The following is a 52,648-nucleotide window of genomic DNA, read 5'->3' on the forward strand; positions in this document are numbered from 1 at the left end:
GAAAGATTGTTTGAAAACAACAATCATTTAGAAAACAGCGAAAAGAAAAAAGGAGTGTGACACTGTGCGTGTGCTATTTTTAGAAAGTCATCCAATTTGGATTCACGGTTTGCCAAATGGATTTACGGATGCTGGGCACTCAGTAAAGGTGTCTGGCCTATTTGAGAACATTGACTTGGATATTCTCATCGATGAATTTCAGCCTGATTTCATTATGACAATGGGATGGGGCCCGGAAAACTCCTCTAAATTGAAACAGAAACGAATTTATGAGAGTACCAAAAAATATAATATCCCGCATGTTTTTTGGGCAACTGAAGACCCTACGTCCACGGAAATTTTTACGATGCCATACATCGAAAGAACGCAGCCTGATTTTGTTTTTACGATTTGCAGAGACAGAATCGATTTCTACAGAAGTAAAGGAATCCTATGCGAACATTTAGATTTTGGTTACCATTCAAGTGTTCATTATCCGGTTGAATCTGATTCTGTTTTTGAATCACCAGTTGCACTCATTGCAAATGGATACCCCAAAAAACTTTCTTTTTTCCCAGATCATTTTCGCTATCGCTCCATGAATGAGCTAATTACACCTCTTCTTGAAAATAATATTGAAACTCACTTTTATGGATATCACTGGGATCAAATGGGTTCCATTCTAGGTGCCGAAATTCCAAAAAGTTGGATTAAAGGCTATTTACCATACACGCTAGCAAACAAAGTATATAATTCAGCCCAAATTATTATTGGTCTGCAAAATTTGCCAAGCCAGCTTACACAGCGGACATATGAAGTTATGGGATCAGGTGGATTTCTGCTTACGAATGAAACGCCCGAAATTAAGCGTTTATTTACGCCCGGGAAGGATTTAATCACATCCTCTTCACCAAATGAAACTCATGAACTAGTGAACTATTATTTAGAACACCCATTGGAAGTAGAAAAAATTAAGAAAAACGCCTTGGCTGCTGTAAAAGTACATTCCTATCAAAATCGCGCGGAACATATAATCAAGGTTTTAAAGGAAAATGGAATTTTTGAAGGAGAACGAGCAACTTACCGTATCGAGACAGGGAAACGTAAAACGGTTCATCAGGGTAATTATGAATTTTATACGGTTCGTAATGGCGATACGTTATTTGACATTGCTCAAGACTTAGGAGTAAAAGTTGATGACCTAATCAAATTAAATGGTATAAAGCTAGATTTCATTCAGGCGGGGTTGCCCTTAAAGATTAGAGAGAGGAAATTCAATTATTACACCATCTGTCACGGGGATACACTTAGCCTAATTTCAAAAAAATTTTCCGTTCCTATTGAACAGTTGAAAGAAGACAATCAATTAGCTTCCGACTCCCTATATGCTGGGCAGCTAATAAAAATAAAGGGGGATGTTGTCATCACGCCCATCCCTTTTCCCTCGGTGTTAATTTCAAAAGGATTTACCGATAAAAAAGTGATTTCGCTAACCTTTGATGCGGGTGCGAGCGCAGAAAACACGGAAGAAATATTAAATGTGCTGAAAAAGTACCATATTCAAACCACGATGTTTTTAACAGGAAAATGGGTCGAGCAATATCCAGAGCTTTCGCGACGCATAGTTGAGGATGGACATGAAATTGCTAACCATTCGTATAGCCACCAAGACTTTTCAAAAATTACCCCTGAAAAAATGGCAGAAGAAATTAGGAAAACGGAAGAATGTTTTCAGAAGCTACTCGGGACTAATGGAATTCGGTTATTCCGTCCGCCCTTTGGAGCCTGGAATAAATCTGTCTTAGAAACAGTTGGTGGAATGGATTTTCCTTATAGTGTCTATTGGAGTATCGACACCATCGATTGGCAGGAACCGTCTATTGATAGGATTGTCGAGCGAATCATGACAAAAGCGACAGGAAATGATATCGTCCTTGCACATTTAAATGGAAAACCAACTGCTGAAGCAATGGATGCTGTAATTCCAATACTTTTGAAAGATGGATTCCAAATCGTAAAAGTAAGTGAAATGTTATGAGAATTCAAATGAAAGGGGGTTTTTACTTTGCGAATTTTATTTTTAGAAAGTGATCCGATGTGGATCTACGGGCTGCCAAACGGATTTGCTGATGCTGGGCATGATGTGATGATCTCAGGTCCATTGTTGGAAGCAAGTCTCAGTGATATGATTTCAAGCTATAAACCTGACTTGATTTTTACGATGGGGCACACGAGAGAACATTCGGCAAAGAAAAGGTTAGTAATTAAAAAGCATGTAGCACACTTGGGTATTCCTCATATTTATTGGGCAACAGAAGACCCCGGATACACTTTTACCTTCTCGCTTCCACTCATTGAAACAATTCAACCCGATTTTATCTTTACCATTTGCCCGCCTCGTGTCGACTTTTATCGAGAAAAAGGGTATAAAGCTGCTCATTTAGATTTTGGTTATCATCCAAAAGTACATTTTCCGACTGAACAAGATTCTAATTATGATGCCTCGCTTGCAATCGTTGCAAACGGATACCCCACGCTATATGAAAAAAGCCCGCTTTATTATCGATTTGAAGCGCTAAGTAATCTTTTGAGTCCTTTTGTCATGGACAATCTTCGAATTGATTTTTGGGGACGGTATTGGGATGTAATGGAACATATCATTGGGAAAAAGATACCTGCTGAATGGATCCATGGATTTTTACCCTATACAGAAGCTAATAAGGTGTACAGCTCAGCTGATATCATATTAGGGGTGCAAAACTTGGATTCTCAAGTGACCCAAAGGACTTATGAAATATTAGGATCAGGTGGGTTTTTATTAACAAATAATACCACTAAAATTCGGAATCTTTTCACACCAGGACAGGACCTCGTGGTGTCTTCCTCCCCTGAAGAAACAATCAAACTAGTAAAATATTACTTAAACCATCCAGAGGAGCGTCTCGAAATAAAAAAGGCAGGCGCCGGAGCAGTAAAGAAATATTCATATGAAGAGCGTGCGAAGTATATTCTTGAAACGATTACGAACGCTGGGCTTATTTCTAAAGAAAAGGCTGCCCCAGGAGAAGGAAAATGGGCTTATTACATCGACATTTTAAGAGAAACCTACGAAGTTCATATGATTCAACCGAAAGAAACCTTATGGTCGATTTCGAAAAAGTATGGAGTCAGTGTCGAGCATATAAAAAAATTAAATAGACTGGCCACAGATATGATTGCTGTCAATGATTATTTAAAAATAAGAGAGAAGTAGAATAGAAAGGAGGAAAACTATTGCGAGTTCTTTTTATCGAAAGCGGGAATCTTTGGCCCCATACATTGCCAAAGGGCTTTCATTCAAATGGCCATGATATTATGATTTCAGGTCCCATTACAAAGGGAAATCTGCCCAAAATGCTTGCAGAATTTCAGCCGGATCTTGTCGTTACTATTGGGTGGGGGCAAGAACATACACCAGAAAAACAAATCCTAGTAAGAGAACAAATAAAACCTAGAAATATTCCGTTGATCTATTGGGCTGTTGAGGACCCTGCCTACACGAACAATTGGTCGTTACCTTTAATTGAAAAAATGCAGCCAGATTTCGTTTTTACCATTTGTGAGAAGACTGCAAACAAATATCAACAGCGAGGAATTCCATCAGCATTTTTAGACTTTGGCTTTGAAGAGAGTGTGCATTTTCCGACATGCAAATATACGGAATACAGTTCCCAAATTGCAGTGGTTGCCAATGCTTATCCGGATAAATTAATGCAATATCCAGACCATTTTCGTCATGAATCGATTAATCGTTTAATAAAACCGCTTCTTGAAAAGCAGGTCAGAATCGATTTTTGGGGCAACCATTGGGATCAAATGGGCTCATATTTAGGTATCGAAATTCCAAAGGATTGGATTCACGGGCATCTCTACTACCGGGAAGCAAATAAAGTTTATAGTTCTTCAGACATTATGATTGGCTTGCAAAATTACCCAGATCTAGTTACGCAGCGCACACATGAAATTCTTGGCTCTGGAGGTTTCCTGCTGACATTAGATTCTCCAGGCGTAAGCAGCACGTTCAAACCTGGCATCGATCTTATTGTCTCATCATCACCCGAAGATACGATTGAAAAAGTAAACTACTATCTCAAGCATGCAGATGAAAGAAGCGCGATTCAAAACCAAGGACACATATCTGTTCAACCCAACTCTTATAAAGCTCGGACAAGGCAAATGATTGATATTTTAGTGGAGCAAAAAATTGTTGATCTAGAAGTGGCGGCTTCAAGGGAGAATCCTAAATTCAACTATTTTCAAGATAAAGATGATCAGCAATATTTGATATATAAAGTAAAAACCGGCGACTCGTTGTGGAGAATCTCCCAAACCTTTGGGGTGACGGTAGATGAACTCAAAGAATTAAATTTACTTACAAATGGCTTGATTAATGAAAATCAATTTTTAAAGATAAAAAAGGAAGAAACAACAGATTAAGTTTGGACAAAGCTACCAATGTAATACTCGAGAATGAATTCATGGAATTTTCATTATTTTACATGATTTACTTATCCCTGTTCTCCTAAAAAATGCTAAAATCAAGAAAAGGAGGAGAAAAGATGGGTTTAACGTATAATAATATTCTAGTAGCAGTTGATGGATCAGAGGAGGCAGAGCGGGCATTAAAAAAAGGTGTCGAAATGTCTAAGCGGAACGATGCCGAGTTGCATCTTGTACACGTCCTCGAGATCAGATCATATCCTGCTGATGCTGCATCAATTAAGGAGAGAGCAGAACAGTACGGAATTGAATTGCTGGATAAATATAAGAAGATTGCAAATGACTTAGGTCTACAAAAAGTGAACACAGTGCTTGAATTCGGTTCACCGAAAGTAACTATAACCAAAAATATAGCTAATAAAATTGAAGCTGATTTAATTATTTGCGGCGCGACAGGGTTAAATGCAGTCGAACGTTTATTCATTGGCAGCGTTTCTGAGAACATTACCCGTTCAGCACATTGTGACGTACTGATCGTTAGAACACAAAAAGACAGTGAGTAATTTTTTGAAAAGGAAAGTGGGATTAGACACTTACATCCAGAAGAGCTATAATTCGAAATTGGAGGCCTTAGGATTTTTTTACAAATTTGGTTGACAACTTAATGGTTTGAGATTAATATAAGTATCAACATAAAAAATTAAATATTAGAAAAACTCTTATGCAGAGAGGTGGAGGGACTGGCCCTTTGATACCTCGGCAACCATTGAACCTGAATTCAAACGGTGCCAATTCCAGCAGATTTTTTTCAAATCTGATATATAAGAGGTTTTGCTTACATATTTGTAATGCGGCGACCTCTTATTTTATATAAGAGGTCGTTTCTTGTATATCGGGTCTAACCTAAGATAAAAGGGAGATGAGGAAATGGCAGAGAAGGTGAAAGAGGAGAAAGAAAAGCTTAAAGCGATTACTGAAGCGCTTGAAAATTTGCGATTTGGTGAGCTGCAAATCACCGTTCATGAAGGGAAAATTGTTCAAATTAACCGGATAGAAAAGCAACGGTTTACAGTTTAATAAAATAAGGCTGTTTTCGTAAAGTTTGTTGTTTTTATAATGTGATTTTTATTTAATAATCTGAGTTGATTGGAGCGGAGGGCACTTGACTCTTGCGGGAATAGAGGGAACGGGAGACCCCGCAGGCGGTAACGCCGAGGAGGCTCCCGTCCCTCCCCGCGGAAAGCAAGTGCCCGCAGCGGAAATCAACGGGCAAAATATTAAGGCTAAAAACAACAATATATGTGAAAAAAGCCTAAAATAATAATAAAAAGAAAAGCAGCTGACCGGACAACCGGAGGCCTCTTGATGTTCACGGGATTGGTTTACAACCATCTTTGTGGGATCAAGAGGCTTTTTTATTCTCAAAAATACAATATTAGCAAGGAAGAGGAGAAACAAAAATGAAAAAATTGTTAATTAGCTTATTGTTATTAGTAGGTGCATTTATTTTAGGTGCTTGTGGAGGTTCTGAGTCAGCGAGCGGTGATAAGAAAGAAATAACAATTGGCGCGACTGCAGGTCCATATAGCGATCAATTGAAAAATGCGATTACACCGATACTAGAAAAAGAGGGTTATAAAGTTAAAGTTATTGAGTTCAATGATTATATTCAGCCGAATAATGCGCTGAATGAGGGCGAACTTGATGCGAATTTATTTCAACACCAGGTTTATTTAGAACAATTCAATAAAGATCATGACATGGACTTAACTCCGTTATTTGCGGTACCAACTGCTCCAATTGGTCTTTATTCAGAAAAACATCAATCATTAGATGATGTGAAGGAAGGCATGAAGGTAACGTTGCCAAATGATCCAACGAATTTAGCTAGAGCCCTGCGAATGCTTGTAGGCTACGGCTGGATTACCATAAAAGATGATGTCAATCCAACAAAAGCTTCTGAAAAAGACATTGTTGAAAATAAATATAATTTAAAAATTCAGCCATTAGAAGCTGCTCAACTTCCACGTTCATTAGGTGATACTGACTTCGCCTTTATTAATGGAAACTACGCCCTTGCATCGGGATTAAAGTTTGCTGACGCGACAGATCTAGAGAAAACACCAGAAGAGTACATGAATCATTTTGTTATACGTAAAGAAGAAAAGGATCAGCCTTTTGTGCAAGCAATAGAAGAAGCGTTTCGTTCGAAAGAGTTTTTAGAATATACAAATGAGAATTTAGCGGGGTATACAAAGCCATCATATCTAGCTGAATAGGAGTGAAAAAAATGATTGAAATCATAAATGTAACGAAACAATATAACAATTTGACGGCTGTAGAAAATGTAAACTTAGAGATTCATAAGGGGGAAATTTTCGGAATCATTGGCTATAGTGGCGCCGGAAAAAGTACATTGTTACGGTGCTTAAATTTATTAGAAAGACCGAGTGGTGGAAAGATCATTATTGATCAAAAGGATATGACCGCTTTGTCGGATAAAGAGGTTAGAAAAGAACGCCAGAAAGTCGGGATGATCTTCCAGCATTTTCATTTAATCAGCTCAAAAAAAGTATACGATAATGTCGCTTTTTCATTAAAGGCAGCGGGTAAAAGTAAAGAAGAAATTAAGAAACGTGTCCCAGAGTTGCTAAAGATGGTAGGCCTTTCAGATCGAGCAGATCATTATCCTGCACAGTTATCTGGGGGGCAAAAACAACGCGTTGGAATAGCCCGTGCTCTTGCAAATGATCCAAAGGTATTGCTTTGCGACGAAGCAACATCCGCCCTTGACCCGACGACGACGGCTTCGATTTTAAAGTTATTGAAAGAAATAAATGAGACATTAGGGATTACAATCGTGTTAATTACACATGAGATGGAAGTTGTCCAACAGATTTGTCATCGAATTGCTGTGATGGAAAATGGCAAAGTTGTTGAACTTGGCGATGTATATGATCTATTTTCAAACCCGCAAACAGAGTTAACAAAACAATTTGTGCAGACGGTTCACTCTTTAACATTGCCTGATCGATTACTTGTTGGCAGGAAAGGGCCGATTGTCCAAATTACATTCCGGGGAGAATCCGCCGAGGAAGGCGTCATATCAGAAACACTGGATCAATTTAAAGTATCCGTTAATATTCTTCATGGACAAATTACGTATATTCAAGATCGTCCATTAGGAACGCTTATTATTGAAATTATTGGCGATCGCAAGGAAATTCAGCAAGCAATTGAGTATATAAGAAAACGGACCAATCATCTGGAGGTGCTTGTAGGTGTCGCTTGATATGATCAATGAGTTTGGAAAGGCTTTTATGGAAACTTCTTGGATGATGGGGATCTCTGTCGTGTTTGCGATCATCGTTGGTGTTCCGCTCGGGATCGGTTTATTTGTCACTAGTGAAGGAATGTTTTGGCAGAATCGTATTTTGCAAAGTGTTGCGGGTACGATCATTAATATTATTCGTTCAATTCCTTTCATTATTTTACTAGTAGTTCTAATCCCAGTTACAAAGCTTATTCTTGGTACGACGATGGGACCCGCTGCAGCGAGCGTTTCCCTAACTTTTGCGGCTATTCCGTTCTACGCTCGTTTAGTGGAAACATCTCTGCGCGAAATTGATAAAGGGGTCATCGAAGCTGCGGAATCATGTGGCGCATCCCCATGGCTGATAATTAAGGAAGTGCTATTACCAGAAGCAAGATCAGGAATGATTGCTGGTCTAACCGTTACCGTTATTAGTTTATTAAGCTATTCCGCAATGGCTGGAATTGTTGGCGGAGGCGGCATTGGCGATCTTGCCATCCGTTTCGGATACTACCGTTTCCAAAATGATGTCATGATTGCGACAGTTGTTATATTAATCGTACTCGTGCAGCTTATTCAGTATATCGGTGATCGGGCAGCTAGAGCTGTGGATAAAAGATAAAGGTGTGAGAAGGAAATGGCAGAAGTAACTATTAAAGAGGATGTGTCATCCAAGCTTTATGGATGGGAGCATCCTGATACGATGAGGGAATATCGAAAAAGAAACAAATCGATGATGAAGAAGGATAAGACGACAACCCTTACAGAAGCAGTAGCGCGTGGCGTGAAAAATGGCAATTACATCGTTTTCGGAGGCATGGGATCTGTACGCAATCCGATCTCAGCAGTACATGAGATTATTCGCCAAAAAATCGGAAATTTAACGATCGGTGCGAAAGGTTCCCAACATGATTGGCACCTATTGGCTGCTGCTGGTAATGTAACGAAGGCAGAGGTGGCATATGGTTTTGCAGATGAAGTGCGCGGATTATCACGACCAGCAAGAACAGCAGTTGAAACGGGTCGTCTGCGCGTCCTGTCTGAAATAACGAATGCTGGATTCCAGTGGAGATTTACGGCGGCGATGAAAGGTTTATCCTTTTACCCAACGCGTTCCTCCCTAGGAACAGATACGTTACATTACAGCGGTTCAAAAACGATCGTGGATCCATTTACAAATGAGCCCGTTGAGCTTTTGCCCGCATGCTATCCAGATGTGGCCATCATCCATGTTCACCGTGCAGATCGGTATGGGAATTGTCAAATTGATGGAAATGTCACAGAGGATATTGAAATAGCTCATGCAGCGAAATTTGTTTTAATCACAGCTGAAGAAATCGTGCACGATGATGTCATTACGAATGATCCGGCATTAACAAAGATTCCATACTTTGTTGTCGATGCAGTTGTTGAAGCTCCGTATGGCTCTCATCCTAATCAAGTTCCAGGGCTTTATTCATTTGATGAGGATCATTGGCAAATATGGCTAGATGCATCTGTGAGTGATGAAACTGTTGCGGAATATTTAGATACATATGTGTATGGAAGTGAGGATCATTATCACTATTTAGAAAAAATCGGTGGGTTACGTACGCTTTATCAATTAGAGAAAATTGAAAAGAAGTTGGCACCATACCCGAAAGTAGCAAAAAGGAGAGGGTAAAGATGGCTAATGAGATAGAGAAAATGATCATTGCGGCTTCTCGTTTATTGCCAAAAAGTGGGGGTGTTTTTGTCGGAACTGGGATGCCGTTGCTTGCTTCCACATTAGCGCTAAATACGCATGCACCTGATCTTTTACTCGTATTCGAGGGCGGTGGCGTTGGAGGAAAACCTACTGGCAGATTACCTATTCAAGTAAGTGAATCGTTAACTTATGAAAATGGGGTAATTGTCGGTTCAATGGATTATGTGATGTGCCTTGCCCAAGCAGGATGGATTCAGTATGGTTTTTTAGGTGGGGCACAGATTGATCAGTATGGAAATTTAAATACAACGGTTATTGGTGATTGGGAGCAACCGAAAGTCAGGCTCCCAGGCTCGGGTGGTGGGGCGGATCTTGCATCTTTATGTGAACGAACGATCATATTGATGGGTCAAGACCGTAAAAAGTTTGTTCAGAAGCTTGATTTTCTAACGAGTCCTGGTTATTTAACTGGTCCAGGTGAGCGAAAGAAAGTGGGATTACCGGCTAACACAGGTCCATATCGGGTGATTACACAGTTGGGCATTTACGGATTCGATGAAGAAACGAAAAAAATGACATTACTTCAGCTTTTTGAAGGATATACATTGGAAGATGTTGAAAAGAATAGTAGTTTTCCAATTACTGTTTCTGAAGATTGGTCATATATTCAACCGCCAACGGAGCAGGAGCTTGAAGCGTTACGGTCTCTTGATCCGGATGGGATCGTGCTTGCATAAGAGTTGGCAGCATATGTCCATTTCTAAATATTAATGAAAAAAGAGGGGAATGTCTATGTCGAAACAAATTGCGTTACAAGAAGCAGTTGCCTCTATTTCAGATGGATCACTACTTGCACTTGGCGGGAATGCTTTGCATCGTTCTCCAATTGCCTTCGTTTTAGAGCTGATTCGTCAAGAGAAAAAAAATCTATCCGTGATAAAAACAGCTGGTGCTCTAGATGTTGATCTATTTGCGGCAGCTAATGCGATTCGTTCTGTGTACGGTGGGTATATCGGTTTTGAAATGTTTGGTTTAGCACAGAACTATCGAAGAAGTGTTCAAAATCAAGAAATAGTCGTTCATGAACATGCTTGTGCCAGTATAATTGCGGGCCTTCGGGCAAGTATTTACGGTGTTCCGTTCCAACCGATTAATGGATTTGAAGGTAGTGAATTGCCTCAATTAACTGGATTAGTGCGTAAAGTGACATGTCCGTTTACTAATACTGAAACAGCAGTTGTACCTGCACTACGACCTGATGTCACGATTATCCATACAAATATCGCCGATGAAAAGGGAAATGCTTATGTTGACGGAGCTTTATTTGAAGATTTAATCATGGTTAAGGCAGCTAAGAGGGTCATCATAACAGCAGAAAAAATCATTTCTTCCAAAAGCTGGGGGGGCACACCTCAAATACCAGGGTTTCTTGTCGAAAGTGTCGTCCTTTCTGAGAAGGGCGCGGCCCCAGGAAGCTGTGCCCCGCTTTACTCAATCAATGAGGCTGAAGTGAAGTCGTATTTGCAAAATCCGGAGAGCTATTTAGAAAAAGCGAAGGCGGGTGCGTCCCATGTCTAACTTAAAAACAGCTGATTACATGACTGTTGCAATGTCACGCCTGCTTAATGATGGTGAGCGGGTTTTTCATGGCGTAGCATCTCCAATGCCGGCAATAGCGATCCAATTAGCAAAGCGATTACATGCAAAAAATGCCGTTTATTTAAGTATAGCTGGTGTAGTGGACGCGGAGCCAACAGCCTATTCTAACTATTCAACAGTAGATGCGTCCTTACGTGAAGGCGCGATCGCTGAATTTTCGTTAGCTGATATTTTTGATTTGTCAGCGCGTGGTGCGTTAGACGTCGCCTTTTTAAGCGGGGCTCAAATTGATGATTATGGCCGGTTAAATTTAAGTGCAATCGGGCCTTTCCATCAACCGAAAGTTCGATTGCCGGGTGGGGCTGGAAGTGCCGCCTTACTTCCAACGGTGAAAAGAGGGATATTGTGGAAGACAACTCACGATAGCCGCGGACTCGTGGAAAAGCTTGATGTCATTACTGCTGCTGGTAATACAGAAATAGTCATTACTCCTTTAGGAATTTTTAAGAGATCGGATCTTGATAACCGCTTGCGTCTTTATACCATATTTCCTCCTGCTACCATTGACGAGGTTATTGAAAATACAGGATTTACTGTTGAAAAACATGAAGAATTTCATCCATTTCCACCGATAACAGAAGAGGAAATCCAATTATTGGAAACAATTGATCAGAATGGAATACGTTTTAGTGAGTTTCGTTAATCCTTCATAATGTTTAAGGAATAATACCAACATAAAAAAATAATATATGAAAACTCTTATACAGAGAGGTGGAGGGACTGGCCCTTTGATACCTCGGCAACCATTGAATGATTCAAACGGTGCCAATTCCAGCAGATTTTTTATCAAATCTGACAGATAAGAGGTTTTGCTTACATTAATTGTGATGCTGCGACCTCTTATTATTTAAGGGGTCGTTTCTTTTTATCAAGACAATCTAATTTTAGCGAGAAAGAGGAGAACAGAAATGAAAAAGTTGTTAATTAGCTTATTGATATTAGCGGGTGTGCTTGTGTTGAGTGCATGCGGTTCGGAGTCAGCTAGTGGCGAGAAAAATGAGATTAAGATTGGAGCAACAGCTGGTCCGTACAGTGATCAATTAAAAGATGGGATTCAGCCATTGTTAGAAAATGCAGGATATAAAGTCAAGATTGTTGAATTCAATGATTATATTCAACCGAACAAAGCGCTTGACGAAGGAGAAATTGATGCAAACTTGTTCCAAAATCGGATTTACTTGCAAAACTTCAATAAAAATCATGGAATGGATTTAGTTCCGTCTTATGCTGTACCGACTGCTCCGATTGCACTATATTCAGAAAAACATACTTCTTTAGATGATGTAAAAGAAGGAATGAAGGTGACGATGCCAAATGACCCAACAAACTTGGCAAGATCGCTGCACATGTTAGAAGCGTATGGCTGGATTACGATTAATGAGGATGTTGATCCGACGACCGCATCCGAAAAAGATGTTCTAGATAATAAATTTAACTTGAAAATCCAGCCACTAGATGCGGCTCAAACTCCCCGTTCATTAGGAGATGCTGATTTTGCCTTTGTTAATGGCAACTTCGCTCTCGCATCAGGTTTAAAATTAGTCGAAGCAGTTGATGTAGAAAAGACACCTGAAGATTTCTTGATTTATTTAACGGTACGTAAAGAGGACGAGGAAAAGCCTTTTGCTAACGCATTAAAAGAAGCTTATTATTCGAAGGAGTTTTTGGAGTATACAAACAAAAATGCTGAAGGATATGTGAAACCTCCATATCAATTGAAATAAAAACTGAGAGTAAGTGATCGAAAAACGGGGTCAGTTCGGAACTGACCCCGTTTATTGAATTCAGCAATTCGTGCCCATTTTCTTGAAAAATCCGGCATAACGGGAACAAGACGGATTCTAATTAGTACGAATATTCTATTTTGTATTTTATAGCAGTTTCATGACATCTATCGATCTAAATGCTTCATATAAGGAAGCGAGGTACTATACCTGCTATTACCTCTTTAAAGGGGATAGGTGGATCGGTAGTATCTGAGAGAGCAGGCCCTTTTTTTCTACCAAAATGTAAATGATCCCATATTACAGTATAATAGATAGAAATAGAATCTAATGAATAAAGGGGAAAAGTATGTCGAAAATTTATGTAATACATGAGAATAGTGAATGGACAGTGCACTTAACAAAGCGGTTGGAGGAATTAGACATTCCTTATGAAGAGTGGTTTTTGGACAAAGGGATTTTGGACTTAAGTCAGATCCCGCCAGAGGGAGTGTTTTATAATCGTATGAGTGCTTCCTCGCATACTAGAGGACATCGGTATGCTCCGGAACTAACGAGTGCAGTGCTTGCTTGGATTGAGAAACATGGCAGAAAAGTGATTAATGGAAGTAGAGCGATTCAACTTGAGGTTAGTAAAGTAGCACAATATTTATCTCTGAACACATACGGAATTCGAACACCGAAAACATTAGCTGCAGTTGGGATATCGGAAATCTTAGAAGCTGCCGGATCTTTTGAAGGGAAACCTTTTATTACAAAGCATAATAGAGCAGGAAAAGGGTTAGGTGTTCATTTGTTTTATACCTTAGAAGGATTGAAGGAGTATCTTGAGGGTCCGACGTTTGAAGATTCCGTAGATGGGATCACGTTGGTGCAGGAGTATATTCAAGCACCTGAGCCTTACATTACTCGTTGTGAATTTATTGGCGGCAAATTCGTCTATGCTGTCCAAGTTGATACATCTGAGGGATTTGAGCTCTGTCCAGCAGATGCTTGTAGAATTGGGGATCTCTTTTGTCCAGTTGGCGAGGAAGTTCCTTTAAAGCCTAAATTTCAAATTATTGAAAACTTTGATCATCCAATCCTTCAGAAATATGAGGAATTCTTAAAGAATAATAGTATACAAATTGCAGGAATTGAATTTATCCGAGATAAAGATGGGGAGATTTATACGTATGATGTAAATACAAACACGAATTATAATTCAGATGCGGAAGCAGCTGTAGAGAAATATGGCATGCTTGAAATTGCAAAGTTTTTTGGGGAAGAGTTGGAGAAGTTGTGATTAATACAGCCAGTCATATCTATTGAAGAAAAGTGGATTGGACTTACATTCCATTTGGGGCCAGCCCCACTGTGTTAAAGCAGTGGAGGGCTAGCCCCTTTTGCTATCTGTTATTTCAGTTCATAAAATGGTTCTATAAAACAGACATTTAAATAATGAATAGATGCTTAATTGCATATTTTTGTCTTTAAGCATAGGAAAACCCCTGTTTGGTAGTAGCTCCCATATAACTCTATTATACCAAATATCAGGGGTTTTTCTTTTATTATATGTTTTTATGTTTATTACTATTTATCGGGATGTGTTTTAGTGGTCTCTGCCTGTCCCCTTGTCCCCTGTTGGTGACGAGTGCTATGATTGTTACAACCAATGTTAATGTTGTAAGGGAGGTTTAATTAATGTATGAATTAAAAACAAAAGAAACCGACAACAGTGTCGTTGAGTTTATTGAGAATGTTGAAAGCCCAAAGAAACGTGAAGACGCGTATAAATTATTAGATATTTTTACTGAAGCGAGTGGGTTTAAGGCGAAGATGTGGGGGCCGAGTATTATTGGATTTGGCGCATATCATTATAAATATGAATCCGGTCACGAAGGCGATGCACCACTCGTTGGCTTTTCACCACGGAAAGCAAAAATTAGTTTATATTTTGCAACAGGTGACACGAAGCGGGAGGCGTTGTTAAAGGATTTTGGTAAACATACAACAGGAAAAGCTTGTGTGTATATCAATAAGGTAGCAGATATTGATGTGAATGTGTTAAAAGCGTTAATTAATCAATCGATAAGTTTTTTGAAAGAAACCTATCCGAATCATGAATAAACGAAATTAATAAAGTATTGGCTCCTCCTTCGTCAAATACCATGATAGCTACTCGCGCCATCCAACCTTATTTAGTTTATATAAAGGAGCGGTTTCGGTGACCGCTCCTAAATATTAAGGTAAAATAGATCATATTGAACGAATATAACTAGAGTATCCCACAGGACTAAGCGTAATAATATGATTTATAGGAGGAAAAAAAGATGAGGCCAAAAGTATACATTACTATGCCAATCCCAGAAGAAGTGAAAAAATATATATCTGAATATTGCGAAATAGGGCAATGGGCTGAGGAAATTCCAATTCCTCGCCACGTGCTTTTTCAGGAATTAGCTAAAGTTGAAGGATTGCTTACGACTAGTTCGAGTGGTGGAGAGATAAATGCCGATCTCCTTGATCATGCCCCGCATTTAAAAGTCGTAAGCAATGTATCTGTTGGCTATAATAATTTTGATTTGGAAGCAATGAAAATAAGAAAAGTAGTTGGGACTCACACACCTTATGTGCTAGATGAAACGGTTGCTGATTTGGCTTTTTCTCTTATATTGGCGACTGCAAGACGCATACCTGAGTTAGACCGCTTCGTAAAAGAGGGAAATTGGTCACCGAATAATGACGATCAAGATTTTTACGGAATCGATGTACATAGTTCAACGCTTGGTATCATTGGAATGGGGAGAATTGGTGAAAAGATTGCAAGAAGAGCAAAATTTGGATTTAATATGGATGTTCTTTATCACAATCGAAACCGGAATCCTGAAGCTGAACAGAAGTTTGACGTAGAATATTGCGATATGGAATCCCTTTTAAAGCGATCGGACTACGTTGTTCTTATGACGCCGCTTACCTCGGAGACTTTCGAACTAATCGGCACAAAGGAATTTCAACAAATGAAGAAATCTGCGATATTCATCAATATATCCCGTGGCAAAACAGTTGATGAAGAAGCGTTGATTCGTGCATTACAAGAAAAAGAGATTTATGGAGCTGGATTAGACGTATTCTACAATGAACCCGTAGAAAAAGACAATCCATTACTCAAAATGCCAAATGTAGTGACAGTCCCGCATATCGGATCAGCAACGGCAAAAACCAGTTTTGATATGGCAATGCGGGCAGCGGAAAATTTAGTTGCCGTCGTAACAGGGAAGAAGCCGATTTATCCAGTACCGTACTGAACCGAAATAACGTAAATATAGAAATCATCTTTAGGTTAATTAAACGTTTAATTAATGTAATAAGTGAGGAGAAACTTTCCAACTAAGCAAGACTGCTCATTAAACCATCATTTTCTGTTAAAATGAATGTAATTAAACTTTATTCAGCAGGAGTCTCTGAACGATATTAGTGGCGAGATGAATGCAAATAGGTATCCAATTCAGTGGAGGTTTAACCCCGGCTGATTAAAGTTAAGCCTTCGGCGGATGCCTCAGATTTTTTAAAGGAAATTATCGAGCAAGCTCGATAAAAATCTGGGCGCAAATACGCCAAGGCGAGTTTGAAATAATAAATCAGAACTGGAATGGTGAACACGTCTTGAAAACATTCAAAAAAGTTTATATTGAAATTACGAGTGTGTGCAATCTAGCTTGTAGTTTTTGCCCTCCAACGAGCCGAGCAGCTAATTTAATCAAGTTAGATGCATTTAACAACATACTCGATCAAATTAAACCGCATACAAAATATATTTATCTTCATGTCAAAGGGGAGCCACTTCTTCATCCGAGAATCGATGAATTGCTGGATGCAAGCCACGCTAAGGGATTTAAGGTGAATATAACAACAAATGGCACTCTTATTAAAAAAGCATGGCATAAATTATTGGGAAAACCAGCGCTCCGCCAAATGAATTTTTCCCTTCATAGTTTTGATGGACATGAAGGATCTACCAACCGGGAAGAATACTTGGCTAATATTCTATCATTTGTCAGGGAAGCTGCGGAGCATAATGTGATTATATCGTTTCGATTATGGAATCTAGATCAAGATAATGCAACGAATGCTGAAAAAAGCAGAAACCGGGAAACTCTAGAAATCTTGGAGAAGGAGTTTAACCTTGACTACAAAATTGAAGAAAAAGTGGTGCCAGGCGGTGGAGTAAAAGTTGCGAATCGAATCTATATTAACCAGGATCATGAGTTTCAATGGCCAAGTTTACAGGCACCTGAAGATGATGGAAAAGGCTTTTGTCATGCGCTTCGCAGTCAAGCGGCCATTCTAGTCGACGGTACGGTGGTCCCTTGTTGTCTGGACGGGGAAGGCGTGATTAATTTAGGCAATGTTAATAGCACGCCTTTTTCTGAAATCGTAGAGAGTGAGAGGGCGAATAATCTCTTCGATGGATTTTCTAGGAGAGAAGCGGTTGAGGAAATGTGCAGGAGATGCGGGTATAGGAAGAGATTTGGGGTTTAATGGTTTTGTAAAATAAAGAAAGGCTGTTTTCGTAAACTTTGTTGTTTTTACAATTATTGCAATATCTGTCCTATAGACCCGGTTGAACTTAGTATTTTTTTGTTAGTGTCCAATTGCGCTTTTCTATAATCCTTTGAACAAGATTTTTCATCACTAGCGGTCCAATAGAGCGTTTCTATAAGCCCTTGAACATGATTTTTCACCAGTAGCGGTACAATAGAATCATTTAAGGAGCCCGAAAAAAGGCACACACGGACATCGGTAATAGTTTCAAAATTGCAATCTATAAATGATTAATATTTTGAAAACAACATTCCCATAGAAAAAACTAAGGAAATGATACGAATCCAAGAATTCAGGATAAGGAATTTAAACAACCACCTTCAATAATAAGAAGGTGGTTGTTTTCGATAAATAATAAAGTAGTTCAGGATCGAAGTTGATCATAATTTTTTAGTGGTTTCACTGCCCTGTTAGCGAGGATGTATTAGTATTGCGATTTCAGATCACTTAACTAAAGTTAGAATTAGCGTTCCAGCATCGGAATCCTACTTTTATACTTGTTGATTAGCTCTCTATTATGTTCTTCGGCTCCATCAGTGTTCCCACTTATAAAAATAGGGGGGGAGAAATCATTTTCGAGCATGATGTTAACCGCTTCAACCATGATACTGTTGGCAATGGCCATGCTGATGATGGTTGAGCCAGAGCCAAAGGATACATCGAGGGATTCATGTTTCATAAGTGCATCGCCGACATCGATGTGATTATCAATCGAGAGGTCAACTGAATGATATAAATATTTCCCATTCTTATGTCGGGATGATTGGCTATTGGCATAGCTAGGGGAGGTAATAGCAATAACAAAGGCACCTTGTCTCTGAGCGATTTCAGCAACATCAATCGGGACGGGATTTCTTCCAGATGTTGAGACAACGATCACAACATCTTCTGATTGAATCGAATCACGGGCTATGAACTGCTCCACAAATTCATTTTTTTGTTCTAATTGTGACGAGCGAACAGCCCCGTTGTGCAGCATTAAATCTTCAATTAGGATTGGACTAATGGGAGCAAGGCCGCCTGCACGGTAAAATAACTCTTCTCCGATCATATGAGAATGACCACAACCAAATACATGAACAATTCCATTATTCTGAATACATACCGCAACCTTCTGTGCAGCTTTCTTTATATTCTCTTTTTCATCTTTTTCGACAGTGCCTAATAATTCCTGAAGCTTGTGAAAGTATTGATTGAACATGCTGGAAATATCCCACCTTCATTAATCTTGGCTATTTTCGAATAGATTAGTATCAACGTGTCTCTTGTTGGTGCTAAAGTTTAAGAAAAAAAAGCCTTAAACTTCACCGTTTCATCTGAATCATAAACTTATAACGGTCTGCACGATAGGTTGATTTAACAAATTCAACAGGAGTCCCATTTTGAAGAAATGTATTTCTTTGAATAAGCATGACTGGTAATCCTATTTGAATGTTTAAATATTGTGCTTCCATTTGATTAGCAATTGACGATTCAATAACCTGAGAAGCATGATCGATTCTTAAGTTTAACTGTTCTTCAATATACGCATATAAAGACTGATTTACAATTTGTTCAGTTAATCCTTTAATAAGATTGGCTGAAATATAGTTTGTCTCTAAGGCCATCGGAACATTATCTGCTAAGCGAATACGTTTAATTTCATATACCGGTTCAAATTCTTTGATGGACAAATGGCTAGCAATCTGACTTGTCGCAGGAATCAATTGAAAGTGGATTATTTGACTACCCGGCTCCATTCCTCTTGCACGCATGTCTTCAGTAAAGCTTGTTAAGCCCTGAAGAATTTGTTCGATTTTTTGTTCAGCAACAAACGTTCCTTTTCCTTGTAACCTATGTAAGTAGCCGTTGTTTACAAGCTGTGTAAAAGCCTGTCTCACTGTCATTCTGCTAATTTGGTATTTTTCTGCATACTCTCTTTCAGAAGGAATGCTATCTCCCGGCTTTAGCTCACCTTTTTCGATTTGCTCTTGTATAAATTCTATTATTTGATAATAAATAGGAATGGGGGAATTCTTCTTAATCAATCTCCATTCACCTGATCCTTTCTATGAATCAAAAATCATTCTTCAACACGTTTCATAAAATAGAACGTGTTGAAGATACTCTATTTTCACCGTCAAATATTTGTATTACCTATTGCTTCTTCATCTGCAATAATTGTAACACAAGGATGCTTCCGTAATACAGATGCTGGGAAGCTTTCACTTATCTCTCCATTTAACAGTTGGAACAGAGCTTTTCTTTTTTGTTCACCCGAAATAAGTAGCAGGATTTCTTTGCTTTTCATAATGGTCTCAATCCCCATAGTTATAGCTTGGGAAGGTACTTCTTCAAGCCTGTCAAAAAATCTTGCGTTTTCTTCCCGTGTTGATGGAGCTAAATCAATAATATGGGTTTGGGAATCAAATGATGTTCCGGGTTCATTAAATCCAATATGCCCATTGCTTCCAATTCCAAGAATTTGAAGATCGACTCCTCCGTTTTCTGTGATCAAATTTTCATAATCTGCACATTCCTTTTGTAAATCTTCCACTTCGCCGCGAGGAATATTTGTCTTCGACTTTTGGACATCAATGTGATTAAATAACTGGTCGTTCATATAATACCGATAGCTATTGGGATTGTCTCCTGAAAGTCCGATGTACTCATCTAAATTAAATGTTGATACATCTTTGTACGAAGTAAGATTTTCTTTATGGTCTTCAATTAATTGGCTATACATTCCAACAGGAGTTCCGCCTGTTGCGAGTCCAAGGGTGATACTTGGAGTACGGCGCACTTTTTCAATAATAAATTCAGCAGCTTTTTTGCTCATATCTTGATAACTTTTTACTTTTATTATATTCATTTCGTTTCTCCTCCTCTGTGATAGGCAAGTTTTCCGCGACAGAATGTCATTAATACATCTAAATTTTCATCCAAAATAACAATGTCTGCATCTTTTCCTACTGCTATGCTTCCTTTGCGATCAATGATGTTTAATTGTTTTGCTGGGTTAACTGAAGCCATCTCTATGGCATCCTCGAGTGAGCATCCTGTAAAAGTTAAAATATTCTTTACAGCGTGTCCAAATTTTAATATGCTGCCAGCAAGAGTTCCGTCACGAAGAATCGCTTTGCCGTCCTTAACGGTCACATCTTGGCCGCCAAGATCATAATTTCCATCTTTCAATCCTTTTGCACGCATTGCATCTGTTATTAAAATGATTCCCTCTTTCCCTTTTTGCTTATATGCCAGCTTGACCATTTCAGGTCGAACATGAACGCCATCAGCAATTATTTCCGTTTTTAATTCATCACACAAAAATGCAGCTCCAACTACGCCAGGTTCTCGATGATGCAACCCTCGCATTTGATTGAATAGATGAGTAGTATGGTTGGATCCTGCGGAAATGGAATCGACCACTTCCTCATATGTGGCATCGGAATGACCGATGGAAGCAATAATGCCATTCGCTTTTAAATATTTAACCATTTCTAACCCGCCTGGCAGTTCTGGAGCCAATGTGACTAACTTAATGTTTTCCTTCGCTAGTCTATTCCACTTTATAAAATTCTCTAAGTTTGGATCAATGATATAGTTCATCGGTTGTGCGCCAGCTCTTTTTTGATTTACAAAGGGACCTTCAAGGTGAATGCCAATTATTTCTGCTTTTCCTGGAGTTTGTTGACTACAAATATAATTGCCTGCATTTTCTAAAGCTTCTTCAATCGCTGTACTGCTTTGTGTCATCGTAGTTGCTAAAAAACTGGTTGTGCCTTCTCCTGGAAGGGCATTTGCCATTGTCTCTAATGCTTCCTCTGTCGCATCCATCACATCAGCACCAGCGACCCCATGAATATGAACATCAATAAAACCAGGAATCGCCTTACAGTTAGAAGGAACCTCAACAATCTCAAACTCTTCCTTGAGATCTAAGTTTTCTATCGATCCAAACTCGACGATTTTCTGATTTATAATTTTTACATATCCACTTTCAATCTTCATTTCTTCAGAATAAATTTGCATACCCTTTAGCAAAATAGGTTTACCCTTATGATTCATCGACACCCTGTCCTTCCTTACTAAGTAATAATATCTTAGCATCTCTAAAGTATAGTTGTCTATACCACTAGAAAAGTCAAATTATCAAATTTAATTTAATGTTATTTTGAAACATTTAATTTATAAGGGTTTATGCTAAAAGGTTATAAGTTTAAATAAATAACACTAGAAAATAGGTATAGACAACCATAACAGTTTGTCATTATAATGTTTTATTATTAAGAATCAATTTCACTACAATTTATCAGCTAAAGGAGAGATATTAACATGTTTGGATTATTTAAGCGAAAAGAAAAGGTAGAAAAAAATAACGTGAAGGCAAATGAGGATGTAACAGCTTCATCTGAAGTAACAGGACAGATACCCCTAAATAATCAAGATTTTGTCATGCCAATTGAAGGTGAAATCATTCCAATTACAGAAGTTGAAGATCCAGTATTCTCGGAGAAAATGATGGGGGATGGCTTTGCCATTATTCCAGCGAATGGTTCGGTTGTTTCGCCAGTTGATGGCGAGATTATGAATGTCTTTCCTACTAAGCATGCGATCGGTATTAAATCAAAAACGGGTTATGAAATTCTCATCCATGTTGGTTTAGAAACTGTCAATTTAAAAGGTGAAGGTTTTACAGTTCTTGTAAACGAAGGCGAGCAAGTTAGTAAAGGAAAAGAAATTTTGAAGTTTGATCTTGATTACATTAGGAAATCTGCCCCTTCTACTGTCACACCAGTAGTATTTACAAATGCAACAAATATTAACTTGGAAAAACACGGAATAATAAAGCAAGGAGAAAGCGGTATATTATCGGCTGAATAATATTAAGTGTCATTTTTATCAAGGCTCTTCAGTGAAAACCTTTTCACTGAAGAGCCTGTATTTACGAAAAGCCTTGAAAGCGTGTTCACCTATATTGAATGTGTTTTTTTATGAATATATTATATAGCTATAAGTTTAAAGGAGGTTATGACAATGAAGAAGGTTTTTGAAAAAGCCCAGCAATTTGGTAAGTCGTTTATGCTACCGATAGCTGTCTTACCAGCTGCTGGTTTACTATTAGGTATTGGTGGTGCGCTATCAAACCCGAATACGGTTTCAGCGTATCCATTTTTAGATATTGCATGGCTTCAAGCGATTTTTACAATCATGAGTTCAGCAGGAAGTATAGTATTTGGTAATCTACCAATTATTTTTGCTGTCGGTGTTGCTGTTGGTTTAGCACGTTCAGATAAAGGAACGGCTGGACTGGCTGCTATGATTGGGTATTTTGTAATGAATAGTACGATAAATGCGTTGCTCTCTATTACTGGGGAACTTGCTAAAGATAGCTTAGCTGGAGCCGGACAGGGAATGGCTGTTGGGATTCAGACGCTTGAAACGGGTGTATTTGGCGGGATTATCATTGGAGTTGTGGCAGCTGCTTTACACAATAAATATAATAAAATTCAGCTTCCACAAGTGCTTGGATTTTTTGGAGGATCTCGCTTTATTCCGATTGTTGTTTCCTTTACAGCGATCATTGTAGGAGCAATTCTCTTTATCGTTTGGCCATATTTCCAACTTTTCATTAATCAATTAGGTTCATTGGTAACTAGCACTGGTACAATTGGAACGTTTTTCTATGGCTTTATTTTACGTATGCTTGGTCCTTTAGGTTTACATCATATTTTCTACTTGCCATTCTGGCAAACTGCTTTAGGTGGCACGATGGAGATCGGCGGGCACATTGTCAGCGGTACCCAAAATATCTTCTTTGCACAATTAGCTGATCCTCAAACGGAACAATATTATGAAGGTGTATCACGGTTTATGTCTGGTCGCTTTATCACTATGATGTTTGGTCTACCAGGTGCAGCGCTAGCCATTTACCACTGTGCAAAGCCAAAAAATAAAAAAGTAGTCGCAGGAATTCTACTTTCTGCCGCTTTAACGTCATTCTTAACAGGAATAACCGAGCCGCTTGAATTCAGCTTTTTATTTGTTGCTCCTGTTCTCTATGTCATTCATGCTCTATTTGACGGATTAGCTTTCATGATGGCAGATATTTTTAATATCACAGTTGGACAAACTTTCTCCGGAGGATTCATTGATTTCATTCTATTTGGTATTCTTCAAGGCGAAGCGAAAACGAATTGGATTTATGTATTAATCGTAGGGATTCCGTGGTTTTTCTTGTATTATTTCACATTTAAATTCCTAATTAAGAAGAAAAATTTAAAAGTAGTTGGTCGTGAAAATGAAGAACAGGCTGTTGAGCAAGTGACAGCTACTGAACGCGCTAAAACGATTGTTGAAGGATTAGGCGGATCGCAAAACATTGATGTTGTGGATTGTTGTGCAACCCGTTTGCGTGTCACAATCAAAGATGAATCATTGTTCAATGAGGGGATTATTAAACAAACAGGTTCAAAAGGCATTGTTAAAAAAGGTACTGGTGTACAAATTATTTACGGACCACAGGTTACAATTGTGAAAAATGAAGTCGAAGAGTACTTGGGTCATTAAAATTAATTTACCATTACAAGGAAGTGTTTTGAATGCAACAAGTATTAGATCAAATTACTAAAGGATTAATTGTATCCTGTCAGGCTTTAGAGGGAGAGCCTTTAAACAGCTCATTTATTATGGGACGTATGGCGCTTGCTGCTAAAGAAGGGGGAGCAAAAGGGATCCGTGCAAACTCTGTTTCTGATATTTTAGAAATTAAAAGGCAAGTAGAACTTCCTGTTATTGGGATTATTAAACAAGTGTATGGAGAGAATCCTGTTTTTATTACACCGACTATGAAAGAGATCGATGCATTAATGGAAACAGGATCAGAAATAATTGCGACAGATGCGACAGCACGCATGAGGCCTGATGGTAGCGATCTAGAAACATTTTATAAGAATATCAGGTCAAAATATCCTCATGTTCTTCTTATGGCGGATGTATCCTCAGTCGAAGAAGCTATTTATGCAGACCAGCTAGGTTTTGACATCGTAGCTCCAACTTTGTATGGATACACAGAAGAAACACAGGGAATGAAAATTGACGATAACGACTATGAAGTACTTACTCAGATCGTAAAAGTCGTTAAAAACGCAAAGGTTATTGCTGAAGGAAATGTTTCTACTCCAGAAATTGCCCGTTCTGTTTTAGACATCAATGTCCATGCAGTAGTAGTAGGAGGGGCTATTACAAGACCACAGCAGATCACAAAAAGATTTGTTGATGCTCTGCAAAAGTAGTTTCTTCATATTGATTGGCTGAAAAATAGTGAGCTTTTATTATAGGCTGTTCCGTAAAGTTTTTTGCTTTAATAATGTGATTATTATTAATTTATAATCTGAGTTAATTGGAGCAGAGGGCACTTGACTGCTGCGGGAATAGAGGGAAGCGGGAGACCCCACAGGTGGTAACGCCGAGGAGGCTCCCGTCCCTCCCCGCGGAAAGCAAGTGTCCGCAGCAGAAATCAACGGGCAAACTTTGTAGGTATAGTTTAAGCAATCAAAATTAAATAATAAAAATGACTCAGGCAGCAGCCTGAGTCATTTTTATTATTGGATAGGTTATCATAACAATAAGAGAGTGAATATAAAATATCCTAATAAAGGAGAAAATTATGGAATATCTTGGCGAAAACCTTATACACGGAATAGAGTGCAGTATGGAGAAATTTACAAATACAGAGGAAGAACTAGCTAATTATATCATTAAACATCCAGATGAAATTAGCCAATTGTCTATTAGTCAAATTGCAAAAAAGCTCCATATTTCACCAGCAACGATTACCCGTTTTTGCCAAAAAATATCTTTTTCAGGATTTAATGAGTTCAAGCATGAACTAAAACGGTATATTGACCTTAGAAACAAACCGACCATCGTCAATGATATTAAGCAAGTAGATTATTTTGCGAAATTGTATCAAAACCATCATGATATTATTGACAATACCTTTCAGAAAATCACTTATTTTGATATTCAGCAGGCAGTATCACTTCTTACTAAGGCCAAGAAAGTCCATGTTTATGGAATTGGCAACTCAGGAATTGCTGCACAAGAGTTTAAATCGAAGTTTTTTCGAATTGGAATAAATGTTGAGGCCATTACAGATCCTCATCAAGCGGTTATGGATGCGGCCTTAAGTACTGAAAAAAGTGTCGTGATTGGAATATCTGTCTCTGGGAAGACGAAAGAAGTAATAAATGCTGTTAATATTGCCAAGAAACAAGGTGCTTCAGTTCTAGTTTTTACTGGTGAAACAAATTCTGAGCTTTCCCAGTTAGCTGACACAACACTACTGGCTATAAGTAAAAGTAATATGCACATGGGACAAAACATTTCTCCATCCCTACCATTTTTATTGCTTTTTGATTTAATCTATACTGAACTCATTGCCAAAGATTATAAAAACAGAATACATATTCGTGACAAAACATTACAGGCTTTAAATGATACTTATTAATTCAAACTTCGCACTTAAATAATAAGCTCAAACAATCAAAGCACACAGTCATTTAGATTGACTGTGTGCTTTTGTATAACTTTACTTGAAAATTGACTCAGATACTTCAAGCTTTTCAGCAAATTCTTTATTAAAATCGTTGTTTTTTCTGTTTTTTTCTATTTGATTTCAACATCTCGTAATACATAATCAATGTAGAAGTTAGTGATGGATAATCTTTTTCAGTAAAATCAAAGTTGTTCCTTTTTAAACATTTGATAATTTCCTTCCAACGTTAATTGATATTTTTTGTTGTGGTAAAATCCCTATCTCTAAAGATGTAGAAAAACGACTAATTTTGTCTAATTTATTGTTAATTTGTCGAATTTTGGTATAATAGTACTGATATAATAGATTACCGATATGATCAAACTTATCGAAGGATGAGAAGACGAAAAAATTAATCCACCTTTTTGGGTGTTTTTTATTTGCTTAGATAAAGCAGAAGGGATGTTCAATCATATGAGAATGATTCATATTGAAGAATATGATGCAAAAACAATGCAATTAGCGAGACCTATTTATGATTCACATAAAAGAATTCTATTAGCCGCTGGCCGAACGATACATGAAGTATATTTGCAGAAAATCAAACAATTTAATATTCGATATTTATTTATCGAAGATGCTGAATCTGAAGGAATTACACTTGATGAAATGTTAGATATGCCCACATGGATAGATGCCATTAGGTTAACAGAAGAGGTATTTATGGAAGTCCAAAAAGTACAAACAATCACACAGCCAACTCTCAAAAAAATTCAAGAAATGATTGGGAAACTTGTTCTTGAAGTTCAAAAAAGGCCGATTCTCGTCTTAGTTCCGTCCTCTTCTGTCACTTCTGAAATAAAACCATATGCCCATGCAATCAATGTCACCTTACTTTGTTTACAAATCGCCAAAAAAAGAGGGTACAACATGCTTCAATTGCGGGATTTAGCGATCGGAGCACTCTTGCATGATATTGGGAAAGTAATAAGTGAAGATAACGATAAACATACATTAAATGGGTTTCAATTATTAAGAAATGTAAGAGAAATTAGTGTGCTATCAGCTCATATCGCGTACCAACATCATGAAGCATTAAATGGGAATGGGGCACCCCGTAAAATCAAGGGGAATGAATTCCTTGAAATGGCTCAAATATGTGGGGTTGCAAATTTATATGAAAATAGTATTTCAAAAGGAATGCTCGCACCACATGAAGCGATGGAATTGATTATGACTAAATCTGAGAATACCTATGATCACGCGGTCATTCAAGCATTTTGTGATGGCGTTCCATCCTATCCACCAGGAACAAAGATTAAATTAAATAATGGAGAAGTAGGGATTGTTTACAAGATAGACAAAAACATCCACCGGCCTACTATCCGTATTTTTCCAACCTTACAAGAGATTGCCCTCTCTGAGTCACCTACCATTCTGATCAAGAACATTACAGCATAGAGGAATTAATTATCTGAATAACAGAGGAAGCATATATCGGAGAGGAGAAACTAAGAGGCTAAAGTTTCTCCTAAAATACTAGACTGCTGCTCACCTATGACACTTGATAAAAGAAGCTTTGGTGGAGACTATCCACCATTTTTAATTTGTAGTCAAATGTCTTTCAGTGATTTCCCCCTTTTTGGATATGCTAAAGGTGAATTAATTAATACATCTATTCTAAAAAATTGTAAATTTTATGAAAAAAATGTAAACTATGATAAATGAATTAAGAACTGTATCGGACTCCAATTTGACATACTTTCCGATAATGGCAAATCTCTTAAAAAATAGGAACGAAAAGCCATAAGCCTAAAGTCTCTTTCAATAGTGGAGCTGGTTTAACGCGAGAATCGCACATAGGTTTTGTGACAATTATATGCATTCCTTTTCTTGGAAGGCCTTTTAATTGAGAAAACATTTCTTGTTGAAGTCGATATTACCAATTAATGATAGTTTTAGAAGCTGAAATTATAACATCGGAGACATACACAAATTAAATTGAGAAGGCTTACTTTCTGGATATTTTGAAAAATGTTATTGCTTTCGTTAAAGGTATTTAACGGCGCAATGAGAGAGGTTTGTTGAAATGAAAAAACTTTTTCAAAAGCTGACGAAGGAATATACAATGCATTCAGTGGCTGGTGAGGTAGATTTTCATCCTCTAATTAACGACCATCTTAATGCTGTTATCAAATTGGACGTTGCAGGGAAACTCATTTCTTATAATTACGCGTTTACAAAACAATTTGGCTATACTGAAAATAATTTCAAAGGGTCGATTTTAGACATTTGTATAAAACATGATAGGATTGAGCAAAAACAATATTTTGAAGAAGCTCTCCTAGGTAAAACACAAAGATTTAATACTTTAGGTGTTTGCAAGAATGGAAAGACAATAGATATCAATGTTACATATATTCCAATACTAAAAGAAGATGGAACGGATGTTTATGTCGTATTAAAAAATATTACAGATTTAAAGGAGCAGGAAAGGGAACTAGAATTATTTCAACAAAGTTTGAATAAGGTTGAAGGAATTGGGAATATAGGTAGCTTTCATTACGAGATGAAGAGTGGCCGCACATTTTGCTCAAAGCAAATTCGTGTAATTTTTGGAATTGGAGATGATGAAGAATTCTCTCCAACTTATGAACAGCTATTAGCGTTCGTTCATCTTGACGATCATTATAAACTTGAAAAGGCGTTCCAGGAGGCTTTAATCACGAAACGTAGTTCTAATTATGAATGTAAAATTATAAGGCAGGATCAGACGATTCGTCATGTGTTTACGCAATTTGAAGTCCTTTTAGACGAAAGGGATCAGCCGTTTCGTGTCATTGGGTTCGTCCAAGATATTACGAATAGTAAAATCATTGAGAACAAGTTAATTGAAACAGAAAAGCAGTTTTCTCAAATCTATAACAACGATGATATTGGGATTTGGTCTGTTGATGTACTGACAGGTAAAATTCTGCTTTGTTCTAATGGAATTGAACAAATATGCGGTTATTCAGCGAAGGAGCTTGAAAGCAAAAATCAATGGGTTTCTCTTGTTCATCCAGATGATTTGCCGCCGTATTTGGAAAGGAATCAAGAGTTATCCAAAGGGAATATCCTTCGCTATAAATACCGAATCATCCATAAGAACGGCAACATTAGATGGGTGCAGGATTATACGATTCCAACATTAAATGCTAGTGGAAAGCTAACCCAATTAGATGGCTTGATTTCCGACATTACAGAGCAAGAATTGTTAAATGATAAAGTAAAGCATATTTCCTATCATGACTATTTAACTAATTTGCCAAATCGAAGAATGTTTGATGAAAAACTTCAGCAGCTTTCAGATGAGTTCGCTGGAAGTAATCGAAAATTTGCCGTAATGATCCTCGATATTGATCATTTTAAATACATTAACGATACGCTGGGCCACCCGATTGGTGATGAAGTACTAATACAAGTTTCCGAACGCCTCGCTACTATTTTTACATCAGATGATATGCTTGCACGAATTGGCGGAGATGAATTCGGCGTATTAATAATTGATATAGAATCGATTGAAAATCTAAAGAAAATCGCCGAGCAAATGATGGATCGTTTAAAAGACCCATTTCTAATAAATGGGTATGAGCTGTACGTTACCGCCAGTATTGGAATAAGTTGTTTTCCTGACGATGGCGAGTTTAGCCATGAATTATTAAGAAATGCTGATATTGCATTATACAAAGCTGAAGAATATGGAAAAAATACTTATAAGATTTTATCCTCGTCAAGTAGTATTGAGGCATTCAAAACATTTAGCTTAGGACGGGATTTAATTAAGGCATTAGAAAACAATGAGATGATCATATATTACCAACCTCGGGTGGATACACGTTCTGGTAAAATTGTGAGTGCGGAGGCGCTTATACGCTGGGAACATCCGGAGTGGGGACTTGTTTCTCCGGGCGAATTTCTCCCAATTGCTGAAGAAAACGGATTAATTCATCATATTGATGATTGGGTTTTAAAGGAAATATGTCAGCAATTGAGAAAGTGGAAAGACGAACGGCGATGTACTGTTCCGATTTCCATTAATATTTCTGCAACCCATTTCATGAAACACGATTGGCTTGATACGATCAAGAAAATTATTCGTGAGGCTGGTATTCGTCCCAAAGACTTGGAATTTGAAATTACCGAAAGCTCTTATTTAAATAATGAAGAAGTTGTAAAAAACACCATTTATTCATTAAAAGAAATGGGAATTAAAATTGCATTAGATGACTTTGGTAAAGGGTATTCTTCCCTTTCTTCCTTAGCACAATTTCCTTTTGATGTCATCAAAATTGATAAATCGTTTATTCAAAACATGGTCCATAGCAATCAAGATCAGTTTATCGCAAAATCGATTATTTATTTGGCAAAAGGATTGAAAATAATGGTAGTAGCAGAAGGGGTAGAAACAGTACAGCAATTAAAAATGCTAAAAAATGAAGAATGCCATCAACTTCAAGGCTATTTATTTAGCCGCCCTATCCCGGTTAAGGAATTTGAAAAACTTTTAGCAAAAAAGATATTGCAGCCAATCGATCCAAATTTGAAGGAAATGCAGAGCAAACGAAAATACTACCGTCTCAACTTCCCATATCCGCTTGCAGCTGACATGACTCTATTGTCAATTGCGGATCATCCAATGCAATTAGGAAAAGCAAGTGTATTAATAGAAGATATGAGTATTGGTGGCCTTCGTTTTCTCTCATTATTAAGACTACCAGTACGGGAAGACATGATTCTCCAGTTTGAGGTTGAATTATTGGATGAAACGATCAAATTAAGAGGACAAATTGTTTGGAAAGAAGAAATAAATGATGATATTACAGAATACGGCATCGAATTTATGATAACCGAAAATGAACAGACCATTCTTGCTAAGTTGCTTAACACTTTTAAAATCTTATTGGAAAATCGAACGGGTTTGCCGAAATATAAAATGGTGAAAGGAGATAAATATCAATATTTTCGGTCATTAACATATTAATATTATTTGCTAAGAAAAAGCACTTCGTGGATTGTATAGTCAACTGAGGTGCTTTTTTGTGTAAGTAATAAATTGTCGGTCGGCTTACGAAGAATTTGCCCTATAGACATGCGGAATAACCAGTGCATTGAAAGTAGGACGATCGAAATTATATTCTCGGTTGGGAACACGAGCTCATGAGAGTTTTATTTGTAATAATGATTAATGCTTTAATCAAATGGAATTGTTTGTATATTCGCTAAAAAGGGATGGAAATCTTCCACTCAAAGGACTAAGTGGGACTTACATCGCTACATAAAACGCCTCAGAATAGTAGAACATATCAATATACTGGAGGTGAGCTAATGGAGCAAAAGGATTTTGAAAAAATCTATAATGAATATCGAGAACAGAGCGAACAACAGGCCCATGTTGAATTGAGGGAAGAGGATTCCACTGGAAAAGAGGAAATTGTCGCGGTTCGAAAAAATGATGATGGTGATATTATCGCCTTTAAAACGAAAACAGGGCGTGAATTGGATTACATTACCGCATTAAATGAAGCGAAGGAAGGGAATATTGCCCATATTGATGTGTTTCATAAGTACGGCAGGGACATTATTCGAAGCGAACCAGATGGAATAAAAGAAAATAACTTAGATAACTTGCCATCCTTTTAAAGTGAAATCCATGGGTTTCACTTTTTTGCTATTAGGTCGTCACTTATTTTTATGGTATTAGAGTCGGTATGAAAATGCTATCTACATAAGCTTAGGGTAAAGGATGAAAAGGATTAACGAGGTGTCTATGATCAAACCAACCATTTTAGTTGCAGATGATGATGAGAATATTCGAATGGTGACGCAGCTTTATTTAGAAAAAGAAGGTTTTCGCACGAAAATAGCATGTGATGGATCAGAAGCAATTCAATTATTAGAAAAGGAGAAAGTGGATTGTGCTGTTATCGACATTATGATGCCTCAGATTGATGGCTGGCAGCTTTGTGAAGAGATAAAATCTTATTATGACATCCCTGTTTTAATATTAACAGCTAGAGATGAAACGGAAGATAAAATTAAAGGATTTCAAATAGGAGCAGATGATTATTTGACGAAGCCTTTTCATCCAGTAGAGCTAGTCATGCGAGTGAAATCACTTTTAAAAAGGTATCATGTTGTTTCCGCAAGTAATTTATCATTTAATAATCTCACGATTGATATCAGTCGTTATCAGGTGCTGATTAACGATAAAGTGATAATGCTCCCCACCAAGCAGTTTGCTCTCCTTTATACGTTAGCTACCCAACCAGGGCAAATTTTCACTCGGAATCAACTCATTGAGAAAATATGGGGCTTAGATTATGAAGGGGATGAAAGAACGGTTGATACTCATGTAAAAAAACTGCGCAAACAATTAAAAGAATATGAGGACCAGCTCCAAATTGTAACGGTCAGAGGATTAGGTTATAAGGTGGAGATTCAACCTTGATAAAATCTATATATACAAAAAATGTATTAAGCTACTTTTTTATTATCATTTTGTCGTTATTTTCATCGTTTTTACTCACTTCTTTTTTATTCCAAAAACAAGAGGCCCAAAGCCATGAGGATGAGTTGATTACATTAGGAAAACAAGTAATCAATTTATATCAAAGATTGGATGACAATAGCTTTAATGCGTATTTAAAAAGCTTTTCCGCCCTTCCATTGGAAGTTTATATTTTTAATGAAAATGGAATTGTCTCTCAGAACGGAACAAATATAAAAACTATGCAGCGGGAAACGATTAACTATGTATTAGATGGAGGGGTCTATCGAGGTAGAATGAATTCACATCATGAAGGTATCGGGCTGCCATTTACAATGAATAATAAAAACTATGCGTTATTTATTAGACCCGCTATTATAGAAAAATTTAGCCAGATCCGTGAAATTTTGTTGACCGCATTATTTACAGCCTCAATCGTAGGAATTCTACTCATTTTGTTGACTACCCGATTCTTAGTCCAGCCTATTGTTCAAATGACAAATGCAACAAGAGAACTGGCAAAGGGGAATTTTCAAGCCCGAATGAATGTTAAAAGTAGAGATGAAATTGGTGAGCTGGCAAACAGCTTTAACTTTATGGTTGAAGAGTTAAATAAAACAGAACAAATGCGCAAAGATTTTGTTGCGAATGTGTCACATGAATTTCAGTCACCATTAACTGCTATTAGAGGGATGGCAGTCGCTTTAAAAGATGAAATGGTAGACCCGAAAGATGAAAAGCTCTATTTAGGGCTGATTGTAGAGGAGAGTAAGCGTTTATCAAGCCTAACAAAACAATTGCTGAATTTGTCTTCTCTTGAAGTAAACAAACATCCGTTTTACCCGAGACTATACCGTTTAGATCAACAAATACGCAATCAGCTTGTAGCGATGCAACCGTTGTGGATGGAGAAACAACTTGAAATCGATTTCGATCTTTCCAAAATGGAAGTATATGCAGATGAAAATTTAATGAGTCAGGTATGGACGAATTTATTTTCAAATGCCATCAAATATAATGCGATCAATGGAAAAATTACTGTCCAAGGACAGAAGCTCGAAGATGAAATTAAAATAACCGTCAGTAATACAGGCAGCGGCATTCCTGAGAAAGACATCCCTTATATATTTGATCGTTTTTATAAAGGGGATAAATCACATAAAAGAACGTCACACAGTTATGGGCTCGGTCTGGCAGTTGTAAAGCGGATTATCGATCTTCATGATGGAAACATCTCCGTTACGAGTTTTGAGGGCAAAGAGACCACATTTATGATTAGAATACCGAAGAAATAAATAATAACTAGGTGTTTTAATATATTAGAAAAGCGAACTTATTTAGGTTCGCTTTTTTTTAGGTCACATTCAGGACACAAAACTCCTATATTCTTTATTTATCAACATGAAAGAAGGAGAGTTCATCTTGGGCAATTTACTCAAAATTAGTTTGAAAAACACGGTAGCCATCATGATACTTGTTGTATTAGTGATAGCTGGCGGTGTTTATTCTACGAATAAAATAAAAGTAGAAACGTTTCCGAACGTATCATTTCCGGCTTTATTTGTACAAGCCGTTTATATGAATCACTCAGCAGCGGAGCTAGAAGAACAATTAACGAAGCCACTTGAGGATAGCATTAAACAACAAAGAGGATATGACACCTTATCAAGTACATCTAGCAATAATATGGCAAGCATATCCATTATGTATCCTTTTGGCACTGATATGGATGAACAGAAGGCAAAGCTTGAAGATGCTATGAATAAAGTAAAGCTGCCGGATGGTGCGAAGGTTGATATTTTACAATTTAATTCAGGTGCTATGCCTGTGTACGAGGTAGCGCTTGCTGAGAAGACCTCTGACCCTAATTTACAGAGCGCAATTGAAGACAATCTTGTGCCTTCACTTGAAAAAATCGAAGGTGTAGGAACTGTAAGTATTAAAGGGGAGAAAAAACAAAATGTCTCCATTGTCGTTGATCAAGAAAAAGCAAAACTATTAGGGATTACGTTACAAAACATAAAAGATGCGATTCAAGCGAAGAATTATAAAGTTTCTCTTGGTCAAGTGAAAGATAATGGTACAAATATCCCGCTTGAGATGGAAGGGTCAATAAATAGGATAGATGATTTGAAGGAAATTGAGGTTTCCGGAAATCAACTCAATGCAATGACAAATAGACAACCATCCTTGCCACAAGGATTTAAGGGTTCAGCTTCACAAGCTCAAAAAGTGAAGCTTTCAAACATAGCTAAGATCGATAGTGTAACTGAGCAGAGTGAAATATCCCGTTTTAATGGGAAAGAAAGCTTTTTATTGGCAATCACTAAAACACAGGATGCTAATACAGCAGAAGTAGTAAATAATGTGAAAGACAAAATTGACTCGTTTAAGAAAGAGCACGACTTCACATTATATACGGTTCAGGACCAAGGAAAAGAAGTGGAAAAATCAATTTCCTCTCTTCTAAATGAAGGCAGATTTGGTGTATTATTTACGATTCTGGTCATTCTTCTTTTCTTAAGAAACATTCGTGCAACATTGATCGCGATGATTTCTTTACCGGTCTCTATCCTGGCTACCATTGCATTATTAAATCAGTTTGATTACACCCTTAATATCATGACGCTTGGTGGATTGGCAGTTGCAATTGGCCGGATTGTTGATGACAGTATTGTTGTCATGGAAAATATCTTTCGTTGGCGCCAAGAGAAAGGGAAGGAGCTTAGTGTTAAACAAGCGGCTCTTCATGCGACAAAAGAGGTGCTTGGGGCGGTTACTTCCTCCACATTGGCAACACTTGTTGTGTTTTTGCCGCTTGCCTTTGTTAGCGGAATTATTGGTGAATTTTTCAGACCGTTTGCACTTTCAGTTGTATTTTCCATTTCAGTCTCTTTAATTGTCGCATTGTTTTTAATACCCGTATTAGGAAGTTCATTCTTTAAGAATATTAAGCATGTAGAAAAGAAAAGCAAGCTCGTAAATGTATATGAGAAACTTCTAAGAGCTTCATTAAATAAAAAACCGGCTGTCATTATTCTATCGATCGTTCTCTTATTCGGTTCATTGGCTCTCATACCGAAACTGGGTGTGGCATTCTTACCAGCAGGGGAATCGAGTGCGATTCAGGCTCAAGTTAAATTATCAAGTTCGCTAAGTATTGAAAAAACAGACCTTGTAGCAAAGGAAATTGAATCCTTTTTAGATGGAAAAGTGGAAATTGACCACAGTCAAGTTTCTCTAGGGATGTCAAATAATCCAATGATGATGATGGAAGGAGGCAGTGATAATAATATCTTGTTTTATATTCAACTAAAAGATGGGCAAAAAGCCGATTTGTTGTTAGACGATTATCAAAAAAATATTCAGGATATTGTCCAAAAACAATATGAAGATGCGACTGTGACAGTGAGTGAAGTTCAGAATGAAGGCCCACCATCAGGTAATAGTGTGGATGTTCAGCTCTTTAGTTCTGATTTAAATAAGCTATCTGAAGCATCCAATCAAGTCGAAGCATTATTAAAGCAAAACAAGCATCTAAAAAATATTCAAAGTAACTTAAAAGATGAACAAACAAAATGGCGTCTTGTCATAAATGAGAATGGGAAAGAAGCAGACGTTCAGTTTATTCAACTTATGCAAGCCATTAATGAGTATTTATGGCCTGTGACAGTAGGCGAATATGAATTGAATGGAAATGCGAAAGAAGTCACATTAAGCTATGATAAACAAATAACGTCCAAAGATGATATAAACAATATCGAAATAAATACAGTGGCTGGCAGAAAAAAAGTGAGCGAAGTCGCTGACATTAAGGAATCAAAGGACCCTGTAACGATTTACCATGAAGATGGAAAAACGCTTGCGAAAGTCTCTGCTGTTATTAAAGGGAATGACACAGCTAAAGTGACAAATGACGTCAAAAAAGATATTGATTCTTTAACCCTGCCAAACGGAGTAGATGTATCGATCGGTGGCGGCATGGAAATGATCAATACCGGTTTTGCTGATTTAGGTATGGCGATGGGAGCGGCCATTGGGCTTGTTTTCCTTGTTCTAAGCGTCACATTTGGTGGAATATTGACACCACTTGTCATATTATCTTCTCTTATTTTTGTTCCAATTGGAGCGCTTGGCGGTTTATTAATTAGTGGACAATCATTGTCCATGAGTGCTCTAATCGGCATGCTGATGCTTATTGGGATTGTTGTGACGAATGCGGTTGTTTTACTAGATCGGGTGGAAAAGAACAGAATAAATGGAATGGAGCTGTTGGATGCTGTAATTGAAGCGGCTAAGACACGTTTGCGTCCGATTTTAATGACCGCTTTTGCAACCATCTTTGCCCTTATTCCACTGGCTCTGTCATCATCGACATCTGGTTTAATTTCAAAAGGATTAGCCGTAACAGTCATCGGCGGCTTAACCACATCAACACTTTTAACACTTATATTTGTACCAGTTTTATATGCGACCGTAGGTAAGTATAGAAAGAATTTATCAACGGATCTTTAAGAATTTTTGGGCCTGCCCCCATTGCATGACACAATATGCAATGGGGGCGCCTTTTTTTATGAACAAATACTTTATTCTTATAAGCTATTTTCGCATATATTATTGTTTTAGCCTTCAAAGTTTGCCCGTTGATTTCCGCTGCGGTCACTTGCTTTCCGCGGGGAGTGACGGGAGCCTCCTCGGCGTTACCGCCTGTGGGGTCTCCCGTTCCCTCTATTCCCGCAGGAGTCAAGTGCCCTCCGCTCCAATCAACTCAGATTATTAAATAAAAATTACATTATAAAAGCAACAAACTTGACGAAAGCAGCCTTCTGATATTATACGCTGTCACCAAAAATACATCTCAAGTCTTAGAATCGCTTACGCTTGCAGTCTATAGAAAGAAACGGATTTTTCGTGTATCTTTGTATATAAGAACCTTTTGTTTTTATTTCGAATTGAAACTTTGCTTTTGTTTCATACGTATATATATAAAGGATTTTTTAAGTCAGGAGTCGATTTGCGATGAACCGTTTTTTAGCCTTTCTTGTCCGATCATTAATTACGATCTCAACGGCTGCCACTGTTTGGCTTGTGAGTTATTTTGCATTTAGCCAAACCTTTCTGCTTTCGGGCGTTATTTCCCTCGGTGGAGGGATTATTACGTATCGGATCACGGGAATGATTATGAAACATCGGTTTTTAAAAAAGCATCGTTTGACAAGAAAAGAATATCAATATATTAAGAAAAATTTAGATGAAGCGAAACCGAAGATTTCACGATTGCATAAAGCACTACTCTCGATTCGTCATATTCCATCCTTGAAACAAAGAGTCGAGTTTATAAGAATCACGAAAAAAATCTACAGGCTAACGAGGAGTGAGCCGAAACGATTTTATCAAGCTGAGCGATTTTTCTTTTCCCATCTGGATTCGGCTGTTGAGCTATCGGAAAAATATGTGTTCCTATCCGCCCAGCCGAAAAAAACGTATGAGCTTGATCAATCTTTAAATGAAACCCGCCGTACGTTGGAGGAATTAACAGACTTGGTGGAGAAAGATTTATATCAAGTCATTTCGGATGATATTGATCAGCTTAATTTTGAAATTGATGTTGCAAAGCATTCGATAAAGACGTTAAAGGATACGCGAATCAATGATGAAAGCAGGAGATTAAAATGAGTGAACACAATCCATCCCTGTTGAAAAATACAAATCAAGCAAATTTAATGGACGATTTACTTTCCAATCCGTTTGGGGACAAACAAGAGCTACCTAGTCTATCGGTAAAAGAAGAAAAACCGGTCAAGCTCATTGATGTGATTCCGGAGGAAAACAGAGTAAAGGCTTATCAGCTTGCTGAACAAATTGACCCGAAAAACCATCAGGCGATGATTTCCTATGGTACTCCGGCGCAGTCAAAATTATTATCATTCTCTCATACGATGCTCGAACACGTCCAAAAGAAAGATATTGGCGAAGTAGGGGAGATCATCAGTGACTTAATGAAGAAATTTAACGAGGTGAATCCGGATGACTTGAATGCTGACCCGCCGTCCTTCCTCGCCCGTATGTTCGGAAGACTCTCAGGCTCTGTTCAAGAGGTACTGTCCAAATATCAGAAAACAGGTGCACAGATCGACCGAATCAGTGTGAAATTGGACCGCAGTAAAAACATCCTTTTATCGGATGTTGTCATGCTTGAAAAACTATATGAAAATAATAAAGAGTATTTCCATGCCTTAAATATTTATATCGCAGCAGGTGAAATCAAGCTTGAAGAATTGCATCAAATAACCATTCCAGCGCTAAAGAAAGCGGCCCAAGAATCGAATGATCAAATGAAGTTCCAAGAAGTGAATGACATGATTCAATTTGCCGATCGTCTGGACAAACGTCTGTATGATCTGAAATTAAGCCGTGAAATTACGGTTCAAAGCGCACCGCAAATTCGCCTGATTCAAAATACAAACCAAGCCCTTGTTGAAAAAATTCAGTCGTCGATCATGACGGCCATTCCGCTCTGGAAAAACCAGGTGGCGATTGCATTGACACTAATAAGGCAGCGGCATGCAGTGGAGGCGCAGAAGCAGGTTTCAAAAACAACGAATGAGCTTTTGTTGAAAAATGCTGAAATGCTAAAGGCAAATACGATTGAGACAGCAAGGGAAAATGAACGTGGACTTGTTGATATTGAAACATTGAAGAAAACGCAGGAAAATTTAATTTCCACCCTTGAGGAGACACTTAGGATTCAGGAAGAAGGAAGAAGCAAACGCCGTCAAGCGGAGTTTGATCTGGCAACGATGGAAAGTGAATTGAGGCAGAAATTATTAGAGATTAAAGGAGAATAATTATAGAAAAAAGCTTTAATTAATCAACTGTTAGATTAATTAAAGCTTTTTCTGTAGAGTGATAATGGATTATCCAATAGCTGCCGTGTTCGGTTTGGCTGCCGGGAATTTGATTCGTACTTCTGTTCCTTTTTTTAATGCACTGTTAAACTGAATCGTACCATTATGCGATTGGACGATTTTAAAGCTAACAGTAAGGCCAAGCCCTGTTCCTTTTTCTTTGGAAGAATAGAAAGGCTCGCCAATTTTTTCTAAGCGTTCTTGGGAGATTCCGCATCCTTCATCTTTGACTGTAATAAAGATCCCAGCCATTTCTTCAGATTTTACACAAACGGTAACAATTCCGCCGTTTGATGAAGCTTCGATGGCATTTTTAATGATATTAATAAATAATTGCTTCAATTGGCTAGGTTCACAGTCAACTAAGTACTCCTGCTTTTCAAAGATAAACTCGATTTGAACATCGTGCAAACTTGCCTCTGTTTTTAGTAAGGAAATGACATCGAATAATATGGTTTGGACATCAGCTTGTTTAAACTTGATTTGCTGGGGTTTCGCCAAGAGCAGGAGTTCGCCGACAATATGATTAATTCGATTTAGTTCATCAAGCATGATTTTATGGTAGAATTGATGTTTTTCATCCTCCATTTGGAGAAGTTGGGCGAAGCCGATTAGTGATGTAAGAGGGTTTCGGATCTCATGTGCTACACTTGCTGCCAATTCTCCTACAACCGATAATTTTTCTGTCCTTCTAAGGCGTTCTTCTGTCTGTCTGAGCAGTGTGACATCCTTCCCATAGCCGATGATCCCATCGATTTTTCCATTTACAATGATTGGGAGTGATGTACATTGCAGTGTAATCGCATCTCCATTTTTATGACTGATCTGAAGTTCATAGCTTTGTGAGCAGCTATTACTCATTATATTAGTAATGGACTGTAAAACAATGTTTTGGTAATGTACCGGAAGGATGTCCTTGATATTTTTTCCAATTGCCTCATTCGTTTCATAGCCAGTGACTGTTTTGAATTGAGGATTGACATTAGTGATGAGCCCATCCAAATTAATCATATAAACAATTTCTGGATTATATTCAAATAGCGATTTATATTGTTGTCTGCTTTTTATCAGCAGGTTTTCAACAATCTTTTTTTCGGTAATATCCCTCCCGATGATCACCAACCCTTTCCGGCTGCCATCAGCATGAAAGAGAGGAACTTTAATGGTATCAAAGGTTTTTTCAGATCCGTCTGGTAAAGGAATGACTTCTTCGATATGGGTAATACCGCCATTTTTCCATGTGTTCTCGTCAGACGTTTCACAGTATATGAGTGCATCCCTGTAAAACTCTGTAAACTCCGCAAGTTCAGAATCCTTTTTTCCTCGGTAATCAACATTTTCAAGCTGAAATAATTTTAAACCAAATTCGTTGGCTTCTATCCATCTGCCTTCTCCATCTTTAAAATTCACAAAATCCACCATTGAGTTAATAAGGGTAGACAGACGTTTTTCTTCCTTCTTCGTTACGTCCAATTCTTCTGTCTTGTTTTTCCAAGAATAAAATAGCCATCCTGTGGCGAAAATATACAGTAGTTCTTTCATCCTTTCGAGAAATAGGATAAAAGTTGAAGGTTCGAATAGGCTAAGGAGCATGTGTGTTCCAAAAAACCAAATGATGCTAATGATAAAATATAGAAAAAATAGCTTTTTTTTGTTCATTGTTTTTAGTAACTCCTATTCTATTCCTTATGGAAAAGGAGTGGAAATTCCCTTTTCATCCACAGAAATGAATCGTATTTGAAACGAAAATCATTGTTGTTTTTATTGTATAATAATATCGAACCATTCAATAGATAATAAGTTTATCTTTATATTAAGTGCAGATTAATAATAGATAAAGCCTTTTCCCCATATTCATAGAAAAACCCCCTGTTAAGGAGAGAGACATGTACTTGACCATTAAAGAAACAGCCGACTTCTTATCTTATCCGGAATCATACGTGGAAAGCTTGATTCAGCAAAAGCGAATACGCGCCATTTATGACGGAGAGCAGTTTTTAATCAATAAGGAGCAATTTACTACCCATTTAAAACAAACAGAAAAATATAAAGAGCTTGTAGAAGAATTTATCAATGAACCAATTCCCGAAGATTTGGATGTGAGGGACGAGGATTAGGGGGAACACCTGATAAGTTTTTTTTGACGTTTCAACTATATTCCTTTCCTATTCTATCTATGCAAATTTGGATTAAATCACATTATTTTACAATTACTATTAATTTATATAAAATATAAATTAGTAAAAATTGCATAAAAAGGAGAGGATTTCTATGTTTGATATTACAGTAATTGGTGCGGGTCCGGCTGGTGCAAGTGCTGCGTTATTTGCTGCTAAAGCAGGGAAAAAGGTACTCGTGATTGATAATGAAAAAAGTATTACAAAAAAGGCGTGGCTAGAGAATCATTATGGAGTGTTGGAGATTACTGGACCTGATTTAGTGGAAATCGGCAAAAAACAGGCAAGTAAATTTGGCGCAGAGCTGATAGAAGGAACAGTAGAAAATATTGAGAAGTCAGGTTCAGGTTTTACCGTTCAGACTGTTAATGAGAACTATGAATCCCATCACGTTATTTTCGCTACTGGTCTATTAACAGACCTTGCCGAAAAAATTGGTTTAAAAACAAAGCCGGGAACGGAACCACGAATTAAGACTGTTTTAGCTGTTGATGAAAATGGGAAAACGAATATTGAAGGCATCTGGGCAGCTGGCACAATCGCAGGAGTAAGTGTGCATACAATTATTACAGCAGGGGATGGAGCGAAAGTTGCCATCAATGTAATCAGTGAGATAAATGGCGAACGGTATGTTGACCATGATCTATTAAAATAATTTTTGAAGAAATACAAGAAGGTCAGTATCTACCCGTAAAGGGTGGAAGCTGGCCTTTTTGTATGGAAAAGCATTTGAAATTTTGCTTGATCCCTCCACAATTTTGTATTCATGCATAAAGTCTTATGCTTTTAGTCCTTGTTATCTTAAAAATGCTAGTAAATAGAAAATTAAGACTATTAGTAAATAGTAGGAAAGGATCTTATTTAATATTTAGAATAATATAAAATTAGTAGAGAAACCATATTGAGGAGGGATTCTGTGAAGAAACCAATTTTATCATTAGCTCTTGCTACAACATTAACATTTGGAGCAATCGGCTCTCAGGCTGTTTTTGCAAAGCCTATCGAAGTGATGCAAAATCAGCCGGTAAAAGTTTTTGATCATAAGGTGTTCGATAAGATTAATGTGGAAAATATTTATAACAATATCGCCCATCTATCCCAAACACCAAGGGTCGCGGGAACTGAGGCAGAAGATAAGGCTGTACAGTATATTAAGAAGCAGTTTGAATCTTACGGGTATGAAACAGAAATCCAACCGTTTACTTTCTACGGCTATACACCACCACATACGATTGATCTGGCTGTTAATGGCTACAACGGCAGCCTTGAACCAACTTCTTTTACATACACGGTAAGTGGAAATGTTTCTGGTGAGCTTGTATATGTTGGTTTAGGTACAAAATCTGAACTTCAAAATAAGGATCTGACTGATAAAATTGCACTTATTAAACGTGGGGACATTACCTTTGGTGAGAAAGTGTTAAATGCTGCAGAAAAGGGAGCAGCAGGGGTTATCATTTTCAACAATGCTGCTGGAGCGTTAAATGGGACACTAGGAGAGACGAATGACAAATATGTGCCGGCTGTTTCTCTAACAAAGGCGGAAGGCGATGAGATAGCAGCTAAATTAGAAAGTGGCGAAAAATTATCTGCGTCTTTAAAAATTGAAGGTGCATTTGCGGGCGAAAGTACTTCCCATAATGTGATTGCAACGAAAAAGCCTACCAATAATAAGAAAGATACAAATAATATTATCGTAGTGGGTGCTCACCATGACTCAGTTGCTGGAGCACCGGGAGCAAATGATGACGCATCAGGAACGGCGATGACGCTTGAGCTTGCGCGAGTATTTAAAAATGTGCCGACTGATACAGAAGTTCGTTTCATTACATTTGGTGCAGAGGAGCTTGGTCTGATTGGTTCAACACATTATGTTGATAATCTATCAGATGATGAAATCGACCGCACAATTGCCAACTTTAACCTTGATATGGTAGGAAGTAGAGATGCTGGAGATCTAATCATGCTTACACTTGATGGAAAGCCTAACCTAGTGACGGAGCTTGGTCAAGCTTCAAGTGCAAGGCTAAACGGTGAGGCTACGCCATATGGACAAGGTGGACGAAGCGACCATGTTCCATTTGCAGAAGCGGGAATCCCGGCCGCATTATTTATCCATGACCCATCCGAGCCATGGTACCATACGCCAGAAGATTCGATTGATAAAATAAGCAAAGAAAAGCTTCAGGATGTAGCGGAAATTGTTGGGGCAGCGGTTTATGAACAAGCACGTTTTGACAATATGGGGCCAAAACCGAAAAAAGTGAAAAAGGTAAAGGCGGATAAACAATTTTATCACGAGCAAGATGTAAGATAATGCAAATAATGGCCAGTCCCCTACTATTTTAATAGTGGGGACTGGCTTTTGTTTTCTTCAATATTTAGGAAAAAAAGGTATAATAAAAGAAAGAAGCGGGTAAATGATTAATTTAAATGCCATTTAGTTGCCAATCAGGCTGGTACGGGTTTAATATATTCATACTTAGTTAGTTAATTCTTGTCTGAATTTATTTTGAATTTAGATAAATATCGTTATTTCTTAGGAGGCATAAAATTGATACGTTTTGGTGTTGTAGGAACGAATTGGATTACAGATCGGTTATTGGCATCTGTTAGTGATATGGAGGATTTTTCCTTAGCAGCGGTTTACTCTAGAACAGAAGAGAGAGCAAAAGAATTTGCGGACAAATATGAGGTACAGACAATTTTTACAGATATTGAAAAAATGGCAAAAAGCGAACTAATTGATGCCGTCTATATTGCAAGCCCTAACTCCTTCCATGCCAATCATGCCATTACCTTTTTAAATAATGGGAAGCATGTTTTATGTGAAAAGCCGATGGCGGCCAATGCAGCAGAAGTGGAGGCCATGATTGAGGCTGCAAAAAGGAACAATGTGTTACTGATGGAAGCGATGAAGACGACTTTTCTTCCAAATTTTAAAAGAATTCAAGAGAATTTACATAAGATAGGTAAAGCTAGGCGGTATGTCGCTAATTATTGTCAATATTCATCAAGATATGATGCGTATAAAGCCGGCACAGTTCTAAATGCATTTAATCCCGTCTTTGCAAATGGCTCTTTAATGGATCTTGGAATTTACTGTGTGTATCCGATGGTTGTTCTATTTGGCGAACCGAAAGAAGTAAAAGCAACATCTGTCATGCTTAATTCAGGGGTTGATGGAGAAGGCAGCCTTCTTGTGAAGTACGATGAGATGGAGGCGGTCATTATGCATTCCAAAATTTCCGATTCCAATTTACCCTCCGAGATACAAGGTGAAGAAGGCAGTATAATTATCGATAGTATTTCTGCACCTGAACATGTAGAAATTAAGTTTCGGGATGGCCGGAAGGAAGTCATATCTGTTCAGCAAAAGAGCGAGGTCATGTACTACGAAGCAAGAGCATTTATCGATTTAATTAAAAATGGACAAACGGAGTCTGCGGTCAATTCATTTAAACAATCTTATCTTACAGCCAAGATTTTAGACGCTGCAAGGAAGGAAATTGGGCTCATATTCCCTTCCGACAAATAATAAATAAAGAGAATCAATTCAGCTGTATAAAAATAGACTTTTTAGGGGTGTCTGTCGCCCCACAAACTGGTGCGTGTCACCAATTATGAGAAAGCCGGGATTAATTTGAAGAAACATCAAACTTATTTACTCATTACTTGTGTAATGATTCTCTGGGGATTAAATGTTCCTACGATTAAGATCCTTGTCGACTATTTTCCGCCGTTAACAATTACCTCCTTACGAATTTTAACAGCAGGCCTAGTTGTATTTGCCATTTTGGCTTTCATGAGGAAAGTGCGAAAGCCAAGTTTAAGAGAATGGAAGTTTATTTTTATTGGGGGATTGTCAAACATTGTCGTACACCATTTCTTTTTGTCGATCGGACTGACGGCAACATCGGCGACAAATGGCGGATTAATTTTAGGAACGGGTCCATTATTAACAGCAACTCTATCCTCCATCATCCTACGGAACAAGCCAACATTTATTAAAGTGCTTGGTTTTTTATTTGGGATTGCAGGTGTTTCTTTTATCGTTTTATCTGGTGAAGGAGGATTGTCGGGACTTTCTGGCGGCGACCTGTTTATTTTTATTTCTATTGTCTCTCAAGCATTAAGCTTTGTCCTAATTAGCAGGATGACCAAAACATTAGATCCTCGGCTTTTAACAGGGTATATGCTTGTGTTCGGCGGAATTATTTTATTTATCATCAGTCTTTGGAAAGAACCTGCAGGATTAGCAGGCGTTGCACATGCTCCTATTTGGATATGGGCTATATTTCTAGCTTCTGCTGTTGTTGCGACTGCTTTCGGTAATATGGTCTATAACTTAACCATTAGTCGAATTGGGCCGGCAGAGACATCGATCTTCTTAAATTTAAGTACCTTCTTTACATTAGTTGGTTCCGCTGTTTTCTTAGGGGAAGTGATCACCGTTTACCATTTACTTGGTTTAGTGCTAATTGTATCTGGCGTTCTGTTTGGATCGGGTGCTTTGGAAGAACTTATTCACAGGCGGAAGTACAAGGCACATAGGCAGGGGCAAAGCCAGAATTTCTAACAATCTTTAACTTTATTCAGCAGAAGTCTCCCACTTCTATAAGTGATGAGATGAATGCAAAAAGGTATTCAATTCAGTGAGGGTTCAAACCCCGGCTGAATAAAGTTAAGCCTCCGGCGGATGCCTCAAATTTTTAAAGGGAATTTATCGAGCAAGCTCGATAAAAATCTGGGCGCAAATACGCCAAGGCGAATTTGATTCGTACAATGGAGAAAATACCGTTAATAAATTGCATGATCAGCGCGAATATTTTGAAAGCAGAAAAAGGCTAAGGTTCGCTTAACCGCAGCCTTTTTCGCTAAATATTGTTCTAGATTAATACCCTTTTTTATAATCAACTAAGTTAATAGACGGAGATTGTCCATTTAAATAATTTTTTAAATTTGGTATGAAAATATTCTCGATTACGCGTTGATTATAATGTTCGGTTGATCCAGCTGTATGTGGTGTGATGATGACATTTTCAAGGTCCCACAACGGGCTGTCTTCGCTAAGTGGTTCTTTTTCAAATACATCCAGTCCTGCACCGGCGATTTTTCCTTCTTGGAGTGCCTTAATAAGTTCCTCTTCAACAGCGATTCCCCCGCGCCCGATATTGATGAAGAAGGACGATGGCTTCATGAGGTCAAATTCCTTTGTACTGAATAAATGATGGGTGTCTTTTGTAAGCGGAAGGGTTACCGCAACATAGTCGCATTTAGGAAGAACGTTATTCAGCTGATCAGCAGTGTACATTTCGTCTACAAAATCCTCGGAATTTCCGGAGTTGCGGATGCCGAGTACCTTCATTCCGAATGCTTTGGCGATTTTCGCTGTTTCCTTGCCGATTGCGCCAACCCCGATAATCCCAATAGTTTTTCCATGCATTTCAAGCTTTAGGCCCGAATGATGCCATGTTTTTGTTTGTTGATTTTTTACATATGTATGAATTTTCCTTGTTAAGGCGAGCATGAGGGCAAAGATTGTTTCGGAAATGGGATATGCATGGACGCCATTTGCTGAAGTTACACATATTTCCCGCGATGCAAGTTCTTCTAAAGGCAAGTTATTGACTCCGGCGCTCCATGTCTGTAGCCAGCGCAGGTTTGACTCCCCATGAAGGTTGTATTCCTTCATTTCCTTTTTCCATCCTGCAATAATTTCGGCTTCTCGGAGGTGGTCATGCCAAACTTCACGATCTTTTCCGATGATGAGTTCCCAGTCAGGTATTACTGCTTTTAATGTTTCAATGTGAGTTTGATCAAGATTCTGGGTGATGATTAGTTTTCTTTTTGCCATCAAGATTCCCCCTGTTTTTAGACAGATATGTAATAAATAAAAGTAAATAAATGAAGCCTGGCATCTTATTAAGCGGAAGTTTATGTGATTCGAGCATAAAGTACGATGATCAGGCGGAAAATTCAAATAATTAGGCAAAAAATTTGAATTAAAGTTAAATTTCGGTTAATTCAGGCGAAACCATAAGAGGAGCCCTATCACTTATTAAATAGAGCTAGTCTTTTTAGCTTCCATTAGGATAAAAACTCTTGCGGATTCAGGCCTAATTCCATACAAATTTGGGATACGACTTGTTGTTCGCTAGGGTCGAAATGTCCGTCAGCATAACCAATGGCAATGCAATAGCGGGCAACAAGGCGGGCGATTTCAGGTTTGGATCTGACGCGCCCTAATGCTTTAAAGGCTTCCGCTCGTCCGATGATCGAATCCCTTTCAATCCGTTGCACAAATAGGTTAAATTGCTGAATGACTTTATTTGTATCAAACACTCTTAATTCTTCGCTTTGATTAACAAATTCCATCATTTTTTGGCGCTCGGCGGGGTCAAGTCTGCCATCCGCCATTGCTACAAGGGCGCATGCAGCTACAACAGCTTCAAGCACATCCTGGCTTTTATAGCGGGCAAATAACTCCTGGGCTTTTCTTTTTTGCTGATTTGCCCATTGGGAATAATCTGTTTGGTTTGGTGACCAGGAATTTCCGCAACTGTTGCAAGTAAATTTCAGCTGGTTTTTACCGATAAATCCGCCCAATAAACCGATAGGTCCAAGAATGAGTCCGCCAATCGCAGCTTTACCTAGCCCGAATCCTTTTTCGCCGGTGCGAACATTTGGTGATCCGCAGCGGGTGCAATTAATATTGTCGCCACCGTTTGTTTGAGAAGAGGAATATGGCTGTCCATAATTTCCTTGCTGCCCGAATCCAGGCTGATTATATGTAGGATTCTGCTGTCCGAATGGGGACTGATTGTAAGTTGTATTTGACTGCTGTGTCGTCTGAGTGAAAGCTGGTTGATTGTAAGCGGTATTTTGCTGTCCTGAGTAGGAATTGAAAGATTGTGCTTGCTGTGAATGACCAAAAGGCTGACTGCTATGTTGCTGGTACTGCTCCGATTGGAATGATGGCGTAGGCGAAGGGGCAGGTTCATCATCAACGGTTACGCCAAAATTCCGGCAGAGTGCGGCCAAGCCGCCTTGAAATCCGCTTGCAACAGCGTTGAATTTCCACTCGCCATTATGGCGGTATAATTCTGCAGCTACAATCGCTGTTTCCACGGTGAAATCACGGCCAAGATCAAAGCGAATTAATTCTTCATTCGTGAGAGCGTTGAAAATTCTTACATACGCATTGGATATTTGCCCGAAATTCTGCTGTTTCACTTGAGCATCATGAATGGTGATCGTGAAAGCTATGCGCTCAATGGACTGCGGTACTTTGCTTAGTTCAATTTTTATTTGCTCATCATCGGATGCGCCAGATCCTGTTCGATTATCACCGCTATAAAGGATTGAGCCATTGCCCCCGGATGGATTATTATAGAAAACAAAATCCAAATCACTTTGTACTTTTCCTGAAGGACCTACTAAAAATGCAGAAGCATCAAGGTCATAATGAGTACGGCCTTGGCTAACATCCCAGCCTAAACCAGCAACAACAACTTGTAAACCGGGATTTGACTTTGTTAAATCTACTTTTTGCCCTTTGCGTAAAGTTACACCCAATACTTTCACTCCTATCGTTAATAAAAATGCCAAAATCGGATTTTTATTTATATAATTAAAGCGTTTTTTGGTAGATAGCTAGATAAAAAATGAAATTTCTAAGTTTCACCTTATTATAAAACAAATTGGAATCAATAGGAAAATGATTACCCTTATTTTAAAAAATGGTCAGCCTTTCCGCATTAAGCGAATAGAAGCTGACCGTTTTTATGTATAGCGTAACTCCTAAATATCTCGAAAATTACCAAAGTACAGGCTTTGCAACCATGAACCAAAGCATGAACATTAAAAGAATCAGATAGAGCCAGGTAGACCAAGTGAGTCTTTTAATGAGAATTACCTGATTTTGCTCAGGTTCATGAAATTTACGAATCGTGGGTGTAAACGCACGAGCTAGGAAAAATGCAGATCCTAGCATAACAGCTAAAGTAGCGACGATCCATGACGTTTTCCATGTCCAATGACCCATATAGATGAGCAGTGCCCCGCTTCCGACCAGGACATGGCCGGCGTGCTTAACGAGCCGGACAGCAGATCGGAAAATTTCGATGTAGGCCCGTTTAACTTCAGAATCGGCAGTTCGCAGTTTTTTCACAATTGGAATTAAAACAACAAAGGGCCCTATGGAAAGGACCGCGCTGCTGACATGAATATAAAGAATAAAGCGATATAGTATGTCCATGATGTGAGGCAGAATTAGTCCGTAACAGGACGGAATTCATGCACCCACACTCTCATTTGTGGAAGCCAAGGCATACCAGGGTGGTAAGATAAAATCGATTGCTTGTACTCCTCTACGTTTGAATACCCTTCCTGTTGTGCATGTTCATCAGTCAATTCACCAAGTGACTGTGAATATACTTTTTCAACCACAAAGTCCTGGTTTTGAAGTGACATGATTTCACCAATATCTGCATATCTACCATTCCGGCGGGTAGCAGTTTTTTTGCCTGCAAGTACTTTCTCAACGTCCTCTGGAACGGTTACAAGGCGCTCAATAGTACATGTTTTTGGTGGTAGTTCATTGTTATTATGTTGTTGTGTCATTTAAAAATTCCTCCTTTTAGTTCTTCCACTTTCTAATATTGCCATAGAAGGAACAATAGTAACAGTGGGAGTTTTGATTAAGCTCTTATATGTTAACCTAATTTAAATGAGCTCTTCAACGAAACAATCCGGTTAAATACTGCTTTTTCCTGTGTCGATTGCTTCGGATCGACATTAAAATAGCCATGACGGAAAAATTGGAATTTGTCCTGTGGCTTAACATCCTTCATATTCGGCTCAATGAAACCTTGAACGATTTCAAGTGAGTTGGGGTTGATATAATCAAGGAATGTTTTTTCTTCCGAGCTGTTTTCATCTTCATCTTCCTCGGCATTGATATCTGCATCAAGAATTAATGGTTCGTATAAACGAAACTCGGCAGGAATAGCATTTTTGGCATCTACCCAGTGTAGCGTTCCTTTCACTTTTCGACCGGTAAAACCTGATCCGCTCTTTGTTTCAGGGTCGTACGTACAGTGCAGCTCAACGACATGACCGTTTTCATCTTTAATGATGTCATTACATTTAATGAAATAAGCATGTTTTAAACGGACTTCGTTACCAGGGAAGAGGCGGAAGAATTTTTTTGGTGGTTCTTCCATGAAATCGTCCTGCTCAATATAAATTTCTCTTGAGAACGGAATTTGACGAATCCCCATTTCAGGATTTTCTGGATTAATTTCTGCATCGAGCATTTCTACTTTGTCTTCAGGGTAGTTTGTAATTACAACCTTTAAAGGACGCAGAACGCCCATTGTACGCGGAGCATCTAGCTTCAGATCCTCTCGTACGAAATGTTCAAGCATTGCTTCGTCAACATTTCCTGATCCTTTAGAAACGCCCGTTGCTTTTACAAATTCACGAATAGCTCCAGGGGTATAGCCTTTCCTTCTTATTCCGGAAATGGTTGGCATCCGCGGATCATCCCAGCCATCGACGAATCCTTCATCAACGATTTGTTTTAATTTCCGCTTACTCATGACTGTATTCGTGATGTTCAGGCGGCCGAATTCGATTTGCTGTGGCTTGCTTTCCATTTCGCACTCTTCAACAACCCAATTATATAATGGACGCTGATCCTCAAATTCAGTCGTACAAATCGAATGGGTCACGTCCTCAATCGCATCTTCAAGCGGATGGGCAAAAGCGTACATCGGATATATGCACCACTTGTCACCTGTGTTGTGATGGCTTGCATGTGATATGCGGTAAATAACTGGATCCCGCATATTTAGGTTCGGTGAGGACATATCAATTTTCGCTCGTAGTACTTTGCTGCCGTTTTCGAATTCACCATTACGCATACGCTCAAATAAATCAAGATTTTCCTCAACAGAACGATTGCGAAAAGGGCTTTCCTTTCCAGGTTCTGTAAGGGTGCCACGGTATTCGCGAATTTCTTCTTGCGTTAAATCATCGATATATGCTTTTCCTTTCTTAATTAAAAGGACGGCACGATTGTACATTTCCTCAAAATAGTCAGACGCAAAACGCAGTTCTTCCCATTCATAGCCAAGCCATTTCACGTCTTCTTTAATGGCATCTACATATTCCTGGTCTTCTTTTAATGGATTCGTGTCATCAAATCGTAAATTTGTTCTTCCGTTAAAATCATCGGCTAGGCCGAAGTTAATTATAATGGATTTTGCGTGCCCGATATGAAGGTACCCATTCGGCTCTGGGGGAAAGCGGGTGATAACCCCTTGATGTTTCCCTGTTTCCAAGTCCTCTGTGATAATCGTTCTAATAAAATTTGATGAATTATGTTCCAAACTGGTATCAGCCTTTCTTATATGTAGTTATTTCTATTCTAATGATATTGACGAGATAAATAAAGCCTTAGCAATAGCTTCTATTATATACAATATTGGAAAGAAAGAAAAAGAGTGGTATGGCATGAGCTTTTCAAATCTTATCTACTGCTTTTATCAGCGGAAATCCGGTTATTAACGAAAGGCTGTTTTCGCATATAGTGTTGTTTTAGCCTTCAAAGTTTGCCCGTTGATTTCCGCTGCGGGCACTTGCTTTCCGCGGGGAGGGACGGGAGCCTCCTCGGCGTTACCGCCTGTGGGGTCTCCCGTTCCCTCTATCTCCCGCTGGAGTCAAGTGCCCTCCGCTCCAATCAACTTAGATTATTAAATAAAAATCATATTATAAAAGCAACAAACTTTACGAAAATAGCCTAACGAAAAAAGAATTTTGGCCATATTTTTACGGTTGAGTTCATAACATGGTCTTCACGAACGAGTTATTTCCATTTCTTTTTTCCTTTTTTTGTGTTAATATTTAGTGATGCGAAATATATATTATTGAAGTCACAAGAGCTATAAGATAAACAGATCTTCTATCTAGGAAGATTTTTTTCTTTGGCTGTTTTCGCATGTGTTGTTGTCTTTAGTCTACAAAGTTTGCCCGTTGATTTCTGCTGCGGGCACTTGCTTTCCGCGGGGAGGGACGGGAGCCTCC

General features: G+C 38.2%; 44 protein-coding genes and 2 riboswitches. Of the genes, 34 read left to right on the top strand and 10 right to left on the bottom strand.

Going from position 1 to position 52,648, the window contains the following annotated elements; genetic code table 11:
• The first annotated feature begins 64 nt into the window (after window positions 1–64).
• From BGM26_RS15415 to BGM26_RS15495, 17 genes are all read left to right on the top strand, one after another.
• Complete coding sequence (locus BGM26_RS15415) at window positions 65–2,017, top strand: DUF3880 domain-containing protein (protein ID WP_217040864.1); 1,953 nt, start codon at window positions 65–67, stop codon at window positions 2,015–2,017.
• A gap of 27 nt (window positions 2,018–2,044) precedes the next feature.
• Window positions 2,045–3,232: a DUF3880 domain-containing protein gene (locus BGM26_RS15420; RefSeq protein WP_217040865.1), complete on the top strand. Its 1,188-nt coding sequence runs from the start codon at window positions 2,045–2,047 to the stop codon at window positions 3,230–3,232.
• 20 nt (window positions 3,233–3,252) lie between these two features.
• Window positions 3,253–4,455, top strand: coding sequence for a DUF3880 domain-containing protein (locus BGM26_RS15425; protein ID WP_217040866.1), 1,203 nt, complete (start codon window positions 3,253–3,255; stop codon window positions 4,453–4,455).
• A gap of 122 nt (window positions 4,456–4,577) precedes the next feature.
• On the top strand, window positions 4,578–5,021 hold the full coding sequence (locus BGM26_RS15430) for a universal stress protein (protein WP_217040867.1): 444 nt from the start codon (window positions 4,578–4,580) through the stop codon (window positions 5,019–5,021).
• Window positions 5,022–5,174: 153 nt separating this feature from the next.
• Window positions 5,175–5,286: riboswitch (SAM riboswitch) on the top strand.
• 99 nt (window positions 5,287–5,385) lie between these two features.
• Entirely contained in the window at window positions 5,386–5,535 is a 150-nt protein-coding gene (locus tag BGM26_RS15435; RefSeq protein WP_217040868.1) for a YezD family protein, read from the top strand.
• A gap of 383 nt (window positions 5,536–5,918) precedes the next feature.
• The gene (locus tag BGM26_RS15440; RefSeq protein WP_217040869.1) at window positions 5,919–6,737 is read left to right on the top strand and encodes a MetQ/NlpA family ABC transporter substrate-binding protein; all 819 of its coding nucleotides are present in this window, start codon (window positions 5,919–5,921) and stop codon (window positions 6,735–6,737) included.
• An 11-nt stretch (window positions 6,738–6,748) separates the two neighbouring features.
• A complete protein-coding gene (locus BGM26_RS15445; protein WP_217040870.1) occupies window positions 6,749–7,750 on the top strand; it encodes a methionine ABC transporter ATP-binding protein in 1,002 nt (333 codons plus the stop codon).
• A 1-nt stretch (window position 7,751) separates the two neighbouring features.
• A complete protein-coding gene (locus BGM26_RS15450) occupies window positions 7,752–8,393 on the top strand; it encodes a methionine ABC transporter permease (protein WP_217041195.1) in 642 nt (213 codons plus the stop codon).
• 15 nt (window positions 8,394–8,408) lie between these two features.
• Window positions 8,409–9,434, top strand: coding sequence for a CoA transferase subunit A (locus tag BGM26_RS15455; RefSeq protein WP_217040871.1), 1,026 nt, complete (start codon window positions 8,409–8,411; stop codon window positions 9,432–9,434).
• 2 nt (window positions 9,435–9,436) lie between these two features.
• Window positions 9,437–10,195, top strand: coding sequence for a CoA-transferase subunit beta (locus BGM26_RS15460; protein ID WP_217040872.1), 759 nt, complete (start codon window positions 9,437–9,439; stop codon window positions 10,193–10,195).
• 55 nt (window positions 10,196–10,250) lie between these two features.
• Window positions 10,251–11,036, top strand: coding sequence for a CoA transferase subunit A (locus tag BGM26_RS15465; protein ID WP_217040873.1), 786 nt, complete (start codon window positions 10,251–10,253; stop codon window positions 11,034–11,036).
• Entirely contained in the window at window positions 11,029–11,760 is a 732-nt protein-coding gene (locus tag BGM26_RS15470) for a CoA-transferase subunit beta (protein ID WP_217040874.1), read from the top strand. Before BGM26_RS15465 ends, BGM26_RS15470 begins: the two co-directional genes overlap by 8 nt.
• Window positions 11,761–11,813: 53 nt before the next feature.
• A riboswitch (SAM riboswitch) is annotated at window positions 11,814–11,923 on the top strand.
• Between the two features lie 102 nt (window positions 11,924–12,025).
• Window positions 12,026–12,841, top strand: coding sequence for a MetQ/NlpA family ABC transporter substrate-binding protein (locus BGM26_RS15475; protein WP_217040875.1), 816 nt, complete (start codon window positions 12,026–12,028; stop codon window positions 12,839–12,841).
• Between the two features lie 349 nt (window positions 12,842–13,190).
• Entirely contained in the window at window positions 13,191–14,126 is a 936-nt protein-coding gene (locus tag BGM26_RS15480; protein ID WP_217040876.1) for an ATP-grasp domain-containing protein, read from the top strand.
• 398 nt (window positions 14,127–14,524) lie between these two features.
• Window positions 14,525–14,950 (top strand): DUF1801 domain-containing protein, encoded by a 426-nt coding sequence (locus BGM26_RS15485; RefSeq protein ID WP_217040877.1) that lies wholly within the window; start codon window positions 14,525–14,527, stop codon window positions 14,948–14,950.
• Window positions 14,951–15,153: 203 nt separating this feature from the next.
• On the top strand, window positions 15,154–16,128 hold the full coding sequence (locus tag BGM26_RS15490; protein ID WP_217040878.1) for a 2-hydroxyacid dehydrogenase: 975 nt from the start codon (window positions 15,154–15,156) through the stop codon (window positions 16,126–16,128).
• A gap of 358 nt (window positions 16,129–16,486) precedes the next feature.
• Window positions 16,487–17,362, top strand: a complete 876-nt coding sequence (locus tag BGM26_RS15495; protein ID WP_217040879.1) for a radical SAM/SPASM domain-containing protein — start codon at window positions 16,487–16,489, stop codon at window positions 17,360–17,362.
• 526 nt (window positions 17,363–17,888) lie between these two features.
• Here BGM26_RS15495 and BGM26_RS15500 read toward each other — a convergent pair.
• The 4 genes from BGM26_RS15500 to nagA all read right to left on the bottom strand — a co-directional run bounded on the left by BGM26_RS15500 (window position 17,889) and on the right by nagA (window position 21,472).
• Window positions 17,889–18,626 carry an SIS domain-containing protein gene (locus BGM26_RS15500; RefSeq protein WP_217040880.1) on the bottom strand — a complete coding sequence of 246 codons (738 nt, stop codon included), beginning with the start codon at window positions 18,624–18,626 and terminating at the stop codon, window positions 17,889–17,891.
• 103 nt (window positions 18,627–18,729) lie between these two features.
• Window positions 18,730–19,452: a GntR family transcriptional regulator gene (locus tag BGM26_RS15505; protein WP_217040881.1), complete on the bottom strand. Its 723-nt coding sequence runs from the start codon at window positions 19,450–19,452 to the stop codon at window positions 18,730–18,732.
• 92 nt (window positions 19,453–19,544) lie between these two features.
• The gene (gene nagB / locus BGM26_RS15510; RefSeq protein WP_217040882.1) at window positions 19,545–20,276 is read right to left on the bottom strand and encodes a glucosamine-6-phosphate deaminase; all 732 of its coding nucleotides are present in this window, start codon (window positions 20,274–20,276) and stop codon (window positions 19,545–19,547) included.
• Window positions 20,273–21,472, bottom strand: coding sequence for an N-acetylglucosamine-6-phosphate deacetylase (nagA, locus tag BGM26_RS15515; RefSeq protein ID WP_217041196.1), 1,200 nt, complete (start codon window positions 21,470–21,472; stop codon window positions 20,273–20,275). Before nagA ends, nagB begins: the two co-directional genes overlap by 4 nt.
• 267 nt (window positions 21,473–21,739) lie before the next feature.
• On the opposite strand from nagA, the gene BGM26_RS15520 reads away from it, so the two are divergent.
• The 12 genes from BGM26_RS15520 to BGM26_RS15575 all read left to right on the top strand — a co-directional run bounded on the left by BGM26_RS15520 (window position 21,740) and on the right by BGM26_RS15575 (window position 39,320).
• A complete protein-coding gene (locus BGM26_RS15520; RefSeq protein WP_217040883.1) occupies window positions 21,740–22,288 on the top strand; it encodes a PTS sugar transporter subunit IIA in 549 nt (182 codons plus the stop codon).
• Between the two features lie 153 nt (window positions 22,289–22,441).
• Window positions 22,442–23,974 (top strand): maltose/glucose-specific PTS transporter subunit IIC, encoded by a 1,533-nt coding sequence (locus BGM26_RS15525; RefSeq protein WP_217040884.1) that lies wholly within the window; start codon window positions 22,442–22,444, stop codon window positions 23,972–23,974.
• A 32-nt stretch (window positions 23,975–24,006) separates the two neighbouring features.
• Window positions 24,007–24,699 carry an N-acetylmannosamine-6-phosphate 2-epimerase gene (locus BGM26_RS15530; RefSeq protein ID WP_217040885.1) on the top strand — a complete coding sequence of 231 codons (693 nt, stop codon included), beginning with the start codon at window positions 24,007–24,009 and terminating at the stop codon, window positions 24,697–24,699.
• A gap of 374 nt (window positions 24,700–25,073) precedes the next feature.
• Window positions 25,074–25,916, top strand: coding sequence for a MurR/RpiR family transcriptional regulator (locus BGM26_RS15535; protein ID WP_217040886.1), 843 nt, complete (start codon window positions 25,074–25,076; stop codon window positions 25,914–25,916).
• Window positions 25,917–26,417: 501 nt separating this feature from the next.
• Complete coding sequence (locus tag BGM26_RS15540; protein WP_217040887.1) at window positions 26,418–27,404, top strand: HD-GYP domain-containing protein; 987 nt, start codon at window positions 26,418–26,420, stop codon at window positions 27,402–27,404.
• Window positions 27,405–28,032: 628 nt separating this feature from the next.
• The gene (locus BGM26_RS15545) at window positions 28,033–30,966 is read left to right on the top strand and encodes an EAL domain-containing protein (RefSeq protein WP_217040888.1); all 2,934 of its coding nucleotides are present in this window, start codon (window positions 28,033–28,035) and stop codon (window positions 30,964–30,966) included.
• 344 nt (window positions 30,967–31,310) lie between these two features.
• Window positions 31,311–31,625 (top strand): DUF3892 domain-containing protein, encoded by a 315-nt coding sequence (locus BGM26_RS15550; RefSeq protein WP_217040889.1) that lies wholly within the window; start codon window positions 31,311–31,313, stop codon window positions 31,623–31,625.
• 127 nt (window positions 31,626–31,752) lie between these two features.
• Complete coding sequence (locus BGM26_RS15555) at window positions 31,753–32,433, top strand: response regulator transcription factor (protein WP_217041198.1); 681 nt, start codon at window positions 31,753–31,755, stop codon at window positions 32,431–32,433.
• The gene (locus BGM26_RS15560) at window positions 32,430–33,767 is read left to right on the top strand and encodes a HAMP domain-containing sensor histidine kinase (protein WP_217040890.1); all 1,338 of its coding nucleotides are present in this window, start codon (window positions 32,430–32,432) and stop codon (window positions 33,765–33,767) included. Before BGM26_RS15555 ends, BGM26_RS15560 begins: the two co-directional genes overlap by 4 nt.
• Before the next feature lie 127 nt (window positions 33,768–33,894).
• Window positions 33,895–36,987 carry an efflux RND transporter permease subunit gene (locus BGM26_RS15565; protein ID WP_217040891.1) on the top strand — a complete coding sequence of 1,031 codons (3,093 nt, stop codon included), beginning with the start codon at window positions 33,895–33,897 and terminating at the stop codon, window positions 36,985–36,987.
• Between the two features lie 504 nt (window positions 36,988–37,491).
• Entirely contained in the window at window positions 37,492–38,148 is a 657-nt protein-coding gene (locus BGM26_RS15570) for a 5-bromo-4-chloroindolyl phosphate hydrolysis family protein (RefSeq protein WP_217040892.1), read from the top strand.
• On the top strand, window positions 38,145–39,320 hold the full coding sequence (locus BGM26_RS15575; protein WP_217040893.1) for a toxic anion resistance protein: 1,176 nt from the start codon (window positions 38,145–38,147) through the stop codon (window positions 39,318–39,320). The genes BGM26_RS15570 and BGM26_RS15575 overlap by 4 nt, the downstream gene beginning before the upstream one ends.
• A gap of 69 nt (window positions 39,321–39,389) precedes the next feature.
• Here BGM26_RS15575 and BGM26_RS15580 read toward each other — a convergent pair whose 3' ends face one another.
• Window positions 39,390–41,039, bottom strand: coding sequence for a PAS domain-containing sensor histidine kinase (locus BGM26_RS15580; RefSeq protein ID WP_217040894.1), 1,650 nt, complete (start codon window positions 41,037–41,039; stop codon window positions 39,390–39,392).
• A 227-nt stretch (window positions 41,040–41,266) separates the two neighbouring features.
• On the opposite strand from BGM26_RS15580, the gene BGM26_RS15585 reads away from it, so the two are divergent.
• The 5 genes from BGM26_RS15585 to BGM26_RS15605 all read left to right on the top strand — a co-directional run bounded on the left by BGM26_RS15585 (window position 41,267) and on the right by BGM26_RS15605 (window position 46,136).
• A complete protein-coding gene (locus BGM26_RS15585) occupies window positions 41,267–41,497 on the top strand; it encodes an excisionase family DNA-binding protein (protein WP_217040895.1) in 231 nt (76 codons plus the stop codon).
• 154 nt (window positions 41,498–41,651) lie between these two features.
• Entirely contained in the window at window positions 41,652–42,212 is a 561-nt protein-coding gene (locus BGM26_RS15590) for an FAD-dependent oxidoreductase (protein ID WP_217040896.1), read from the top strand.
• A gap of 261 nt (window positions 42,213–42,473) precedes the next feature.
• Window positions 42,474–43,874 carry a M28 family peptidase gene (locus tag BGM26_RS15595; protein ID WP_217040897.1) on the top strand — a complete coding sequence of 467 codons (1,401 nt, stop codon included), beginning with the start codon at window positions 42,474–42,476 and terminating at the stop codon, window positions 43,872–43,874.
• A 237-nt stretch (window positions 43,875–44,111) separates the two neighbouring features.
• On the top strand, window positions 44,112–45,095 hold the full coding sequence (locus tag BGM26_RS15600; RefSeq protein WP_217040898.1) for a Gfo/Idh/MocA family protein: 984 nt from the start codon (window positions 44,112–44,114) through the stop codon (window positions 45,093–45,095).
• Between the two features lie 105 nt (window positions 45,096–45,200).
• A complete protein-coding gene (locus BGM26_RS15605; protein ID WP_217040899.1) occupies window positions 45,201–46,136 on the top strand; it encodes a DMT family transporter in 936 nt (311 codons plus the stop codon).
• A 315-nt stretch (window positions 46,137–46,451) separates the two neighbouring features.
• Here the strand turns inward: BGM26_RS15605 and BGM26_RS15610 are convergent, their stop codons facing one another.
• The 5 genes from BGM26_RS15610 to BGM26_RS15630 all read right to left on the bottom strand — a co-directional run bounded on the left by BGM26_RS15610 (window position 46,452) and on the right by BGM26_RS15630 (window position 51,954).
• Window positions 46,452–47,414: a D-2-hydroxyacid dehydrogenase gene (locus BGM26_RS15610; RefSeq protein ID WP_217040900.1), complete on the bottom strand. Its 963-nt coding sequence runs from the start codon at window positions 47,412–47,414 to the stop codon at window positions 46,452–46,454.
• A 233-nt stretch (window positions 47,415–47,647) separates the two neighbouring features.
• Window positions 47,648–49,135, bottom strand: a complete 1,488-nt coding sequence (locus tag BGM26_RS21730) for a TerD family protein (protein WP_217040901.1) — start codon at window positions 49,133–49,135, stop codon at window positions 47,648–47,650.
• Window positions 49,136–49,376: 241 nt separating this feature from the next.
• Window positions 49,377–49,817 carry a hypothetical protein gene (locus tag BGM26_RS15620; protein ID WP_217040902.1) on the bottom strand — a complete coding sequence of 147 codons (441 nt, stop codon included), beginning with the start codon at window positions 49,815–49,817 and terminating at the stop codon, window positions 49,377–49,379.
• Window positions 49,818–49,831: 14 nt separating this feature from the next.
• Complete coding sequence (locus tag BGM26_RS15625; RefSeq protein ID WP_217040903.1) at window positions 49,832–50,182, bottom strand: ASCH domain-containing protein; 351 nt, start codon at window positions 50,180–50,182, stop codon at window positions 49,832–49,834.
• Between the two features lie 92 nt (window positions 50,183–50,274).
• Window positions 50,275–51,954, bottom strand: a complete 1,680-nt coding sequence (locus tag BGM26_RS15630; protein ID WP_217040904.1) for a glutamine--tRNA ligase/YqeY domain fusion protein — start codon at window positions 51,952–51,954, stop codon at window positions 50,275–50,277.
• Window positions 51,955–52,648 lie beyond the last annotated feature (694 nt).

The sequence above is a fragment of the Bacillus sp. FJAT-29790 genome (assembly GCF_019039215.1).
GTDB lineage: Bacteria > Bacillota > Bacilli > Bacillales > Cytobacillaceae > Cytobacillus.

Coding starts and splice junctions, on each gene's coding strand:
- BGM26_RS15620 (WP_217040902.1), bottom strand. CDS start 49,817: ATGGACATACTATATCGCTTTATTCTTTATATTCATGTCAGCAGCGCG.
- BGM26_RS15465 (WP_217040873.1), top strand. CDS start 10,251: ATGTCGAAACAAATTGCGTTACAAGAAGCAGTTGCCTCTATTTCAGAT.
- BGM26_RS15520 (WP_217040883.1), top strand. CDS start 21,740: ATGTTTGGATTATTTAAGCGAAAAGAAAAGGTAGAAAAAAATAACGTG.
- BGM26_RS15475 (WP_217040875.1), top strand. CDS start 12,026: ATGAAAAAGTTGTTAATTAGCTTATTGATATTAGCGGGTGTGCTTGTG.
- BGM26_RS15580 (WP_217040894.1), bottom strand. CDS start 41,039: ATGAACAAAAAAAAGCTATTTTTTCTATATTTTATCATTAGCATCATT.
- BGM26_RS15490 (WP_217040878.1), top strand. CDS start 15,154: ATGAGGCCAAAAGTATACATTACTATGCCAATCCCAGAAGAAGTGAAA.
- BGM26_RS15435 (WP_217040868.1), top strand. CDS start 5,386: ATGGCAGAGAAGGTGAAAGAGGAGAAAGAAAAGCTTAAAGCGATTACT.
- BGM26_RS15555 (WP_217041198.1), top strand. CDS start 31,753: ATGATCAAACCAACCATTTTAGTTGCAGATGATGATGAGAATATTCGA.
- BGM26_RS15550 (WP_217040889.1), top strand. CDS start 31,311: ATGGAGCAAAAGGATTTTGAAAAAATCTATAATGAATATCGAGAACAG.
- BGM26_RS15540 (WP_217040887.1), top strand. CDS start 26,418: ATGAGAATGATTCATATTGAAGAATATGATGCAAAAACAATGCAATTA.
- BGM26_RS15470 (WP_217040874.1), top strand. CDS start 11,029: ATGTCTAACTTAAAAACAGCTGATTACATGACTGTTGCAATGTCACGC.
- BGM26_RS15610 (WP_217040900.1), bottom strand. CDS start 47,414: ATGGCAAAAAGAAAACTAATCATCACCCAGAATCTTGATCAAACTCAC.
- nagB (WP_217040882.1), bottom strand. CDS start 20,276: ATGAATATAATAAAAGTAAAAAGTTATCAAGATATGAGCAAAAAAGCT.
- nagA (WP_217041196.1), bottom strand. CDS start 21,472: ATGAATCATAAGGGTAAACCTATTTTGCTAAAGGGTATGCAAATTTAT.
- BGM26_RS15535 (WP_217040886.1), top strand. CDS start 25,074: ATGGAATATCTTGGCGAAAACCTTATACACGGAATAGAGTGCAGTATG.
- BGM26_RS15585 (WP_217040895.1), top strand. CDS start 41,267: ATGTACTTGACCATTAAAGAAACAGCCGACTTCTTATCTTATCCGGAA.
- BGM26_RS15625 (WP_217040903.1), bottom strand. CDS start 50,182: ATGACACAACAACATAATAACAATGAACTACCACCAAAAACATGTACT.
- BGM26_RS15440 (WP_217040869.1), top strand. CDS start 5,919: ATGAAAAAATTGTTAATTAGCTTATTGTTATTAGTAGGTGCATTTATT.
- BGM26_RS15445 (WP_217040870.1), top strand. CDS start 6,749: ATGATTGAAATCATAAATGTAACGAAACAATATAACAATTTGACGGCT.
- BGM26_RS15480 (WP_217040876.1), top strand. CDS start 13,191: ATGTCGAAAATTTATGTAATACATGAGAATAGTGAATGGACAGTGCAC.
- BGM26_RS15590 (WP_217040896.1), top strand. CDS start 41,652: ATGTTTGATATTACAGTAATTGGTGCGGGTCCGGCTGGTGCAAGTGCT.
- BGM26_RS15455 (WP_217040871.1), top strand. CDS start 8,409: ATGGCAGAAGTAACTATTAAAGAGGATGTGTCATCCAAGCTTTATGGA.
- BGM26_RS15485 (WP_217040877.1), top strand. CDS start 14,525: ATGTATGAATTAAAAACAAAAGAAACCGACAACAGTGTCGTTGAGTTT.
- BGM26_RS15575 (WP_217040893.1), top strand. CDS start 38,145: ATGAGTGAACACAATCCATCCCTGTTGAAAAATACAAATCAAGCAAAT.
- BGM26_RS15450 (WP_217041195.1), top strand. CDS start 7,752: ATGATCAATGAGTTTGGAAAGGCTTTTATGGAAACTTCTTGGATGATG.
- BGM26_RS15500 (WP_217040880.1), bottom strand. CDS start 18,626: ATGTTCAATCAATACTTTCACAAGCTTCAGGAATTATTAGGCACTGTC.
- BGM26_RS15525 (WP_217040884.1), top strand. CDS start 22,442: ATGAAGAAGGTTTTTGAAAAAGCCCAGCAATTTGGTAAGTCGTTTATG.
- BGM26_RS15530 (WP_217040885.1), top strand. CDS start 24,007: ATGCAACAAGTATTAGATCAAATTACTAAAGGATTAATTGTATCCTGT.
- BGM26_RS15570 (WP_217040892.1), top strand. CDS start 37,492: ATGAACCGTTTTTTAGCCTTTCTTGTCCGATCATTAATTACGATCTCA.
- BGM26_RS15430 (WP_217040867.1), top strand. CDS start 4,578: ATGGGTTTAACGTATAATAATATTCTAGTAGCAGTTGATGGATCAGAG.
- BGM26_RS15545 (WP_217040888.1), top strand. CDS start 28,033: ATGAAAAAACTTTTTCAAAAGCTGACGAAGGAATATACAATGCATTCA.
- BGM26_RS15460 (WP_217040872.1), top strand. CDS start 9,437: ATGGCTAATGAGATAGAGAAAATGATCATTGCGGCTTCTCGTTTATTG.